The organism is Micromonospora sp. NPDC050495 (assembly GCF_040655175.1).
In the GTDB taxonomy this organism is placed as follows: domain Bacteria; phylum Actinomycetota; class Actinomycetes; order Mycobacteriales; family Micromonosporaceae; genus Micromonospora.
Window position 1 is genome coordinate 1 of record NZ_JBFAJK010000007.1, and the last position, 56,772, is coordinate 56,772.

General features: G+C 73.7%; 50 protein-coding genes, 1 tRNA gene and 1 pseudogene (1 of these 52 only partly in view). 20 read left to right on the forward strand and 32 right to left on the reverse strand.

Annotated elements, in window-relative coordinates:
* A pseudogene (locus AB0I11_RS10355) lies at positions 1-248 on the reverse strand (1,4-beta-xylanase); the annotation flags it as partial.
* 512 nt (positions 249-760) lie between these two features.
* Here AB0I11_RS10355 and AB0I11_RS10360 point away from each other — a divergent pair.
* Positions 761-901 (forward strand): hypothetical protein, encoded by a 141-nt coding sequence (locus tag AB0I11_RS10360; RefSeq protein ID WP_357316640.1) that lies wholly within the window; start codon positions 761-763, stop codon positions 899-901.
* Between the two features lie 74 nt (positions 902-975).
* Here the strand turns inward: AB0I11_RS10360 and AB0I11_RS10365 are convergent.
* A tRNA-Thr gene (locus tag AB0I11_RS10365) sits at positions 976-1,052 on the reverse strand.
* Positions 1,053-1,417: 365 nt separating this feature from the next.
* Between AB0I11_RS10365 and ugpC the strand changes: the two genes are divergently transcribed.
* The gene (gene ugpC, locus AB0I11_RS10370; RefSeq protein ID WP_357316643.1) at positions 1,418-2,509 is read left to right on the forward strand and encodes a sn-glycerol-3-phosphate ABC transporter ATP-binding protein UgpC; all 1,092 of its coding nucleotides are present in this window, start codon (positions 1,418-1,420) and stop codon (positions 2,507-2,509) included.
* 165 nt (positions 2,510-2,674) lie between these two features.
* Positions 2,675-4,627 (forward strand): hypothetical protein, encoded by a 1,953-nt coding sequence (locus AB0I11_RS10375; RefSeq protein ID WP_357316646.1) that lies wholly within the window; start codon positions 2,675-2,677, stop codon positions 4,625-4,627.
* Between the two features lie 99 nt (positions 4,628-4,726).
* Here the strand turns inward: AB0I11_RS10375 and rlmB are convergent, their stop codons facing one another.
* Positions 4,727-5,842, reverse strand: coding sequence for a 23S rRNA (guanosine(2251)-2'-O)-methyltransferase RlmB (gene rlmB / locus AB0I11_RS10380; RefSeq protein ID WP_357316649.1), 1,116 nt, complete (start codon positions 5,840-5,842; stop codon positions 4,727-4,729).
* On the reverse strand, positions 5,842-7,257 hold the full coding sequence (gene cysS, locus AB0I11_RS10385; protein WP_357316653.1) for a cysteine--tRNA ligase: 1,416 nt from the start codon (positions 7,255-7,257) through the stop codon (positions 5,842-5,844). The genes rlmB and cysS overlap by 1 nt, the downstream gene beginning before the upstream one ends.
* Before the next feature lie 63 nt (positions 7,258-7,320).
* Here cysS and AB0I11_RS10390 point away from each other — a divergent pair, with 63 nt between their 5' ends.
* On the forward strand, positions 7,321-7,968 hold the full coding sequence (locus tag AB0I11_RS10390) for a helix-turn-helix domain-containing protein (protein ID WP_357316658.1): 648 nt from the start codon (positions 7,321-7,323) through the stop codon (positions 7,966-7,968).
* A 325-nt stretch (positions 7,969-8,293) separates the two neighbouring features.
* The gene (locus tag AB0I11_RS10395) at positions 8,294-9,298 is read left to right on the forward strand and encodes a DUF559 domain-containing protein (RefSeq protein ID WP_357316661.1); all 1,005 of its coding nucleotides are present in this window, start codon (positions 8,294-8,296) and stop codon (positions 9,296-9,298) included.
* 618 nt (positions 9,299-9,916) lie between these two features.
* Here AB0I11_RS10395 and AB0I11_RS10400 read toward each other — a convergent pair.
* Positions 9,917-10,879, reverse strand: a complete 963-nt coding sequence (locus AB0I11_RS10400) for an EamA family transporter (RefSeq protein WP_357316666.1) — start codon at positions 10,877-10,879, stop codon at positions 9,917-9,919.
* 84 nt (positions 10,880-10,963) lie between these two features.
* On the opposite strand from AB0I11_RS10400, the gene AB0I11_RS10405 reads away from it, so the two are divergent.
* Positions 10,964-11,509, forward strand: a complete 546-nt coding sequence (locus tag AB0I11_RS10405; protein WP_357316670.1) for a CGNR zinc finger domain-containing protein — start codon at positions 10,964-10,966, stop codon at positions 11,507-11,509.
* On the opposite strand, the gene AB0I11_RS10410 is transcribed toward AB0I11_RS10405, so the two are convergent.
* The 6 genes from AB0I11_RS10410 to AB0I11_RS10435 form a co-directional block, all read right to left on the reverse strand.
* Positions 11,476-12,072 carry a GNAT family N-acetyltransferase gene (locus AB0I11_RS10410; protein ID WP_357316673.1) on the reverse strand — a complete coding sequence of 199 codons (597 nt, stop codon included), beginning with the start codon at positions 12,070-12,072 and terminating at the stop codon, positions 11,476-11,478. The genes AB0I11_RS10405 and AB0I11_RS10410 overlap by 34 nt on opposite strands.
* Before the next feature lie 75 nt (positions 12,073-12,147).
* Complete coding sequence (locus tag AB0I11_RS10415) at positions 12,148-13,557, reverse strand: class II fumarate hydratase (RefSeq protein ID WP_357316676.1); 1,410 nt, start codon at positions 13,555-13,557, stop codon at positions 12,148-12,150.
* 39 nt (positions 13,558-13,596) lie between these two features.
* Entirely contained in the window at positions 13,597-16,587 is a 2,991-nt protein-coding gene (locus tag AB0I11_RS10420; protein ID WP_357316681.1) for a BTAD domain-containing putative transcriptional regulator, read from the reverse strand.
* Positions 16,588-16,831: 244 nt separating this feature from the next.
* The gene (locus AB0I11_RS10425) at positions 16,832-18,499 is read right to left on the reverse strand and encodes a fumarate hydratase (protein WP_357316686.1); all 1,668 of its coding nucleotides are present in this window, start codon (positions 18,497-18,499) and stop codon (positions 16,832-16,834) included.
* 66 nt (positions 18,500-18,565) lie between these two features.
* Entirely contained in the window at positions 18,566-19,999 is a 1,434-nt protein-coding gene (locus AB0I11_RS10430; RefSeq protein WP_357316690.1) for a hypothetical protein, read from the reverse strand.
* A gap of 71 nt (positions 20,000-20,070) precedes the next feature.
* Positions 20,071-20,601, reverse strand: a complete 531-nt coding sequence (locus AB0I11_RS10435; protein WP_357316692.1) for an Lrp/AsnC family transcriptional regulator — start codon at positions 20,599-20,601, stop codon at positions 20,071-20,073.
* 140 nt (positions 20,602-20,741) lie between these two features.
* Between AB0I11_RS10435 and hppD the strand changes: the two genes are divergently transcribed.
* From hppD to hisC, 4 genes are all read left to right on the forward strand, one after another.
* Positions 20,742-21,947, forward strand: a complete 1,206-nt coding sequence (hppD, locus tag AB0I11_RS10440) for a 4-hydroxyphenylpyruvate dioxygenase (RefSeq protein ID WP_357316695.1) — start codon at positions 20,742-20,744, stop codon at positions 21,945-21,947.
* Between the two features lie 10 nt (positions 21,948-21,957).
* Positions 21,958-22,671: an RDD family protein gene (locus AB0I11_RS10445; RefSeq protein ID WP_357316698.1), complete on the forward strand. Its 714-nt coding sequence runs from the start codon at positions 21,958-21,960 to the stop codon at positions 22,669-22,671.
* 114 nt (positions 22,672-22,785) lie between these two features.
* Positions 22,786-23,811, forward strand: coding sequence for an RDD family protein (locus tag AB0I11_RS10450; protein WP_357316701.1), 1,026 nt, complete (start codon positions 22,786-22,788; stop codon positions 23,809-23,811).
* Positions 23,808-24,911 (forward strand): histidinol-phosphate transaminase, encoded by a 1,104-nt coding sequence (gene hisC, locus AB0I11_RS10455; protein ID WP_357316704.1) that lies wholly within the window; start codon positions 23,808-23,810, stop codon positions 24,909-24,911. The genes AB0I11_RS10450 and hisC overlap by 4 nt, the downstream gene beginning before the upstream one ends.
* 244 nt (positions 24,912-25,155) lie before the next feature.
* Here hisC and AB0I11_RS10460 read toward each other — a convergent pair whose 3' ends face one another.
* From AB0I11_RS10460 to AB0I11_RS10480, 5 genes are all read right to left on the reverse strand, one after another.
* Positions 25,156-26,403: a PQQ-binding-like beta-propeller repeat protein gene (locus AB0I11_RS10460; RefSeq protein WP_357316707.1), complete on the reverse strand. Its 1,248-nt coding sequence runs from the start codon at positions 26,401-26,403 to the stop codon at positions 25,156-25,158.
* A gap of 134 nt (positions 26,404-26,537) precedes the next feature.
* Positions 26,538-27,020 (reverse strand): SRPBCC family protein, encoded by a 483-nt coding sequence (locus tag AB0I11_RS10465; RefSeq protein WP_357316710.1) that lies wholly within the window; start codon positions 27,018-27,020, stop codon positions 26,538-26,540.
* 114 nt (positions 27,021-27,134) lie between these two features.
* Positions 27,135-27,344, reverse strand: a complete 210-nt coding sequence (locus AB0I11_RS10470) for a DUF397 domain-containing protein (RefSeq protein WP_046562714.1) — start codon at positions 27,342-27,344, stop codon at positions 27,135-27,137.
* A gap of 141 nt (positions 27,345-27,485) precedes the next feature.
* Positions 27,486-28,685 carry a fumarylacetoacetase gene (fahA, locus tag AB0I11_RS10475; RefSeq protein WP_357316713.1) on the reverse strand — a complete coding sequence of 400 codons (1,200 nt, stop codon included), beginning with the start codon at positions 28,683-28,685 and terminating at the stop codon, positions 27,486-27,488.
* Positions 28,686-28,761: 76 nt separating this feature from the next.
* Complete coding sequence (locus tag AB0I11_RS10480; RefSeq protein ID WP_357316716.1) at positions 28,762-29,628, reverse strand: hypothetical protein; 867 nt, start codon at positions 29,626-29,628, stop codon at positions 28,762-28,764.
* 94 nt (positions 29,629-29,722) lie between these two features.
* Here AB0I11_RS10480 and AB0I11_RS10485 point away from each other — a divergent pair, with 94 nt between their 5' ends.
* Positions 29,723-30,889 carry a homogentisate 1,2-dioxygenase domain-containing protein gene (locus AB0I11_RS10485; protein WP_357316718.1) on the forward strand — a complete coding sequence of 389 codons (1,167 nt, stop codon included), beginning with the start codon at positions 29,723-29,725 and terminating at the stop codon, positions 30,887-30,889.
* 56 nt (positions 30,890-30,945) lie between these two features.
* Here AB0I11_RS10485 and AB0I11_RS10490 read toward each other — a convergent pair whose 3' ends face one another.
* From AB0I11_RS10490 to AB0I11_RS10500, 3 genes are all read right to left on the reverse strand, one after another.
* Positions 30,946-31,986, reverse strand: coding sequence for an NAD(P)-dependent alcohol dehydrogenase (locus AB0I11_RS10490; protein ID WP_357316721.1), 1,041 nt, complete (start codon positions 31,984-31,986; stop codon positions 30,946-30,948).
* Between the two features lie 164 nt (positions 31,987-32,150).
* Entirely contained in the window at positions 32,151-33,170 is a 1,020-nt protein-coding gene (locus tag AB0I11_RS10495) for a tetratricopeptide repeat protein (RefSeq protein ID WP_357316724.1), read from the reverse strand.
* Between the two features lie 115 nt (positions 33,171-33,285).
* Positions 33,286-34,641: a BTAD domain-containing putative transcriptional regulator gene (locus AB0I11_RS10500; RefSeq protein ID WP_357316727.1), complete on the reverse strand. Its 1,356-nt coding sequence runs from the start codon at positions 34,639-34,641 to the stop codon at positions 33,286-33,288.
* A 187-nt stretch (positions 34,642-34,828) separates the two neighbouring features.
* Here AB0I11_RS10500 and AB0I11_RS10505 point away from each other — a divergent pair, with 187 nt between their 5' ends.
* Complete coding sequence (locus AB0I11_RS10505; protein WP_357316731.1) at positions 34,829-35,356, forward strand: hypothetical protein; 528 nt, start codon at positions 34,829-34,831, stop codon at positions 35,354-35,356.
* Between the two features lie 82 nt (positions 35,357-35,438).
* Here AB0I11_RS10505 and ispF read toward each other — a convergent pair whose 3' ends face one another.
* Genes ispF through AB0I11_RS10520 form a run of 3 tightly spaced genes read right to left on the reverse strand, consistent with a single transcriptional unit; the run spans position 35,439 to position 37,173 of the window.
* Positions 35,439-35,921: a 2-C-methyl-D-erythritol 2,4-cyclodiphosphate synthase gene (gene ispF, locus AB0I11_RS10510; RefSeq protein WP_357316735.1), complete on the reverse strand. Its 483-nt coding sequence runs from the start codon at positions 35,919-35,921 to the stop codon at positions 35,439-35,441.
* A gap of 16 nt (positions 35,922-35,937) precedes the next feature.
* On the reverse strand, positions 35,938-36,633 hold the full coding sequence (gene ispD, locus AB0I11_RS10515) for a 2-C-methyl-D-erythritol 4-phosphate cytidylyltransferase (protein WP_357316738.1): 696 nt from the start codon (positions 36,631-36,633) through the stop codon (positions 35,938-35,940).
* A gap of 54 nt (positions 36,634-36,687) precedes the next feature.
* A complete protein-coding gene (locus AB0I11_RS10520) occupies positions 36,688-37,173 on the reverse strand; it encodes a CarD family transcriptional regulator (RefSeq protein WP_007073334.1) in 486 nt (161 codons plus the stop codon).
* A 328-nt stretch (positions 37,174-37,501) separates the two neighbouring features.
* Between AB0I11_RS10520 and AB0I11_RS10525 the strand changes: the two genes are divergently transcribed.
* Positions 37,502-38,212 (forward strand): hypothetical protein, encoded by a 711-nt coding sequence (locus AB0I11_RS10525; protein WP_357316740.1) that lies wholly within the window; start codon positions 37,502-37,504, stop codon positions 38,210-38,212.
* A gap of 7 nt (positions 38,213-38,219) precedes the next feature.
* On the opposite strand, the gene AB0I11_RS10530 is transcribed toward AB0I11_RS10525, so the two are convergent.
* The 4 genes from AB0I11_RS10530 to AB0I11_RS10545 form a co-directional block, all read right to left on the reverse strand.
* Positions 38,220-38,786 (reverse strand): hypothetical protein, encoded by a 567-nt coding sequence (locus AB0I11_RS10530; RefSeq protein ID WP_357316743.1) that lies wholly within the window; start codon positions 38,784-38,786, stop codon positions 38,220-38,222.
* A 40-nt stretch (positions 38,787-38,826) separates the two neighbouring features.
* Positions 38,827-39,876 (reverse strand): 3-oxoacyl-[acyl-carrier-protein] synthase III C-terminal domain-containing protein, encoded by a 1,050-nt coding sequence (locus tag AB0I11_RS10535; RefSeq protein ID WP_357316746.1) that lies wholly within the window; start codon positions 39,874-39,876, stop codon positions 38,827-38,829.
* A gap of 142 nt (positions 39,877-40,018) precedes the next feature.
* Positions 40,019-41,185 carry an acyl-CoA dehydrogenase family protein gene (locus tag AB0I11_RS10540; protein ID WP_357316749.1) on the reverse strand — a complete coding sequence of 389 codons (1,167 nt, stop codon included), beginning with the start codon at positions 41,183-41,185 and terminating at the stop codon, positions 40,019-40,021.
* A gap of 42 nt (positions 41,186-41,227) precedes the next feature.
* Entirely contained in the window at positions 41,228-41,986 is a 759-nt protein-coding gene (locus AB0I11_RS10545) for a methyltransferase domain-containing protein (RefSeq protein WP_357316752.1), read from the reverse strand.
* Positions 41,987-42,032: 46 nt separating this feature from the next.
* Between AB0I11_RS10545 and AB0I11_RS10550 the strand changes: the two genes are divergently transcribed.
* From AB0I11_RS10550 to disA, 4 genes are all read left to right on the forward strand, one after another.
* Positions 42,033-42,872, forward strand: a complete 840-nt coding sequence (locus AB0I11_RS10550) for a UbiA family prenyltransferase (RefSeq protein WP_357316756.1) — start codon at positions 42,033-42,035, stop codon at positions 42,870-42,872.
* A gap of 142 nt (positions 42,873-43,014) precedes the next feature.
* Positions 43,015-43,767: a hypothetical protein gene (locus tag AB0I11_RS10555; RefSeq protein ID WP_357316759.1), complete on the forward strand. Its 753-nt coding sequence runs from the start codon at positions 43,015-43,017 to the stop codon at positions 43,765-43,767.
* A 106-nt stretch (positions 43,768-43,873) separates the two neighbouring features.
* On the forward strand, positions 43,874-45,328 hold the full coding sequence (gene radA / locus AB0I11_RS10560; protein ID WP_357316762.1) for a DNA repair protein RadA: 1,455 nt from the start codon (positions 43,874-43,876) through the stop codon (positions 45,326-45,328).
* A gap of 142 nt (positions 45,329-45,470) precedes the next feature.
* The gene (gene disA, locus AB0I11_RS10565; protein WP_357316765.1) at positions 45,471-46,655 is read left to right on the forward strand and encodes a DNA integrity scanning diadenylate cyclase DisA; all 1,185 of its coding nucleotides are present in this window, start codon (positions 45,471-45,473) and stop codon (positions 46,653-46,655) included.
* Positions 46,656-46,706: 51 nt separating this feature from the next.
* Here the strand turns inward: disA and AB0I11_RS10570 are convergent, their stop codons facing one another.
* From AB0I11_RS10570 to AB0I11_RS10580, 3 genes are all read right to left on the reverse strand, one after another.
* A complete protein-coding gene (locus AB0I11_RS10570) occupies positions 46,707-47,462 on the reverse strand; it encodes a hypothetical protein (protein WP_357316767.1) in 756 nt (251 codons plus the stop codon).
* A gap of 130 nt (positions 47,463-47,592) precedes the next feature.
* Positions 47,593-48,156, reverse strand: coding sequence for a peptide deformylase (locus AB0I11_RS10575; RefSeq protein ID WP_357316769.1), 564 nt, complete (start codon positions 48,154-48,156; stop codon positions 47,593-47,595).
* Positions 48,153-48,665: an ACT domain-containing protein gene (locus tag AB0I11_RS10580; RefSeq protein WP_046562695.1), complete on the reverse strand. Its 513-nt coding sequence runs from the start codon at positions 48,663-48,665 to the stop codon at positions 48,153-48,155. The genes AB0I11_RS10575 and AB0I11_RS10580 overlap by 4 nt, the downstream gene beginning before the upstream one ends.
* Positions 48,666-49,284: 619 nt before the next feature.
* On the opposite strand from AB0I11_RS10580, the gene AB0I11_RS10585 reads away from it, so the two are divergent.
* Positions 49,285-50,190, forward strand: a complete 906-nt coding sequence (locus AB0I11_RS10585; RefSeq protein ID WP_357316772.1) for an A/G-specific adenine glycosylase — start codon at positions 49,285-49,287, stop codon at positions 50,188-50,190.
* A gap of 264 nt (positions 50,191-50,454) precedes the next feature.
* On the opposite strand, the gene AB0I11_RS10590 is transcribed toward AB0I11_RS10585, so the two are convergent.
* From AB0I11_RS10590 to lysS, 3 genes are all read right to left on the reverse strand, one after another.
* The gene (locus AB0I11_RS10590; protein ID WP_357316775.1) at positions 50,455-52,992 is read right to left on the reverse strand and encodes an ATP-dependent Clp protease ATP-binding subunit; all 2,538 of its coding nucleotides are present in this window, start codon (positions 52,990-52,992) and stop codon (positions 50,455-50,457) included.
* Between the two features lie 479 nt (positions 52,993-53,471).
* Positions 53,472-53,822, reverse strand: coding sequence for an Lsr2 family protein (locus AB0I11_RS10595; RefSeq protein WP_357316777.1), 351 nt, complete (start codon positions 53,820-53,822; stop codon positions 53,472-53,474).
* Between the two features lie 112 nt (positions 53,823-53,934).
* The gene (lysS, locus tag AB0I11_RS10600; RefSeq protein WP_357316780.1) at positions 53,935-55,443 is read right to left on the reverse strand and encodes a lysine--tRNA ligase; all 1,509 of its coding nucleotides are present in this window, start codon (positions 55,441-55,443) and stop codon (positions 53,935-53,937) included.
* A gap of 90 nt (positions 55,444-55,533) precedes the next feature.
* On the opposite strand from lysS, the gene AB0I11_RS10605 reads away from it, so the two are divergent.
* Together AB0I11_RS10605 and AB0I11_RS10610 are read left to right on the forward strand one after the other, a co-directional pair.
* Complete coding sequence (locus AB0I11_RS10605) at positions 55,534-56,274, forward strand: class I SAM-dependent methyltransferase (RefSeq protein ID WP_357316783.1); 741 nt, start codon at positions 55,534-55,536, stop codon at positions 56,272-56,274.
* A gap of 35 nt (positions 56,275-56,309) precedes the next feature.
* A protein-coding gene (locus AB0I11_RS10610; protein ID WP_357316787.1) for a class I SAM-dependent methyltransferase crosses the window boundary here: on the forward strand, positions 56,310-56,772 show its 5' portion. 278 nt of this gene lie beyond the right edge of the window; only the first 463 of its 741 coding nucleotides appear in the window; the start codon lies at positions 56,310-56,312; the stop codon falls past the right edge of the window.

Here is a 56,772-nt window from a genome sequence, read left to right on the forward strand (position 1 = left end):
CACTGGACGCTGTAGCTGCCGCCGGCGCCCAGCGTCATGGTGACGTTGCCGTTGTCCTTCCAGTACGAGAAGAAGTAGCCGTTATGGGTGCCGGTGATGTTCGAGGTGATGGTGCGGTCGGCCTCGGCGTGCGCGACGCCGGTCATGGTGGCCGAGACGGCAGCCAGCAGGACGGCGCTGGCAGCGGCGGCGAGCAGTCTGAACCGGCCGCGACCGCGGCCACCTGGGCGGGCGGGAGCATCGTTCATGGGTGTCACCTACTCGTGAGACCTGGCGGACGAGCCAGGCGGTGATCGGGGTGGTGGTGCGACGGCGCTGACAGCCGTCGATGAGCATCGTGATTCAGCGTTCATCGCATGTCAACAATTTCCGGAACAACTCCGGAACCAATCCTCCCGACGATCTCCCTGATTAGCACTGGATCGCTGGTCTCTCTGGACGGGCCGATCCAGCATGACGGGTAGCGATCTCCGAAAGTTTTCGGAGCCGTACCGAATGATCTGCTGGCAGGCCACCGGCGGGCCGCTCCGCGGCCGGGCACCAGCTATCTGGGCCATTCGCACCGGTCCGGCCTACTGGGCGAGTGAACGCCAGCAGGCTGAGCGGGCTGCGCTCGCCGAGGTCTGGCAGGACACGGCCTGGTCTTCCCCTCCGAGCGGGGCACCCCGTTGGCGCCGACCAACCTAAGCCGCTCGTTCGCTCGGCTTCGGGAGACCGCGGGTCTGCCCGGTGCCGCCTGCACGACCTGCGGCACACGGTCGTGTCCCTGCCGATGGAGCTGGGCGTCCCGCCGCACGTCGTCCAGGCCATCGCCCGGCACGCCGACGTGAAGGCCTACGCCCACGCCAACCTTGATGCCATGCGTCAGGCGCTCGGCAAGCTCGACGGGCGGCTGTCGTGACCCCCGTTGCTGTCAGCGTTGCTGTCAATGGGCCGTCTCGTGGCAGCCACGCGCCGCAAGATGCCTGATGGAATTGGAGCCCCCGGCCGGGATCGAACCGGCGACATCTCGCTTACAAGGCGAGTGCTCTGGCCAGCTGAGCTACAGGGGCGCGTGGTGCCGCCGTCAGCATAGCGAGTGACGTCCGAAAATCCCGCTCGGCAGGCGTCCCGAGCACGGAAAACGTCAATTTCCGGACCCGGCCACCTTCGGATCGGTGTCGGGTCGCCGCCGGCACCGAGGAGATTGATGCCTTGCCGTGCCCGTGTGCCCGGAATGCGCTATGCCGGCCGTCCCACCCTTGGCACCCCGTCTTGGCAGCGCCGCCAAAGCCGTTTACGGTGCAGTGACACGGACGACACTCCGGTCGGCCTCGGCTGCCCGGGTGACGCCCGGCTGGCCGGCACCGTAGGTGCCGGTCGCTCCTTCACTCGGATCGTCCGGCACGTTCCTGCCGGTGAAAGGAAGCGCTTCACCATGGCTACGGTCACCTACGCGAAGGCGTCCCGGATCTACCCGGGTACCGACCGCCCCGCGGTCAACCAGCTCGACCTCCAGATCGGCGACGGCGAGTTCCTCGTCCTCGTCGGCCCCTCGGGTTGCGGCAAGTCCACCAGCCTCCGGATGCTCGCCGGTCTCGAGGACGTCGACGACGGCGCCATCTACATCGACGACCGGGACGTCACCCACCTGCCGCCGAAGGCCCGTGACATCGCGATGGTCTTCCAGAACTACGCCCTCTACCCGCACATGACGGTGTACGAGAACATGGCGTTCGCGCTCAAGCTGCGCAAGACCTCGAAGTCGGAGATCGACCGGCGGGTCAAGGAGGCGGCCGGGCTGCTCCAGCTGGAGGAGTTCCTCAGCCGCAAGCCGAAGGCGCTCTCCGGCGGTCAGCGCCAGCGGGTCGCCATGGGCCGCGCGATCGTCCGCGAGCCGCAGGTCTTCCTCATGGACGAGCCGCTGTCGAACCTCGACGCCAAGCTGCGCGTGCAGACCCGTACCCAGATCGCCTCGCTCCAGGCCAAGCTGGGCGTCACCACCGTGTACGTGACCCACGACCAGGTCGAGGCCATGACCATGGGTCACCGGGTGGCGGTCATGCTCGACGGCGTGCTCCAGCAGGTGGACACCCCGCGGGCGCTCTACGACACCCCGGCCAACGTCTTCGTCGCCGGCTTCATGGGCTCCCCGGCCATGAACATCAAGACCGTGCCGCTGACCGAGCAGGGTGCCGCGTTCGCCGAGCTGCACATCCCGCTGACCCGCGAGCAGGTGGCCGCCGCGCGGGCCGAGGGCGGCGACGGCAAGGTGACCGTCGGCTTCCGTCCGGAGGACTGCGACCTGGTCAGCCCGACCGAGGGCGGCATGCCGGTCGTGGTCGAGCTGGTCGAGGACCTGGGTTCCGACGCCAACGTCTACGGCCACGCCGCGCTCGAGGGCCACAACGAGCGGTTCGTGGTCCGCACCGACCGGCGCACGATGCCGAACATGGGCGACACCGTGTTCGTCAAGCCGCGTACCGGCCGCAGCCACGTCTTCCACGCCACCACCGGCACCCGGATCTGACGTACGCCGAAAGGGGCGGTCCGCATCGGCGGGCCGCCCCTTTCCGTGTGCCCGGGTCGCTGTCCCCGGCGGCCCTTCCCCGGAAGGCCGACTGCAACCGGTCGTGCCCGTGGCGCGTGTCGTGTCTGCTTTTCCGGACAGCGGGAGTTGCGGGGGACACGACACATGCAGGTGTTGCTGGCGTACGGGTTCGACCGGGCGCCCGAAGCGTCCGAGGTGGCCGAACGGCTCGACCGGGTCGCGGCCCATTACCGGCCGTTGTGGCGGGCGCCGGTTGCCCGGCACGGCGTGGCCGCGGGCCGGACCGGCCTGCACCTGTGGGACGCGGTCTCGTCGCCGTGGCGGTGGCCGTCCTGGCAGCAGGCGCCGGACCTCGCCGCCACGACGCTCTACCTGCCCCTCGGGTACGAACGCCTGGTCGGCCGAATCGCCCCGGAGCGGGCCGCGCTGCCCCTGGCCAGGGCGTTGATCGACCGGCCCGCCGGGGTGCTCGAGCTGACCGCCCCGTTCGTGGTGGCCTCGCTGGCCCCGGACACCGGCCGGCTCCGGCTGCACACCGACGGTATCGGCCTCGGCCGCCTGTACGAGCTGCGTTTTCCCGGCGGCTGGGTCTGGTCGAACCGGCCGGCGGCGGCCTGTCGGTTCGCCGGCATCCGGGCCCGGCCGGACCGGGACGGCTGGCGGATGTTCGCGGCGGCCGGCTGGTTCCAGGGCGACCGGACCCCCTTCACCGGCGTCTTCACCGTGCCGGGCGGCGCCACCGTCGGCTACGACCCGCAGGGCCAGGGCCGCACCCAGAGCGTGATCGACGCGCTGGCCGCGTGGGCGGTCGGCCGGGGCGGCGACGCCCTGGCGCCGGACCGGGTCGACGAGGTGGCCGACGGCCTGCGGGAGCTGGCCCGTTCCCTGGGCAGCATGTGGTCGGGTCGGGTCCTCATCGGGCTCAGCGGTGGGCGGGACTCCCGGCTCTGCGTCGCGGCGGCCCTGGCGGCCGGGCTGGACCTGCAACTCTTCACCAACGGTTCGGAGCCGGGCGAGGCCGAGGTCGCCGAAGGGCTGGTCGCCGCGCTCCCCGGCGACCTGGCCCGCCGGGTCCGCCACCGGGTCGCCCGCCCGCGGCCGGGCGGTCCCGCGCAGGCGCAGGGCCTGGCCCTCGACGCGCCCATCCTGCCCAACGCGCTCGGCTGGCACCGCTCGCACGAGGGGCTGCGCGCGGAGACGTACCTGCCCAGCCCGGCCCCGGCCGGCCTCGACCACCCCGATTTCCTCACCGTGAGCGGCGCCGCGGGCGAGATCGCGCACGGCTTCTACTACCCCCCGGACTACGCCGAGCTGAGCCAACTGCCGCACGTGGACCGGCTCGACGCGTTCGCCGAACGCCTCTGCGCCCGGATCCTGCTCAAGCGCGGGCTGTCCGACGCGGCCCGGGCGACGTCCACGGCGGAGATCCGGCACCGGCTGGACGAGGCGTTCCGGAAGGGTCTCGACGACGCCAGGATGCTGGACCACTTCTACGCCAGCGAACGGCTCCGCCGGTGGAGTTCGGCGGCCGACCGGATCGGCACCATCGTCCCGCTGCTGGCTCCGGAGTTCATCCGGGCGGCCTTCGACCTCACCCCGGACCAGCGGCGCGAGAACGCGCTGCACCGCGCGGTGACCGCACGGCTGCTGCCGCAGTGGCGGGACCGGCCGTACTATCAGCGGCCGGCCGGGCTGGTCAGTCCCGCGCTCGCGCCCCGGCTGGGCGACGCGCCCGACCGGGACCTCATCACGGCCCTCGTCGCCGACCGGGCGGGCTGGGCGGACGCCTTCACCCCGTCGGTGGTGAACCGCGCCTGGGGACGCCTGCTCGCCGGAGCGGGCCGCCCGGCCGACGAGCGGCTGCTCCAGCGGGTCATCTGGCGCGCCGTCTTCGCGGACTACCTCGCCGAGGTCAACGACGAACCGCCGGTGCACCGGACGCCGCGTACCCCGGCACCGGCTCCCGCGCCCAGGCAGCCGGCACCGCAGGTCACCGACCCGTCCTCGGCGGGCCCCACCGTGCGGGGCCGGCGCTTCGTGGCGCGCGGCCTACGCCGGGTCGCCCGGGCGGTCGACCCGGCGCCCAGCGCCCGCTGACGGGCACCCAGCGCCCGCTGGCCGGACCGGGCGCCCAACGCCCCGCTGACCGGACCGGGCGTTCGACCCGGCGCCCAGCGCCCGGTCGAGACCGGGCGGTCAGGCCTCGACGGCGCGGCGGCGGGCGACCTCGGCGAGGGTGACCGCCGCGGCCACGCTGGCGTTGAGCGACTCGACCTCGGAGACCATCGGGATGCTGACGGTCAGGTCGCAGGTCTCGCCGACCAGCCGGGACAGCCCGCGCCCCTCCGAACCGACCACCACGACCAGCGGGCCGACCGCGGCCTCCAGGTCGTACAGGTCGGTCTCGCCGTCGGCGTCCAGGCCGACCACGACGAAGCCGGCCTCCTTGCACGCCTTGAGCGACCGGGTCAGGTTGGTGACCTGGGCGACCGGCACCCGGGCGGCCGCGCCGGCGCTGGTCCGCCAGGCGGTCGCGGTGATCCCGGCGGCCCGCCGCTCCGGTACGAAGACCCCCTGCGCGCCGAACGCGGCGGCCGACCGGATGACCGCGCCGAGGTTGCGCGGGTCGGTGACCCCGTCCAGCGCGACCAGCAGCGGGGCGGCCTGCTCCAGCGCGGTCGCCACCAGGTCGTCGAACGGCTCGTACGCGAACGGCGGCACCTGGAGGCCGACGCCCTGGTGCAGCACCCCGCCGGTCATCCGGTCCAGCTCGCTCCGGCTGACCTCCAGGATCGCGATGCCCCGGTCGGCCGCAGTACGCACGATCTCCTTGACCCGGTCGTCGACGTCGATGCCCTGCGCGGTGTAGAGCGCGGTCGCCGGCACCTGGGCGCGCAGCGACTCCAGCACCGGGTTACGCCCGACCAGCAGTTCGGGACTGTCCTTGGCCGGGTTCGACTTCCGGCCCGGCGCGACCCGGGGACCACCCCGGCCGGCCGGCTTGCCCTTGCCGCCCTTCAGCGGCGCACCGGCCCGGGTGCCCTTGCCCCAGGTGGTGTCCTTGGTGCCGGGCTGGCCGATCTTGGGGGAGCGCCCCTCCTCGGCCGCCGCCCGGCGCTCCTTGTCCTGCTTCCAGGCGGTGCGCTGGGGCAGCTTCTCGGTGCCCGAGTACGCCTTGTGCCAGGGCCGCTCATCGGCGGGCAGGGTGCGGCCCCGGCCGGCGAGAGAGTCCTTGTTCTTGCCGCCGGAGCCCTTCGGGGCGCTCGCCTTCGGGGCCAGTCGCCGGCCACGGCGCTGTGAGTTGCCGGCCATCAGTCCTGCTCTCCAATAGTCCAACGCGGGCCCTGGGGGGTGTCCTCGACGACCACGCCGGCCTGCTTGAGCTGGTCGCGTACCGCGTCGGCGGCGGCCCAGTCCTTGCGGCTGCGGGCCTGCGCACGCTGCTCGAGGGCGAGCGCGATCAGCGAGTCCACCACACCGCGCAGGTCGCCCGCGCGGTCGCCGCCGGTCCAGGCCGGGTCCAGGGGGTCGACGCCGAGGATATCCAGCATCGACCGGGTGGCGGCCAGCGTCGTGCGGACGGTCACATCGTCGCCGGCGGTCAGCGCGGTGTTGCCGTCGCGGACCACCTCGTGCAGCGTGGCCAGCGCGGCCGAGGTGTTGAGGTCGTCGTCCATCGCCGCCACGAAGCCGGCCGGCAACTCGCCGAGCGGCCCGGCGCCGACCCGCTCGGCGGCCCGCTGCACGAAACCCTCGATCCGCCGGTACGCCACGGCGGCCTCGCGCAGCGCGTCCTCCGAGTAGTCGATCCGGGACCGGTAGTGCGCGGCGACGTAGTAGTAGCGCAACTCCACCGGACGCACGCCGAGGGACGCCACGTACTCCAGGTCGAGCGTGTTCCCCAGCGACTTGCCCATCTTGGTGCCGCCGATGCCGAGCAGTCCGTGGTGCACCCAGTAACGGGCGAACGGCAGGTCGGCCGCCTGCGACTGGGCGATCTCGTTCTCGTGGTGCGGGAAGATCAGGTCGAGCCCGCCGCCGTGGATGTCGAACTCGGCGCCCAGGTAGCGCCAGCACATCGCCGAGCACTCGATGTGCCAGCCCGGCCGGCCCCGGCCCCACGGCGACGGCCAGTAGGCGTCCGCCGGCTCCTCCGGCTTGGTGCCCTTCCAGAGCGCGAAGTCGCGCGGGTCCCGCTTGCCCCGCTCGGGCGCGTCCCCGGCGGACTGCATGTCGGCCGGCGACTGGCCCGACAGCGACCCGTACGCCGGCCAGGAGGCGACGTCGAAGTAGACGTCGCCCGAGCCGTCGGTCGCCGGGTAGGCGTGCCCGGTCTCGATCAGCCGCGCGATCAACTGGTGCATCTCCGGGACATGCCCGGTGGCCCGCGGCTCGTACGTCGGCGGCAGCACGTTCAACGCCCGGTAGGACGCCAACAGAACCTGCTCGTTGACGTACGCGATCGACCAGAACGGCCGGCCCTGCTCCATCGCCTTGACCAGGATCTTGTCGTCGATGTCGGTCACGTTGCGGATGAAGGTGACCTCGAAGCCGGACGCGATCAGCCAGCGGCGGAGCACGTCATAGTTGACCCCGGAGCGAAGGTGGCCGATGTGCGGCGGGCCCTGGAGGGTGAGACCACACAGGTAGACCCCCACCTTGCCGGCTTCCCGCGGGACGAAGTCCCGCACCGATCGGGTGGCGGTGTCATACAGGCGTAGCGTCACCGTACAAGGGTAGCCGTCCGCGCATCTCGAGGTCGTCCGGAGCCGGGTCGTACGCTGCGTGCTGTGGACACGGCGGCACGCACCCCGGAGACGGCACAGACCCTGGACCGCGGGCTGCGCCTGCTGCACCTGGTCGCCGACGCGCCGCGTGGGCTCACCGTCACCGAGGCGGCGGCCCTGCTCGGCATCGGCCGGGCGGCGGTCTACCGGCTGGTGGGCGCGCTGACCGGGCACGGCATGCTGCGGCGGGACGCCGAGGGCCGGTTACGGCTCGGCGCCGGTGTGCTGCACCTGGCCCGCCGGGCCCAGCCGCTGCTCGCCGAGGGAGCGCTGCCGGCGCTGCGCCGGTTGGCCGAGCAGGCCGGCGCGACGGCTCACCTGACCGTGGTGGAGGGTGGCGAGGGGGTCGCCCTCGCGGTGGTCGAGCCGAGTTGGACGTCGTTCCACGTGGCGTACCGGTCCGGGTCCCGGCACCCGCTGGAGCGGGGCGCGGCGGGCCGCGCGATCCTGGCCGGGCGGGCCGGTCAGGCGGGCCCGGTGAGCAGCACCGGGGAACTGCAGTCCGGGGCGTACGGGGTGGCCGCCCCGGTGCTGGGCGTGGCCGGGCTGGAGGCCAGCGTCGGCGTGGTGGCCCTCGCCCCGCTGGATGTCGCCACCGTCGGCCCCCAGGTGAACGCCGCCGCCGAGGCGGTCGCCGCCGCCCTCCGCTGACCACCCGATCCGCTCTCCGCCACTTGATCCACTCTCCTGGCCGCTTGATCCACTCTCTAGGCCACCTGATCCGCTCCGCCGGCCACTTCGCTTCGCTGGCCCCTTGATCCGCTCCGCCGGCCGCTTCGCTTCGCTGGCCCGTTGATCCGTTCCCTTTGCGGCATGTCGTGCCTTCGCCGCCTGATGATGGCCCGATTCGCCGCAACCCGCCCGGCGGCCACCGCGCCCTAGCAGGCGGCGAGGGCGGCTGGGGGGCTGTCCACAGGGCGGTGGGTTATCCACAGGGCAGCGATGGCGGAAGGCTGGTGGCGGCATCCTCGTCGGCATGCCCCGAGTCGCCTATCGGCCCGACGCCCTGGCCTGGCAGGTCTTCCGTGGATCCGAGGCGGTCCACGCCGGTCTGCTCACCGGCAACCAGCTACGCAGCTCCGCCTGGGCCCGGGTCCGCCACGACGTCTACGCCGACGCCCGGCTGGATCAGGACCATCGGCTCGCCTGCCGTGCGGTGCTGCTGCGCGCACCGGCCGGGGTGAGGATCGCCGGCCCGTCGGCCGCTCACCTGCACGGCGTGGAGCACGCCGCGAGTTTCACCGACGACGTGCACGTGATCGCGCCGGCCGGCAGCGGACTCCGCAGCCAGCGGGGCCTCCGAGTGCACAGCAACATGCTCGACCCCGACCCCGACCCCGACCCCGGAGCCGGGCGTCCATCCGATCCGAACCCGGGTCTTGCCCGGAGGGGACATCCGCCGTGTGCGCCGGCCGGCACGCGAAGGGCGGTAGCCGCGCTGGTCACCTCGGACCCCACGACGGCGGCTTGGGAGACCGGCGTTTGGCTGGAGACCGGGCGGGCGGTCAGCATCATCGACACCCTGCTGGCACGCGGGTCGACCTCCCGGCAGGCGCTCGCCACCATCGCCGCGCATCGACTCGACCGGTCCGGCGGCAAGCGCGCGGCAAGAGTCTTCGACCTGGTCGACCCCGGCGCCGAGTCGCCACCGGAATCGCAGCTCCGGGTGCGACTGGTGCTCGCCGGACTACCCAGGCCGGTAAGCCAGCATCCGGTCCGGCTGCGCTCGGGTCTGATTCTGCATCCCGACCTGGCCTGGCCGGAGTTCCGCGTCGCGGTCGAGTACGACGGTCAGTGGCACGCCGACGCCGACCAACTGCACCGCGACCGGCAGCGGCTGAACCAGTTGGCCGCCGCCGGCTGGCTGGTGCTGCACGTGACCAGTCGGCGGATGCGCCGGGACTTTCCCGGGGTCGTGCGGGAGATCCGGGCCGCGCTGATCGCCCGCGGCTGGCGGCCCCGGGCCGGCGCAGCGATCTGACCAAGTCGTGATGCACCCGGAGGGCTGGCCCCGACGCCCACCCGCTCGTCCCGCATGCCGTGCCATCGAAGCTGCCGCCCTTGCCACCAGGCGACCCGGACAGGACGCGGCTGTCGCCATCAACGCGGCGCCGATGCCTCTACCGCGAGGCGTCCGGACCGGAATGCGGCAACTCGTGCCGTCCATCTCTCGCGCCGACCCCCTCCGCGGGGACGTCTTGGCACAAGACGGCTGCTTCTTGGGCCTACAACCTCCAGCCCGACCCCTCCGCCAGGAGTCCTGGAACGGAATGCGGCAACTCGTGCCCTCAACCCCTCACCCCAACCCCTCCGCGAGGAGTCCTGGAACGAAATGCGGCAACTCGTGCCCTCAACGCCGAACGTAGGCCCACTTTGCCGCAACCTGCCCAGGGGCCACGGGCCACGGGCCACGGGCCACGGGCCACGTACGTGGCCGAGGCCGAGTGCGAGGCCGAGGGCGGATAGCGGAGGGCGAGGGCGGAAGGCCGAGGGCGGAGGGCGGACGGCCGAGGGCGGAGGGCGGACGGCCGAGGGCGGAGGGCGGAGGGCGGAAGGGCGAGGGCGGAAGGGCGGGGATCGGAGGGGCGGGGCCGGGGGTTCAGCGGTCGGTGGCGAGCGCCGGCTCGGGTGGGGTTGCGGCGTCCACCTCGGGCGCCGCGCGCAGTTCGTCGAGCCGGACCAGGGCCACCCCGGCGATGATGAGCGCACCGCCGAACAGTTGGATCGTGGTGGGCAGTTCGCCCAGCACCAGCCAGGCGATGAGTACCGCGAACATCACCTCGGTGAGGCCGACGAACGAGGAGAGCCGCGCGCCGAGCAGCCGCGCGCCGGCGACTCCGGTCAGGTAGGCGACCACCGCGGCCACCAGGGACAGCCCGGCGATCGGCACCAGCCAGCTCATCTGGTGCCCGGCGAAGGTGACGTCGGCGGCGCCGGCCCGCAGCGGGAGCAGGCCGACGAGGCCGAGCAGGAGCAGCACCAGGGCACCGACGGCCATCCCCACGCTCGCCATCACCACGGAGGGCAGCGCCGGGTCGACCCGGCCGGCGATGACGTAGTAGCCGGCGAGGCCGACTCCGGCGCCGAGCCCCCAGAGCACGCCGACCGGGTCGAGCCGGCCGGCGCCGGTGAGGTCCAGCACGAACAGCAGCCCGCACAGGGCGGTGACCGAACCGGCGACGGTGAGCAGCCGGGGCCGCTGGCCGTGGACCAGCCACATCCAGCCGACCACCAGGACGATGCCGAGGTACTCCAGCAGCAGCGCGACGCCGACGGGCAGGTAGCGGACCGCGTTGAAGAAGCACGCCTGGGCCAGGGCCACGCCGAGCAGTCCGAACACGACGATCGTGACGCCGTTGCGGCGGAGCACCGGCCACCGGCCGCGCAGCGCCAGCAGGGCCGGCACGGCCAGGACGAGGGCCGCGATGCCGACCCGGGCCAGCACCACCGCCTCGGCGGACCACTCACCGGTGATCAGCGGCCGGGCGAAGGTGCCCGAGGTGGCGAAGGTGAGCGCGGAGAGCAGGGCGAGGCCGAGGCCGACACCGGGCCGTTCCCGCATGGACAGCTCCTTGTCCGACCGGTGGTCATGAGTGAAAGACGGGTATGCTGATGACGCTAGGCCAGCGCCGCGACAGGAGTCAAGTTGCTTTTCGCCCATGACACCGAGTGTTCTCTGATCGCCGCCGCGGCGCTGGTCAACACCGCTGACCCGGGCCGGGAAGGGCTGCCCGACGTGGCGGCCCTGGACCGGTTCTTCAGCGCGCACGCCTGGACCGGCCGGCACGAGCACACCGACGCCGAGCTGCGCCAGGTCCGGGCCCTGCGGCCCCGGCTGCGCCGGCTCTGGCACACCGACGTCGACGAGGTGGTGGCGATCGTCAACGGGCTGCTCCGCGAGTCCCGCGCGCTGCCCCAGCTCATCCGGCACGACGACGAGCCGTACCACCTGCACGCGGTGCCCCGGGACGCGCCGCTGGCGACCCGGATGGCGGTCGAGGCCGCGATGGGCGTCGCCGACCTGGTCCGCGCCGGTGAACTGGGCCGGCTGCGGACCTGCGAGCACCCGGACTGCCACAACGTGCTGGTCGACCTGTCGAAGAACCGGTCCCGGCGGTTCTGCGACGCCGGCTGCGGCAACCGTGCCGCCGTCACCGCCTACCGGGCGCGCAAGGCCGCGTCCCACTCCTGACGGACCCCGGGCCAGTCCGACCGGCACAGCTCGTACTCCACCTCACCGTGCTCGGTGCCCGGGATCGGGTCGTCGAAGACCAGGTGGAAGGTGCGCAGGTAGCGCAGCCCGGCCCGGGCCATGACTGCCCGCGACCGGTCGTTGACCGCCATCGTCTGCGCCCAGACCCGCCGCACGCCCACCCGGTCGAAGGCGTGCCGGACCAGCGCGCGGGCCCCCTCGGTGGCCAGGCCCCGGCCCCACGCGGCGCGGCGCAGCCGGTAACCCAGTTCCCCCTCGGTGCCGTCGTCGGCGGGATCGAGGGCCAGCCAACCGAGGAACTCGTCGGTGACCCGGTCCAGCGCGGCCCACCGGCCGAGCCCGGGGTGGCGACCGTACTGGCCCAGCAGCCGGGGCAGGTGCTCGTCCCGGACCGTCGCCACGGGGGTCGGGCGACCGCCGGTCAGGTAGCGCATCACCTCCGGGTCCCGGTCCAGCTCGACCAGGTGGTCCACGTCGTCCAGGGTGAACCGGCGCAGCCGCAGCCGCGCGGTCTCCAGCAGCATCCCACCGTCGTCACGCACGCCCGGATCATCCCTCTCGTCGCCGCCCCCGGCGAGCGAGTTACCACGGCGGCGCGGCCGACGCCCCGGGGCCGGTCAGGGGTGGGTCATCCGGAGCAGGTCCAGGGCCTCGTCGAGCTGGGTCTCGGTGAGCTTGCCGGAGTCGACGTGCCCCCGGGAGATCACCACCTCGCGGATGGAGACCTGCTTGGCCAGTGCCTCCTTGGCGATCGAGGCGGCCTCGTCGTAGCCGAGGTGCCGGTTGAGCGGGGTGACGATCGACGGCGAGCCCTCGGCGTACGCCAGGCAGACCTCGGCGTCCGCGACCAGGCCGGCCACCAGCCGCTCCGCGAAGAGCCGGCTCGACGCGGCCAGCAACTTGATCGACTCCAGCAGGTTGCGCCCCATCACCGGGAGCATCACGTTCAGCTCGAAGTCGCCCTGCGACCCGGCGAACGCCACCGCCGCGTCGTTGCCGATCACCTGGGCGCAGACCTGCCGCACGGCCTCGGCGACCACCGGGTTCACCTTGCCGGGCATGATCGACGAGCCGGGCTGGAGGTCCGGGATGCGCAGCTCCCGCAGGCCCGCGCGCGGGCCGGAACCCATCCAGCGGATGTCGTTGGCCATCTTGTACAGCCCGACGGCGATCGTGCGCAGCTGACCCGAGGTCTCCACCAGCGCGTCCCGGGCGCCCTGCGCCTCGAAATGGTTGCGCGCCTCGCTCAGCGGCAGCCCGGTCGACTCGCGCAGCTTCTCGATCACCTTGCCGGCGAAGCCGAACGGGGTGTTGATGCCGGTGCCCACCGCGGTGCCGCCGAGCGGCAACTCCGCCAGCCGGGGCAACGCCGCCTCCAGCCGCTCGACGCCGTAGCGGACCTGCGCGGAGTAGCCGCCGAACTCCTGGCCCAGGGTGACCGGGGTGGCGTCCATCAGGTGGGTACGCCCGGCCTTCACCACGGTCTCGAACTCGGCCGCCTTCTCCTCCAGCGCCCCGGCCAGTTGCTTGAGCGAGGGGATCAGATCCTCCACCACGAACTGGGTGGCAGCCAGGTGGATCGAGGTCGGGAAGACGTCGTTGCTGGACTGCGAGGCGTTGACCTCGTCGTTCGGGTGCACGTTGCGGCCCAGCTCGCGGCTGGCCAGGGTGGCGATCACCTCGTTGGCGTTCATGTTGGACGACGTGCCCGACCCGGTCTGGAAGACGTCGACCGGGAACTGGTCGTCGTACCCGCCGTCGGCGACGTGCGCGGCGGCGGTGGCGATCGCCGCGGCCACGTCCGCCCCGATCACCTCCAGCTCGCCGTTGACCTGGGCGGCCGCCCCCTTGATCTGCGCCAGCGCCTTGATCTGGGCCGGTTCCAGTCCCCGGCCGGAGATCGGGAAGTTCTGCACCGCCCGCTGGGTCTGCGCCCGCCACAGCGCCTCGGCGGGTACCTCCACCTCACCCATCGAGTCGCGTTCGATCCGGTATCCGGTCGCCTCTGGAGTCGTCACGCGTACCATCCTGCCGCGCGTCCCGCCGGGCCGCAGGGAAAGCCGGGCTCACCCCAGCTCGGCCAGCAGCTCCGCGGTCTGCCGCTGATCCGGGGACTCGAGCTGCTGGAACAGCGCCAGCGCCCGGCCGGCGTACGTCCGGGCCTGGGCCGGGTCACTGTGCCGCAGGCAGCGGGCGATGCCCTCCAGTGCCCGGGCCTGCTCGTAGCGGGCGCCGACCCGGGTGGCGTCGGCCAGCACCCGCCGGTGCAGGTCCAGCGCGCTGGCCGCGTCACCCTGGTCGAGCAGGGCGCGGGCCAGCAGGTTACGGGCGGCACACTGCCCGGTCCGGTCGCCGATCTCGATCATCGCCACCAGCGCCTCCCGGTGGCGTCCAGCGGCCGCCACGGGCCGGCCGTCCTCGCGCGCCATCACCCCGATCTCGTTGAGCAGCTCGGCCTCGCCGAACCGGTTGCCGACCCGGCGCTTCAGGTTCACCGCGATGCGCAGCAACCGGCGGGCGGGTTCACGGTCGCCCATCCGGTGCCGGATCATCCCGAGATGGGCGACCGCGTTCGCCATCGGTCGCGGGTCGCTGCACTGCCGGGCCAGCAGGAGGTGGTACCGGGACGTCCGCAGGGCCTCGTCGTACCGGCCCCAGAGCAGCAGCGCGATGGACTGGTTGTTGAGCAGGTTCGCGGCCTGTTCGGTCTCCTCCGGCAACCGGGCCAGCCGCAACGCCGCCTCGGCGCTCTCGACGCCGCGCCGGTAGTCGTCGGCGCAGGCGTAGGCGGCCGCCAGGTTGCAGAGCGCGTGCACCGTCTCGCGCCGCTGGCCGAGCCGGCGGTAACGGTCGACGACCGCCTCCATCACCTGGGTCGCCTCGATCACCCGGCCCTGCCGGTAGTAGGCCGAGGCCAGGTAGTTCATGGTGATCGCCGACGCCTCGTCGTCGCGCAGCGCGTCGGCGGCCCGCCTGGCGACCTGATGCGTCTCGACCAGCTCGTCGAGATGCCCGCCGGTGTAGTTGGACCACCAGAACGCCCGCGCCAGCTGCCAGCAGTGCCGGAGGAAACCCTCGTTCTCGGCCACCCGGACCAGCGCGGTCACGCCGCTGCGGTGCTCGTCGAACCAGGCCGCGCCCTGCCCCGCGCAGGCCGCGACCAGGTCGGGACGCCGCGGCGCGGGCATCCGGGCCAGCGTCTGGATGCTCGGGCCGGCTTCCAGCCTCCGGGCGATCGCGGTGGCCACATGCAGGTGATGGTCGAGCAGCAGCTCCAGCCCGACCCGGCGCTCGTCGGACCGCTCGGGCTCGGCCAGCAGCCGCCGGGCGTACTCGCGCAGCAGGTCGTGCAGCCGGTACCGGCCCGGCTCCACCTCCTCCGCCAGGTGCGCGTCCACCAGGTCGTCGAGCAGGTCCTGCGCCTCGGCGAGCGGCAGATCCGTGAGCGCCGCCGCCACCCGGTTGTCGAACCGGGCCCCGGTGTGCAGGCCGAGCAGCCGGAACAGCCGCTGCACCGGCGGCGCCACCTGGGCGTACGACAGCGCGAAGGCCTGCCCGACGGAGCGTTCGCCGGCCCCCAGCTCGGCCAGCGGGTCGCGTCCGGCGGAGAGGCGCTCGGCCAGGTCGGCGATCCGCCACCGGGGCCGGTGGGCCAGGCGGGCGCCGGCCAGCCGGATCGCCAGCGGCAGGTACCCGCAGCGGCGGACCACCTCGGCGGCGGCCGCCGGCTCGGCGGCCACCCGGTCGCCGCCGGCGACCCGGGCCAGCAGCTCGACCGCCTCGTCGGCGTCCAGCACCGGCAGCGACGACGGGCGCCCGTCGTCGAGCCCGAACAGGCGGCGGCGGCTGGTGACGAGGACGACGTTCTCCGCCCCGCTGGGCAGCAGGGGGGCCACCTGCTCGGCGCTGGCCGCGTTGTCCAGCACCACCACGGCCCGGCGCCGCGCCAGCTCGATCCGCCACACCGCCAACCAGTCGTCCACGTCGAGGGGGGTCCGTTCGGGCGCGACGCCGAGCTGCCGGAGCAGCGTGGCCACCGCCGCGACCGGGGTGAGCGGCGGGCGGTCGCTGTGCCCGTGCAGGTCGATGTAGAGCTGCGCGTCGGAGAACCACTCACCGAGGGCGCTCGCCAGGTGGACGGCGAGCGTCGTCTTGCCGCTCCCGGCCATCCCGTCAATGAGCTGCACCCGCGCCTCGTCCTCCACGATCTCCTTGACCAGCCGGGCCACCGTCTGCTGCCGGCCGGTGAAGTCACTGATCGCCCGGGGCAGCGACCGGACCGGGACGACGGCGGCGGGGAGAGCTTTGGGGCCGGTCGTCGTGAGGTCACCGGCGAGCACCCGCTGGTGCAGCTCCTGGAGCGCCGGGCCCGGTTCGATGCCGAGTTCGTCGGCGTGGATCCGGCGGCCCTCCCGGTAGACGGCGAGCGCGTCCGCCTGCCGGCCCAGCGCGGCGAGGGCGAGCATGAGCTGGCCGCGCGTCCGTTCCCGCAGCGGGTGGCGTTCCACGCTCTCGACCAGTTCGTCGAGCACGTCGGCCGCCTGCCCCAGCCGCAGCTCGACGTCGACGCACTCCTCGAGCACGGCGAGTCGCTGCTCGTCGAGGGCCTGCGCCCGACGCCGTACGCTGCGGCTGGCGATCCCGCCCAGCGCGGGCCCCCGCCAGAGCCCCAACGCGGTCCGGTAGTGCCGGCGGGCCTCGGCGGGCCGCCCGCCGGCGAGCGCCGACCGGGCGGCGTCGACCTCCCGGGCGAAGACCGCGACGTCCAGGTCGGACGCGTCGACCCGGATGCCGTAGCCGGCCGGATCGGTGACGATGCTCTCCGCGGGCAGCCCGAGCGCGGCGAAGCGCTGCCGCAGCCGCGACACGCAGATCTGGAGCTGGGTACGGGCGGTGGCCGGGGGCCGCTCCTCCCAGACCGCGTCGATCAGCTCCTCGACGGGCACCACCCGGCCGGGCCTCAGCAGCAGCAGGGCGAGCACGGTCCGGTCCCGGCCCGCGGTGACGGTGGTCTCCCCACCGCCGACCCGCAGTGGACCCAGGATCCCGAACCGCATCCGCACCCCCGTATGTGCAACTTCCAGGAGCGTAGCCCGCCCGTCACCGAGCGGCGCGGGTGAACGATAGCGATCTGATAGCGGATCGACAGCGGCGACCCCGAGACTCGTTCCGGGTTGTCGGTAACGGCATCCGACGGGGGCGGTGCGCCCGTCCGGGATCCTCCGGGCGGGCGCACCGATGTCGACAGGCGGCAGCAGAGCAGGGCGCCGAACCGGCCCGGTCGCCCTCTTTTCCGGTACGTCAGCGCCGGCCGACGGTGAGCACCGGCTTGGTCACCTCGGCGAAGAAGTCGTTGCCCTTGTCGTCGACCACGACGAAGGCCGGGAAGTCCTCGACCTCGATCTTCCAGACCGCCTCCATACCCAGCTCGGGGTATTCGAGCACCTCGACGTGCTTGATGCAGTCCTGGGCGAGCCGCGCGGCGGGGCCGCCGATCGAGCCGAGGTAGAAGCCGCCGTGCTGCTGGCAGGAGCGGGTGACCTGGGCGGACCGGTTGCCCTTCGCCAGCATCACCATCGAGCCGCCGGCCGCCTGGAACTTCGCCACGTACGCGTCCATCCGCCCGGCGGTGGTGGGGCCGAAGGAGCCGGACGCGTAGCCCTCGGGGGTCTTGGCCGGGCCGGCGTAGTAGACGGCGTGGTCGCGCAGGTACTGCGGCATCGGCTCGCCGGCGTCCAGCCGCTCGGCGATCTTGGCGTGCGCGATGTCCCGGGCCACGACGAGCGGGCCGGTCAGCGAGAGCCGGGTCTTCACCGGGTACTTCGACAGCTCGGCGCGGATCTCGTCCATCGGGCGGTTCAGGTCGACCCGGACCACCTCGGAGCTGTCCAGGTGCGCGTCGGTGACGTCGGGCAGGTAGCGCGCCGGGTCGGTCTCCAGCCGCTCCAGCCAGACACCGGACGGGGTGATCTTGGCGACCGCCTGCCGGTCGGCGGAGCAGGAGACCGCGATGGCGACCGGGCAGGACGCGCCGTGCCGGGGCAGCCGGACCACCCGGACGTCGTGGCAGAAGTACCGGCCGCCGAACTGCGCGCCGATGCCGAAGTTGCGGGTCAGCTCCAGCACCTCGGCCTCCAACTCCAGGTCCCGGAAGCCGTGCGCGGTCATCGAACCCTGGGTAGGCAGGCCGTCCAGGTATTTGGCGGAGGCGTACTTGGCGGTCTTCAGCGCGTACTCGGCCGAGGTGCCGCCGATGACGATGGCCAGGTGATAGGGCGGGCAGGCCGAGGTGCCGATGAGCCGCAGCTTCTCCTCCAGGAACTGCATCATCCGCGTCGGGTTCAACAGCGCCTTGGTCTCCTGGTAGAGGTACGACTTGTTGGCCGAGCCGCCCCCCTTGGCCATGAAGAGGAACTTGTACGCGTCCGGGTGCCCGTCCGGGTCCTCGGCGTAGAGCTCCACCTGGGCGGGCAGGTTGCTGCCGGTGTTCCGCTCGTCCCACATGGTCAGCGGGGCGAGCTGGGAGTAGCGCAGGTTGAGCCGGGTGTACGCCTGCCACACACCGCGCGAGATCGCCTCGGCGTCGGCGCCGTCGGTGAGCACGTGCCGGCCGCGCTTGCCCATCACGATCGCGGTGCCGGTGTCCTGGCACATCGGCAGCACCCCGCCGGCGGCGATGTTGGCGTTGCGCAGCAGGTCCAGCGCGACGAACCGGTCGTTCGGCGAGGCCATCGGGTCGTCGATGATCGACCGGAGCTGAGCCAGGTGGGCCGGGCGCAGGAAGTGGGCGATGTCGTGCATCGCCTCGGCGGTCAGCGCGGTCAGCGCGGCGGGCTCCACGGTGAGGAACCGGCGACCACCGGGGCCGTTGACGACGTCGACGCCCTCATCGGTGACCAGGCGGTATTCGGTCTGGTCGGGACCGGTCGGCAGCAGAGGGGCGTACGAGAAGGCGGCGGCACTGCTCATGAGGGAAAAGCCTAGGGCAGAGGTGTCGATCGGTGACACCCGCCGGGGTCCCCTGGGACGCCGCTCTCACCCACCGCCGGGACAGAGCTCGTTCTTCGGCCCGCAGTCGCCCTGCTGGGACGGGGGTAGGCGGGTGCCGCCCGGCCCCGGTCCGGGGAGGCCGTCCCCGGCCGCGGGCGGCACGACGGCGCCGCCGGCGCCCCAGCGGACGTACCCGATCTCGCGCCCCTCGCCGATGATCATGCCGTTCGGGCCGACGGCGAGGGCGTTCGCGGAGGTCCGCAGCACGACCAGCTCCCGACCGGTGGCCGGGGTGACGGCGATCAGCCGGGACGGCTTCTCCTCGGCGATCAGCGCCGCGTACGGGGTGAGCGCCGCACCGCTCTTCCCGCCCGCGGGCCGGCTCCAGCCGGCCCGGTCGACGCCCAGCTCGCGGCCGACGATGGTCCGCTTGTCGGCGCTGCGCACCAGCGCGTACCGGTCGTCCACGGCGAGCAGCTTCTCCCCGTCCGCGCCGACCAGGAGCAACCGGCCGTCGTACCCGTCGAGCACCGCCTCGCGGCCGTCCGGGCCGACCCCGATGAGCACGTTCCGGGCGCCCTGCGGGTCCTCCCGCTGCACGCAGCCGGCGTAGTCGGCGGTCCGCAGGTTCACCCCGGTACGCCGCCACACCTGCTGCCCGGTGGCCGGATCGACGGCGGAGATGTCGAAGTAGCAGCTCCCGTCGCGGGAGGTGGCTTTGATCCGGAGCAGCCGGCCACCGATCACCGCCAGCCGCTCCTCCCGGCCGGGTTGGACGTTCTGCAGCACCCGGCCGGTGGCGGTGTCCACCACGTGCACCCGCCCGTCGACCGGGAACCCGAGCAGCGGCGGGACGTCCTCCGGCCCGGCCACCCCGTCGTCGATGCGCGGCGCGTCGAGCCGCCGGGTGCCGAGCAGTTCCGGATTGTCGGCGAGCAGCCCGCTGTGCACGCCGGGCAGGAAGGCCGTCCAGAGTGGCCGGGTCCCGCGCGGCTCCCAGGCGCTCAGCGTGCAGTCGGTGGCCGCCACGCAGCGGGCGTCGAGCAGCAGGTTGCGATACGTCCAGACGGCCACCGCCCGGTCGTCGCGCCGGCGCACCGCGCCGGTGGCGGGGTCGAGCAGCTCGTACCCCTTGACCAGGAGCTTGCCGACGGCGACGACCGGGTCCCGGTCGCCGCCGGCCACCGCCGCCCAGTCGGCCTTGCGCTCCCAGAGCTGACTGCCGGTGGCCAGGCTGCGCGCCTCGACCCGGGTGCGCTGCTCGACGACCACCGTGTCGCCGGCGATGGTCACGCTTCGCGGCGTGCCGCCGACCCGCTGCTGCCAGACCACGTCCGGCTCGGAGATCGGCTCGCTCCGGTCGACCCAGTCCCACATCCTCGGGAACGGGTTCCACACCCCGGTGGCGGCGAGAATGACCACGGTGATGAGCCCCAGCAGCAACCAGCCGCGTACGCCAAGGCCCTTCACACCGCACACGGTAGCGACGATCACCGTCGCGCCGAGGACCCGAACGGCCGTGTCGCGTAGCTTTCTCGGCCGCCGCCGTGCTAGGCGGGGTCCGCCGCGCCACCTCCGGCGGGCACGCGGGACCCCGCCCGGGCCGCGGAGCGGACCAGGGGCAGCGTGCGGTACGGGATCTGCTCGGCCAGCGCGATGATCGTCGAGGCGCGGCGGATGCCCTCGGAGGAGACGATCTGGTCGATCACCCGCTGAAGGTCGGTGTTCGACCGGGCCACGATGCGGCAGAGCAGGTCGCTGGAGCCGGTGATGGTGTGCGCCTCCAGCACCTCGGGGATCGCCGCCAGGTGCGCGGTCACCGGGTCGTGCCCGTGCCGCTGGCTGATCTCCAGGGTGACGAAGCTGGTCACCCCGAAGCCGATCGCGGCCGGCGAGATCTCCGGGCCGAAGCCGCCGATGACCCCCCGGTCGACCAGCTTGTCGAGCCGGGCCTGGACGGTGCCCCGGGCCACCCCGAGCCGGCGGGAGCACTCCAGCACCCCGATCCGCGGCTCCTCGGCGAGCAACGTGAGCAGCCGTGCATCAAGCTCGTCGAGCTGTACATCCTGACCAGCACTCATGGGTAAACACCCTACCGAATGCACAAGCTGACCAGGGTTTTCCGCAACTGTTGCCCAACGATCGGCCGCCCAGCGATCCTCGCCACAACAGCACACCCAGGGCGGCCCACGAGGCCGGCCGGTACGCAAGGGAGGCCACCATGACCCAGGCGATCGACCGACCCCAGTCGACCGACGAGATCGACGCCGACGTCCTCATCGGCGCCGTCGACCACGACATCACCCGCGACCCGTTCCCGGTCAAGGGGCTCGACCACGTGCACTTCCTGGTGGGCAACGCCAAGCAGGCCGCCCACTACTACTCCACCGCGTACGGGATGACCTGCGTGGCGTACCGGGGCCCGGAGCAGGGCTACCGGGACCACGCCCAGTACGTGCTGACCAGCGGCTCGGCGCGGTTCGTGCTGACCGGCGTGGTCCGCCCCGGCGCCGAGGGCGCCGCGCACGTGGCCGCGCACAGCGACGGCATCTCCGACATCGCGCTGGAGGTGCCGGACGTCGACGCCGCGTACGCGCACGCCACCGCGCAGGGCGCCACCGGGCTGGTCGAGCCGCACGACGTCAGCGACGAGCACGGCACGGTCCGGATGGCGAGCATCGCCGCGTACGGGGACACCCGGCACACGCTCGTCGACCGGTCCCGCTACACCGGTCCGTTCCTGCCCGGCTTCGTGGCCCGCGGCCCGATCGTGGACCGGCAGCCGATGATCGACGCCGGCCTCCAGCCGAAGCGCTTCTTCCAGGCCGTCGACCACGTGGTCGGCAACGTGGAGCTGGGCCGGATGGACGAGTGGGTCGAGTTCTACAAGCGGGTCATGGGCTTCACCAACATGGCCGAGTTCGTCGGCGACGACATCGCCACCGACTACTCCGCGCTGATGAGCAAGGTGGTCGCGAGCGGCACCCGCAAGGTGAAGTTCCCGCTCAACGAGCCGGCCATCGCCCGCAAGAAGTCGCAGATCGACGAGTACCTGGAGTTCTACCAGGGGCCGGGCGCCCAGCACATCGCCGTGGCCACCAACGACATCCTGGCCAGCGTCGACGCCATGCGCGCGGCCGGCGTCGAGTTCCTGGACACCCCGGACTCCTACTACGAGGACCCGGAGCTGCGGTCCCGGATCGGCAACGTGCGGGTGCCGATCGAGGAGCTGCAGTCCCGCAAGATCCTGGTCGACCGGGACGAGGACGGCTACCTGCTCCAGATCTTCACCAAGCCGGTGCAGGACCGCCCGACCGTCTTCTTCGAGCTGATCGAGCGGCACGGCTCCCTCGGCTTCGGCAAGGGCAACTTCAAGGCCCTGTTCGAGGCGATCGAGCGAGAGCAGGAGAAGCGCGGCAACCTGTAACACTGTCGGCGTGACCCACCCTTCCCCGAGCACCCCGCCGCCGCCCGCCGGGCCCCCGCCCGTGGGCGGCGGCTTCGCGCCGCCCACCCAGTACGTCCCCCCGGCGTACCCGGGACCGCCGGGCTATCCGCCCCCGCCGCCCGGGTACGGCCCGCCCGCCGGGTACGCCCCGCCCGCCGGGTTTGTGCCGCCGGCCCTGGCCCCCAACGGTCAGCCGCTGGCCGGCTTCGGCGAGCGGCTGGTGGCCTGGCTGATCGACTCGATGGTCGCCTCGGCGGTGGCCATGGTGCTCTTCGCGCCGGTCTTCGTCTGGTTGGTCGTCCGGACGATCGACCAGATGCCGATGCCCGGCCCGGACGGGACGGTGCCCGAGCCCGACCCGTCGATGTTCTTCACCGACCTGTTCCTGCCGATCCTCCTCGCCGAGCTGGGAATCTTCGCGGTCCTGCTCGTCTTCTACTGGCTCTACCACGTCGAGTACGCCCGCCGGACCGGTCAGACGCTGGGCAAGAAGGTGATGAAGCTGCGCATCGTCCCGGTCGAGCCGGGTGCCGCGCTGACCCGGGGTCACCTCGGCCGGCGGTACCTGGTGGAGTTCGTCGCCGGGTCGCTCGTGCCGTTCGCCAGCTACGTCGACGGGCTCTGGCAGCTCTGGGACAAGCCCTGGCAGCAGTGCCTGCACGACAAGGCCGCCGGCACGGTCGTCGTTAAGGTTGCACCGTGAGCGTGAGGAGCGAGCCGGGTCTGCGAGCCCCGCAATCGCGAACCGAGGTAGCACTGTGAGCGTGAGGAGCGAGCCGGGTCTGCGAGCCCCGCAATCGCGAACCGAGGTAGCACCGTGAGCGTGGAACCTGGCTGGTACGTCGACCCCGCCGACCGGGACACCCGCCGGTACTGGGACGGGGAGGGCTGGCTCGGCGCGCCCATCCCGGTCGACGCCACCCCGCCCGAGGGCCCGCCGCCGCCGGAGCCGGCCCCCGTCGCGGCTCCGGCCCCCGTCGCGGCTCCGGCCCCCGTCGCGGTCCCGGCCGCCCCGCCGCACGCCGGCGCCCCGGTCAGCGGCCCGCACCCGGGTCAGCCGGGCGGGTACCCCGGTCACGGCGGCCCGTACCCCGGGCCGCCGGTCGGGCAGTCCGGCCCGGCCGGCCCCTACCCGTCGGGCCCGGGGCCGCACCCGGTGCGGCCGGTGGGCGGGCCCGGGCAGCCGTCGGTACCTCCGCCGGGCTGGCCCTACCCGACCTGGCCGGCGCGGCCGCCCGAGCCGCGCCCACACGGGCTGCCGCTCGCCTCGTACGGTGCCCGGCTGGCCGCGCGGCTGATCGATGTCGGCATGCTCGTCCTGCTCAACACGGCGATCAACGGCTGGTTCATCTGGCGCTTCTTCGTCGAGTGGTCCGCGCCGTGGCAGGAGTACTGGCGCCGGGTCAGCACCGGGGACCTCAGCAACGAGCCGCTGCCGCCCCCCGGCGAGCAGTTCGGCGGGCTGCTCCTCGCCGTCCTGCTGATCGCCACCGCGCTCTGGTTCGCCTACGAGGTGCCGTCGATGGCCGCCCGGGGGCAGACCTTCGGCAAGCGGCTGATGGGCGTCCGCGCGCTGCCCGTGGAGGCGGACCAGCCGCTCGGCTTCGGCCGGGCCACCCGCCGGTGGAGCACCCTCGGCATGCCGACCCTGTTCTGGGCCTGCTGCGGCTTCGGGCTGCTGCTCCAGTTCCTCGACGCCGTCTCGGCGCTCTTCGACCAGCCGCTGCGCCAGGCGCTGCACGACAAGCGGGCGCAGACCGTGGTCGTCCAGCTCTCCGGCGCCCGGCCCGAATCCGGTACCACCCCGCGCGACCGCGCCAACCCCCCGGGAGACACCCCATGAGCGACACCGGACGTCACCAGCCTGCGCTGCGGCTGACCCGCGCCGACCTGGACGCGCTGCCCAACTACGTGCCCGGGCGCAGCCCCGCGGACCTGGCCCGCGAGCTGGGCCTGCCGGAGGCGATCAAGCTGGCCAGCAACGAGGTGCCCTACGGCCCGCTGCCCGGTGTGGTGGAGGCGGTGGCCGAGGCGGTGGCCGGCTCGCACCGCTACCCGGACATGGGCGTGGTGGCGCTGCGCCAGGCCCTCGCCGAGCGGTACGGCGTGGACGCCGACCGGATCGCCACCGGCTGCGGCTCGGTGGCGCTGGCCGAGCACCTGGTCCGGGCCACCTGCCTGCCCGGCGACGAGCTGCTCTACTCGTGGCGGTCGTTCGAGGCGTACCCGATCATCGCGGCGACCAGCGGCGCGACGAGCGTGCGGGTGCCGAACGACGCGGGCCACGGTCACGACCTGGCCTCGATGGCGGCGGCGGTGACCGACCGGACCCGGATGATCCTGGTCTGCAACCCGAACAACCCCACCGGTACGGCGGTCCGCAAGGCCGAGCTGGACCGCTTCCTCGACGCGGTGCCGGACGACGTGCTGGTGGTGATCGACGAGGCGTACCGGGAGTTCGTCACCGACCCGGAGGTGCCGGACGGCCTCGGCTACCTGGACCGGCCGAACGTGGCGGTGCTGCGCACGCTCTCCAAGGCGTGGGGCCTGGCCGGGCTGCGGATCGGCTGGCTGGTGGCCGCGCCGACCGTGGCCGCCGCCGTGCGCAAGGTGGTCACGCCCTTCTCCACCAGCATGGCGGCCCAGGCCGGCGCGCTCGCCGCGCTGGCCCAGGCGGACGAGGTCGAGCGCCGCTGCGCGCTGGTCGTCGCCGAGCGGGACCGGGTCACCGAGGCGGTCCGCAAGTTCGTCCCGGACGTGCCGGCCAGCCAGGCCAACTTCGTCTGGCTGCCGCTGGGCGACCGGGCGGTGGACTTCGGCAAGGCGTGCGAGACCCGTGGGGTGATCGTCCGGCCGTTCCCGGGCGACGGCGTACGGGTCACCATCGGCACCCCGACCGAGAACGACGCCTTCCTGGCCGCCGCCGAGGTGGCCCTGGCCTGAGCGGCGTGAGCCGGGGCCGGTCCGTCAACCCCATAACGGACCGGCCCCGGGGCCTTCACCCGGGCACTGGTCACGGCGGCGGTAAGGGTAAGAAGTGGCTTCCCGCTGGGACGGACACTAGGCCACAGACACGTCGTTACGGCATGAAAGCAGACAAATCGCTCATCCGGCGGCGGAGTGCGTGATGGTTTCCCGGTAGGTGCCCGCCACGACGCCGGCCCGGATTGTCGAACGGGTGACCCGCTCACGTCGCGGCCAGCAGCACCGGCTCGGCGGTGAGGAAATACCCCTGGTCGTCATCGCCGGGGCCGGCCCGCTCGCGCAGCCGCTCCACCGCGAGGTAGCCGCTCGCGGCGTACGCCCGGCCGGGCACCCAGCCCAGCCCGTCCTGACCGACGTTCAGCACGAACCGGGACCGTTCCGCGCCGGTGGCCGGATCGATCGTGACCAGGTCACGCCCCTCGGTCAGCAGGTGCACCCGCCCGGGCTCGACCGCCAGGATGCGCGCCGCGCCCAGGTCGGCTCGACGCCACCGCTGCGCCCCGCCCCGCGCCGACCGGCCGGTCACCCCACCCGACGTGCCGACCACCCACTCGCCGTCCAACTCGGTGTCCGCGCCGTCCAGCGCGGGCGCGGCCACCGGCTCACCCGGGCCGACCAGCCAGCCCCGGCCGGTGCCGTCACCGGGCCCCCCGGTACGCAGCCCTCGGCAGCCGGAGTGCCCGCTGCGGCAGCCGACCAGGGTGACCACCAGCGCGCCGGAGGTGTCCGGTGGCCGCCAGCGGGTGCGGACCGCCCCGGTCGCCGCGTCCCGGAACTCGACCGTCGCCGGCCCGGCGCAGCCGTCCACCCCGACCAGGTCACCGCCGGCCGTGGTGCCCACGTCGGTGCGGCAGCCGTGCCGCAGGTCCGCCTGCCAGAGCCGGCGGCCGTCGCCCAGCGCGTACCCGCCGATCCCGCTGGGACCGGCCGCCACCAGCACCGTCCGGGCGCCGGAACCCCCGGCGACGTGCAGCCCGACCGGATCCCAGACCGTGCCGGCGTAGGTGCGCCGGGGTGCCGGCACCGGCCCCGGCGCCGGCCCGTCCGCCCGCCAGGCCACCCGGCCGGTACGCGCGTCCAGCGCCACGAGCCGCCCGTCGGACCAGCGGCTGACCACCGTCGTCCCGTCGGCCAGCACCCCGTCGAGCCGGGCCGGCCAGCGCCGGTACGACCAGAACGGGGTGACCCGGTGCCGGCCGCTCGCCGGCTGGTCGGCGTACACCTGGCGGGCGCTGGCGTAGACGCGGAGCCGGCCGTCGACGACGAGCGGCGCCACCGGCAGCCGGCCCACCACGCCGACCGGCGGGGTGGCCGCCGGCGGATAGGCCGCCCGGGCCACGGTGCTGACCTCGGCGGGCGCCAGCACCCGGTGGACCACGGCGGCGGCCGCCGCGACGGCGAGCACCGCCACGAGCGCCACCACGCTCCGCCGCCCCCGGGCCTTCCCCATGCCGCACCTCCGCCCGGCACCCTACCCAGCCGCGACCCCGGCTCCCCGCGCAGCGCCGAACGCGCTGGACAGGTTCCGGGTCGCCGACGCGGCGCCGGACGGGGCGGCCGCGGGCGGTGGGGTGACCGGGTCGCTCAGGCGGCCTCGGCGGACCGCTGCGGGCGCACGGCCCGGGCCAGGTCGGCGAGATCACGCCGGAGGGCACCCTCGACCGCCCGGGCGGCCAGGCCGCCGAGGATCAGGGCGAGCACCCGACCGTACGGGGCGGTCGGGGCCGCCTCCTGCTCGACGGTGACCTCGGTGCAGCCACGCCGGCGCCGCTCGACGGTCCGCAGCGTCCAGGTGATCCGGTAGTCCGCCCCGGTGCCCCGCGAGGTGAGCACCAGCCGGGTCGGGGCGACCGCCTCGACCGCCACGAACTCCTCCGGCTCCGCCGCGCCGTCGGGCCGCGCCCGGGTCTCGCACCAGACGGTGCCCGGGCCGAACTCCCCCGGGGTGAGCACCTCGACCGAACCGACCGCGGAGAGCCAGCCGGCCCGCGCGGGCAGGTCGGTGAGCAGCCGCCACACGTCGACGTCCTGGGCTTCGATGAATTCGCTGACCGTCACCGTCGACATGGCACCTCCCGTGTCGTCCACGGTACGGGGCGTGAACGGGAAACGGGGCGCGTTGCGGTGACAATTCCACCGCCGGTGCCCCGCGCGGGGCACCGGGGTGTACGGAGCCGGGGGTCAGCGGTCGAATGCGCCGGCCCGGATCGCGGCGACGAACGCGGTCCAGCCCGGTGGGCTCACCGCGAGCGCGGGACCGGCCTGGTCCTTCGAGTCGCGTACCCCCACCACACCGTGCGCGGCCACCACGTTGGTGGCCACCTCGACGCAGAGGCCCTGGTCGTTGGAGCGACTGCTGGTACGCCAGACGGCGCCGGTCAGCTCGGTCATCCTCGTTCCCTCCTCGTTCCGCTCGGGCACGCCCGGGGCGCAGTGCCCCGGGCGTGCGGAATCCGCGTCGATCAACGGGGCACACGCGGCCGCTGATCGCACAGCGGGTGCGACCGGGGAACGGGCGGACGGAAGGGCGACTCAGCGGGCCGGCAGGATGGTCCCGGTGACCTCGCCGAGGGCGATCGTGGTGCCGTCAGGGCCGGGGGCGGTGGCGGTGATGGTGACCGTGTCGCCGTCCTCCAGGAAGGTCCGGGTGGTGCCGTCGGCGAACGTGACCGGCTCGCTGCCGCCCCAGGTCAGCTCCAGGAACGAGCCGACCTGGCCGCGCTCGGGACCGGAGACGGTGCCGGAGGCGTACAGGTCCCCGGTCCGCAGCGACGCGCCGTTGACGGTGAGGTGGGCGAGCTGTTGGGCCGGCGTCCAGTACATGGTGGCGAAGGGCGGCTCGGCGACCCGCTCGCCGTTCCACTGCACCGCGAGGGACAGGTCGAGCCCGAGGTGTGGGCTGTCGCGCAGGTAGTCCTGGACCGGCGGGTCCTGGTTGGGGGCGGGCACGAAGGCGTCGGCGAGCGCCTCCAGCGGGGTGACCCAGGCCGACACGCTGGTGGTGAAGGACTTGCCGAGGAACGGCCCGAGCGGCTGGTACTCCCAGGCCTGGATGTCCCGGGCGGACCAGTCGTTGACCAGCACCACGCCGAAGACGTGGTCGGCGAAGTCCGCGACCGGGACGCGGTCACCGAGCCGGCTCGGCACCCCGACCACGAAACCCACCTCGGCCTCGATGTCCAGCCGGACCGAGGCCCCGGTGATCGGGCCCTGGGCGGTCGCCCGCTGGCCGGTCGGGCGGACCACCGGGGTACCGGAGACCACCACCGTGCCGGCGCGACCGTGGTAGCCGATCGGCACGTGCTTCCAGTTCGGCAGCAGCGCCGCCTGACCGGGACGGAAGATCTGCCCGACGTTCGAGGCGTGGTGCTCGGAGGAGTAGAAGTCGACGTAGTCGGCCACCTCGACCGGCAGCAGCAGCTCCACGGCGCGCAGCGGGATCAGCAACGGCTCGACCGCCGCCCGGTGCGCCGGGTCGGTGAGCAGCTCGGTGAGCCGCTGCCGGACGGCGGTCCACTGCGGACGGCCGAGCGCCATGAAGTCGTTGAGGCTGGGCCGGCCCAGCGCACCGGCGGCCAGCACCAGGCCGGCCGCCTCCGCGCCGGCCAGGTCCAGCACGAAGTCGCCGATCCGTACGCCGATCCGCGGCTCGCGGTCGCCGTGCCGGAACACCCCGTACGGCAGGTTGGTCACCCCGTACGGCGAGCCGTCCGCACCCGTCACCCAGCTCATGCCGTCACTCCGCTCCGCTCCGTGCCGCCATGAGGCACCATCGCACTGAACCTCCCGATTCGCTCGCTGCGCTCGCTCATTCCTCGAAGCCCCCGTTCACCAGCCCCAGCCGGATCAGATCGGTCAGTGGTTCGGAGATGCTGCACGAGCCGTACCCGACCCAGAGCGGGCGCTCGTCGTCGCGGTGCGCCCGGACCCGCTCGACCACCCGCACCGCGTCGGTGGCGGCGAGCAGCTCGGCGACCTCGTCCACCTCCGCGCCCCCGGCGGCGGCCAGCGTCGCGGCCAGCACGTTGACGAAACCGTGGTGGGTGAAGCCGGTCTCCGGGTCGCGGTGGCGGATCGCGTGGTGCAGCCCGGCGGTCAGCTTGAACGGCAGCTCCCGGTCCCGGCAGGCACAGATCACCGCGGCCAGCTCGACCGGGGTCGGGAACAGCTCGGCGGCCAGCCCGCCGGTGCGGAACTTGGCGGCGATGGGCAGCCCGCCGGCCCGCGCGTCGGCGACCGTGTCCAGCGCACCCATCAGCCCGAAGGTCAGCGGGATCTCGGCGTAGACGGCCGTGCCACCCCGCTGCTCGGCGAGCTTGACCAGCTCGGCCAGGCCGGGCTGCGGGTCCTCGCCGCGCTTGGCGACCGGCGCCTCGACCTGCCGGGCGGTCACCCCGTCGGGGGCCAGGAAGGACAGCGCGACGGGCAGCCGCTCCACGCCGGTGTCGCCGATCAGGCCGATCACGAAGCCCTCGGCGGGGTCGACCAGGCCGCTCAGCTCGCCGGCCTCGATCATCGAGGCGGGCAGCAGCAGCGGGCCGACCAGGTCGGCGTACCAGGCGGCGCGGTGCCGGCGGTGGTCGATCACCGCGTCCGGCGGCGCGGCGCTGCCGGGCGGAAAGACCGCGGCGTCATCCACCAGGCCGGCGAGGAGGCGGGGCACCTGCGTTGACACGAGACAAGAATCTACGGGACGCTACAAGGAACGGACAACAGCGTCCGATTATCGGACGCCATCGGCCGGAGAACGGGACATATCGGGAGGCGAGATGCCGTACTACCGCAGCATCGGTGACGTGCCCCGCAAGCGGCACACCCAGTTCCGCCAGCCCGACGGCCGCCTCTACGCGGAAGAGCTGGTCGGTCAGGAGGGCTTCTCCTCCGACTCGTCGCTGCTCTACCACCGGCACGCGCCGACCGCGATCGTGGCCGCCGAGGAGTTCACCCCGCCCGCGGTCACCCGGGCGCCCAACCTGCCGCTGAAGCCGCGCCACCTGCGCACCCACAAGCTCGACGCGGCCGGCGCCGACCCGGTGCTCGGCCGGCAGTACCTGCTCGCCAACGACGACGTCCGGATCGCGTACGTGCTGGCCGACCGGCCCTCCCCGCTGTTCCGGGACGCCACCGGCGACCACTGCCTCTACCTCGAGTCGGGCTCGCTGCGGGTCGAGTCGCCGTTCGGGGTGCTGGAGGCGGTGGCCGGCGACTACGTCATCATCCCGACCTCCACCATCCACCGCCTGGTACCCACCGGCGACCAGCCGACCCGGCTGCTCGCCATCGAGGCGGCCGGGCACGTCGGGCCGCCCAAGCGCTACCTCTCCGTGCGCGGGCAGTTCCTGGAGCACTCGCCGTACTGCGAGCGCGACGTCCGGGGGCCGGACGAGCCGCTGCTGGTCGACGGGGAGGACGTCGAGGTGCTGGTCCGGCACCGCCGCGGGTGGACCCGCTACACGTACGCGAACCACCCGTTCGACGTGGTCGGCTGGGACGGGCACCTGTACCCGTGGGCGTTCTCCATCCACGACTTCGAGCCGATCACCGGCCGGATCCACCAGCCGCCGCCGGTGCACCAGACCTTTCAGGGCCCGAACTTCGTCATCTGCTCGTTCGTGCCGCGCAAGGTGGACTACCACCCGGACGCCATCCCGGTGCCGTACAACCACCACAACGTCGACTCCGACGAGATGCTCTTCTACACCGGCGGCAACTACGAGGCCCGGCGCGGCTCCGGCATCGAGCAGGGCTCGATCTCGCTGCACCCGTCCGGCTTCACCCACGGCCCCCAGCCCGGGGCGGCGGAGCGGGCGATCGGGGTGGACTTCTTCGACGAACTGGCGGTCATGGTGGACACCTTCCGCCCGCTGGACCTCTGCGCCGCCGCCACCGCCTGCGAGGACGACGGGTACGCCTGGACCTGGGCGCGCCGCGGCTGACGTACCGAGAGAAAGAGGGCCGCGTCCGGTCGGACGCGGCCCTCTCCCCTCCTCGATCAGAACGTCGAGGCGTCGATGACGAAGCGGTAGCGCACGTCCGAGGCGAGCACCCGCTCGTACGCCTCGTTGATCTGCTCGGCCCGGATGACCTCGATCTCGGCGCCGAGCCCGTGCTCGGCGCAGAAGTCGAGCATCTCCTGCGTCTCGGCGATGCCGCCGATCATCGAGCCGGCGAACGACCGCCGGGCCGGGATGAGCGAGAACGCCCGCACCGACAGCGGCTCCTCCGGCGCGCCGACGTTGACCAGCGTCCCGTCCACCGCGAGCAGCCCCAGGTACGCGTCCAGGTCGATCTTCGCGCTGACCGTGTTCAGGATGACGTCGAAGGAGTCCGCCAGCTTGGCGAAGGTCTCCTCGTCCCCGGTGGCGTAGTAGTGGTCGGCGCCGAGCCGCAGCCCGTCCTCCTGCTTCTTCAGCGACTGGGACAGCACGGTCACCTCGGCGCCCATGGCGTGCGCCAGCTTGACGGCCATGTGGCCGAGCCCGCCGAGGCCGATGACCGCCACCCGGCTGCCCGGGCCCACGCCCCAGTGCCGCAGCGGCGAGTACGTGGTGATGCCCGCGCAGAGCAGCGGCGCCGCCACGTCCAGCGCGAGACCGTCCGGGATCCGCAGCACGAAGTCCTCGGTGACCACGATGGCCTGGGCATAGCCGCCCTGGGTCGGCCGGCCGTCCCGGTCCACCGCCCCGTACGTGCCGACGTTGCCGTTGAGGCAGTACTGCTCCAGGCCCTTGCGGCAGTTGTCGCACTCGCGGCAGGAGTCGACCATGCAGCCGACGCCGACCCGGTCGCCGGCGGCGAACTTCGTCACCTCGGCGCCGACCTCCCGGACCACGCCCGCGATCTCGTGGCCGACCACGATCGGATAGTTGGTGGCGCCCCACTCGCTGCGCGCGGTGTGGATGTCGGAATGGCAGATGCCGGAGAACGTGATGTCGATGAGCACGTCGTGCGGCCCGAGGTCGCGCCGCTCGATCGTGGTCGGGGTGAGTGGTCCGGTCGCGGACGTCGCCGCGTAGGCGTTGACGGTGAGCACAGTTCTCCGCTTCCTGCAGACGTACGGGATCATGCGTGGCTCGCGGCGCCACCCGCCCGCACCGGCGGGCGCCCAGGACAAGCCAACGCTTCGACCATTCCTACCCCCGCGCCGCCCCCACCCACACGTAGCCAGGCTCACCCCTGCGACCGGGAATAACCACGTCAGCGCCGGACCAACACGGCGAACGACGCGACCATCGCCGCGATCACCGACGCCACCAGCGGCCACGGCCCGCCGACCAGTGCGTAGAGCAGCAGCAACGCCGGGGCGGCGGCCGTCGCGTACAGCGCCACGGCCAGGCTCCGGTCGGACCGGACCAGCCCCGGCAGGACCGTCCCGAGCAGGTCGGGCAGCCGGGCCGCGTACCGCCAGCCGAGCAGCGCCCCGCCGAACGCGGCCACCCCGGCGAGGATCCGGGACGGTCCGGGCGCCGCCGGGGCCAGGAAGGCGACCAGCACCGTGGCCACCAGCGACCAGCCGGCGGCGTGGAGCACCATCCGGCGCAGTCCGTCGCCGATCGTCCGGCGGGCGTCGCCGCGCGCCGGGTCCATGGCGGCCGCCTCGGTCAGGTGCTCCAGGGCCTCGGCGTAGCGCCGCTGATCCAGCCGGATCACCCCCAGGTCGTGGCGCGCCTCGGCCAGCTGCGGGTCCAGCCGCAGCGCCTCCCGGTAGGCCCGCTCGGCCAGGTCGAACAGCGCCAACCGGGCGGCCACCAGGCCGAGCACCAGGTGCGCCTGCGGCTCCTCCGGCAGCAGCTCGACCCCCCGCCAGGCGGCGTCCAGCGCCTGCTGGCCGTTGCGCGCGCCGGACAGGATCGCGGCGGCGCTGCGCTGGGCGTACGGGTCGGTCGGGCCGAGCGCCAGGATCTGGTCGGCGGTGGCCGCGGCCTCCTTCCACCGCTCCAGGTCGGCCAGCGCGAAGCCCCGTGCCACCAGCGCGGGTACGGCGTCCGGGGCGACCGCCAGGGCCGCCTCGGCGGCGTCCAGCGCCTCGGCCGCCCGGTCGCCGGCGAGGTGCATCCGGGCCAGCATGGTCAGCGCGTCGGCGTGGCCCGGCTCGGCGGCGATCAGGAAGCTGAGCTCGCCGATCGCCTCGTCGTACCGGCCCAGCTCGGCGAGGAGCCGGGCGCGCTGGAGGTAGCCGTCGGCGGCGGACTGGTCGGGGGCGGCGTCACTCGACATCCCGGCGAGCGTAGCCGCCCGCCCGCGCCCGCGCCGGGCGGCGCCGCCGGGGCGGCACCGGCCGCACGCACCGTCCGCCGGTCAGGCGCGCTGGCCGGCGGACCCGGCCGCGCGTTCAGGCGCTGTGGCAGACGGACCCGGCCGCCGAGTTGCCGCACGTGCCCAGGCTGCACCAGCGACGCAGCCCGCCGTCGTCCAGGAAGAGCCAACCGCACCGCTCGTCGGCGCAGACCCGGAGGGCGAGCCGGCGCGGGTCGGCGAGCAGTTGGGCGGCGGACCACGCGACGGCGTGCAGGGGCGTCCGGAGCCCGGCGGTGAGTTCCGGCCACCAGTGCCCCCGGCCGTCGGTCTCGCGCCGGAACACCAGCACCTTGGCGGCGGCCTCCGCGTACCGGGCGACCACGTCGAAGGCCGGGCGGTCGTCCGGGTCGACGAGACAGTCGTGCAGCGCGCTCCGCAGCCGGCGGGCCTCGGCGAGCACCTCCGCGGCCCGGCCGGGGTCCCGCCGGTCCAGGTGGATCAGCCGGCTGACCGAGACGTCGTCGAGGAGACCGGCGTGCCCGGCCCAGACCGCCAGGGTGCGGTAGCCGCGCAGCCACTCCGAGCCGGGCAGCGGCGGCTCCTGCCCCCAGCCGGCGAAGGTGTTGCAGAAGTCCAGCGCCGGATGTCCGCCGACGCTCCACGGCAGGCTCTCGTCGCGCACCCGCACCTCGTACACCGGCCGCCCGGGACGGTCCAGCCGGTGATCGCCGCGCAGGATCCGGCGGTGCACCTCGCGCAGCCGCGGCCCCGGTTCGACGCCCAGCTCGTCCACCAGCACCCGCCGGGTCGTCCGGTACAGGCGCAGCGCGTCGGCCTGCCGGGCACCCTGGTACAGCGCGGTCATCAGCACGCCGACGAGTTGCTCCCGGGTCGGGTACGCGGCGGCCAACGGCATCAGCTCGGTGATCGCCTGGGCGTGCTGGCCGAGCGCGAGCCGCGCCTCGGCGCGCAGCTCGACGGCGACCAGCCGCAGCTCCTCGACGGCGCCGTGCAGTCGGTCCCGCAGCTCGCCGTCGGCCGCGTCGGCCAGCAGCGGCCCACGCCAGAGCGCCAGCCCCCGGTCGAGCAGCCGCACCCGCTCGGCGGGATCGGCGGCCGCCCCGGCCCGCCGGACCAGCTCGCCGAACTCGTCGACGTCGACGCGGTGGCCGTCCGCCTCCACGAGGTAACCCTCGCCCCGGGTGCTGATCCGCACCCCGTACGGCGACAGCGACCCCCGCAGCCGGCCGATGTACGTCTGCACGGTGCCCCGGGCCGAAGCCGGCGGCCGGTCGGGCCAGAGCAGGTCGATCAGGCGTTCGGTGTCCACCACCCGTCCCGCGTCGAGCAGCAGCACCCCGAGCAGGCAGCGCTCCTGCCGCCGGCTGCCCACCTCGACCGGTTGCCCCTCGTGGCGTGCCTCGAAGGGTCCAAGTAGTCGGAAGTCCATACGGAAAGGACCGGCTGGCCCGGCGGGCGGGTTGTCAGGCGGCGGTGAGCGGTTGGTGGGTGACCGGTGCCCGGCGGCCCGTCCGGCCGCGTAGGGCGCCGCTGCACCCGTTCCGCGGTGGTGAGCCCGTGGTGAGCCGGGCCGCGCATCCTGGTCCGGCCCTGAACCCCGTACGGATGGAGTGATCATGCGAATCAGGATGAAGGTGGCGCTGGCGTCGGCGGTCGCGCTGATCGGCGCGGCCCTGCCGGGTACGGCGTCCGCCGCGACCGTCGACAGCGCCCCGGGCGCCTGGGAGCCGGCCCCGCAGGAGGCGTTCGAGCTGCCCGCCGGGGCCCGGTGCGAATTCGCGGTGCGGGTCGAGCCGATCGTCGACGAGGTACGGAAGCTGACCCTGGCGACCTACCCGGACGGCTCGCCGAAGCGGGAGTTGTACACCGGCGCCCTGATCGACCGGGTGACCAATCTGGAGACCGGCGCCACCTCCACGGCGGACGCGAGCGGCACCTCGCTGGTGGTCTACGGCACCGACGGGTCGATGACCTGGTACGTGACCGGTCCGGTGCTGCTCGGCTTTCGGGAGAACGCGGGCTCGCTGCCGAAGGGGCTGTGGATCGTCGACGGCCAGTTCGTGGTGCAGTTCGATCCCAGCTTCGCGAAGACCATCACGATGCTGCACGGCACGACCCACAACGTCTGCACCGACGTGGACTGAGCCGGCGGATCCGGTCCCGGGCCCGGCCGGCACGATGCGCCGGAGCCCGGGGCCGGCCGGCCCTGGCGAGCGGCCGCCCGGCTCAGTCGGCCGGGGCCTCGTACACCAGGGCCACCGCGATGCCGGTCAGCCCTTCGCCGCGCCCGGGGAAGCCGAGCCCGTCGGTGGTGGCGGCGGCGACCGTGACCGGGGCGCCGACCGCGGCGGAGAGCACCCGCTGCGCCTCCCCCCGGCGTGGGCCGATCTTGGGGCGGTTGCCGATCACCTGCACCGACACGTTGCCGATCCGGAAGCCGGCGGCCCGGACCCGCCGGGCGCTCTCGGTGAGCAGCGCCACTCCCGAGGCGCCGGCCCACTCGGGCTGGTCCACGCCGAAGTTCGCGCCCAGGTCGCCGAGGTCGGCCGCAGCGAGCAGCGCGTTGCAGGCGGCATGCGCCACCACGTCGGCGTCCGAGTGGCCGGCCAGGCCGTCCTGGCCCGGCCAGTGCAGGCCGGCGACCCAGCAGGGCCGGCCGGGCGCGAAGGCGTGCACGTCGGTGCCGATGGCCACCCGAGGGACGATCATGAGCCGAGGGTACGCGTCAGGCCACGGCCGCCAGCAGGTACTCGGCCAGCGCCAGGTCGAACGGCCGGGTGATCTTGAGGGCCAGCTCGGACCCGGGTACGCAGAACACCGGCACACCCTGCTTCTCGACCAGGCCGGCGTCGTCGGTCAGCGGGTCACCGGCCGCCTCGTGCGCGGCGGCCAGCACCGACCGGCGGAAGCCCTGCGGGGTCTGCACCGCGCGGAGGGCGGACCGGTCGACCGTGCCGAGGACCCGCTCGCCGGTGTCGACCTCCTTGATCGTGTCGACCACCGGCAGGACCGGGATCACCGCGTCGTGGCCGGCGCGGACCGCCGCGGCCACCGACTCGACGAGTGCGGGCGGGGTGAGCGCCCGGGCGGCGTCGTGCACCAGGACGATCTGCGGCCCGGCCGGGACGGCGGCCAGCGCGGCGGCCACCGACGCCTGCCGTTCGGCGCCCCCGGGGACCACGGTCACCGGGGCCACCGGGGCGAGCAGCGCCCGCACCGCCTCGACGTCGGCCGCCGGGGCGGCCACCACGATGGTGTGCACCGAGGCGGCCGCCGCGACCCGGCGTACCGCGTGCACCAGCAGTGGTTCGCCGGCGAGCGGCCGGAGCGCCTTCGGAGCGCCGGGGCCGAGGCGTACCCCGGCACCGGCCGCAGGAACAAGGACCGCGACGTCACCGCGCGGGTTGAGCTGCGCGGTCACGTCGCGGTCCTCGGATTTCTTTGCTACGGGTCGGGTACGACGATGCGGTGGAACTCAGGCCTCGGTCAGTACCTTGTCGAGCAGCGTCTCCGCCTCGTCCTTGGTGCTCTTCTCGGCCAGCGCGACCTCGCCGACGAGAATGTCGCGGGCCTTGGCGAGCATGCGCTTCTCACCCGCGGACAGGCCCCGCTCCCGCTCCCGGCGCCACAGGTCGCGGACGACCTCGGCGACCTTCAGCGGGTTGCCCGAGGCCAGCTTCTCCAGATTCGCCTTGTAACGCCGCGACCAGTTGGTCGGCTCCTCGGTGTGCGGTGCACGGAGCACGTCGAAGACCTTGCCCAGGCCCTCTTCGCCGACCACCTCTCGCACACCCACGATCTCGGCGTTCTCGGCGGGCACCCGGACCGTCAGGTCACCCTGCGCGACCCTCAGGACGAGGTACTGCTTGGGCTCGCCCTTGATGACCCGAGTCTCGATTGCCTCGATGAGTGCGGCCCCGTGGTGGGGGTAAACAACGGTCTCGCCGACACTGAAAACCATAGGTTCGAAACCCCTTTCGCTGTGTCTAGGGTAACACGCTCAGGCACCGATGTCTCACCGCTGTCCTGACCGTTGGCGCAGCTCAGGGGCCCTGTGAGAGGTATTTCTTCAGCTTGACAGGCGGTCAAACCGATGGTTTCGACACGCTCCGTGACGATCGGATGACAACCCGGTACGAGTGATCGGAGCGTTGATATCTAGGGCGATGCGCTCCTTCCATGGTAGCCCTGGAATCCGACGTGCGCCCAGGTGTGGCGGTACGAGCGCCGGTGCGGGACGCTTGAGGCGGGCGCGACGTCCGCTCACGGAGACGGCTCCTGGGGGTCCGATGGGCATGCCTGACGCTGAAGGCCACGGGCCACCGGACGGGCTGCCCGACCTGCCACCGGAGTGGGGTCGGGTGGTCGTTCCCGACGACCCCTCGGCGCTCGCCGAGGAGGCCCGCCAGGTCCGCCGCGAACTGCGCCGCGAGCGCCGGAACTCCGGCGGGCGGCACGGCACCCCGCGACCGGCGGTCCGGCCGTTGCGGCTCCCGCTGCTGGCCCTGCTGATCTCGGTGCTGGTGACGCTGAGCGGGTTGGCCGCCGTGACCTGGCCCCGCTCCACCCGCTCCGGCAGCAGCCCCACCGTCGTCCCCTTCCCGAGCGCCACCCCCGGTCCGGTCGGGCCGGTGCCCGCGCTGGACCTGGTCGACGCCGGCAACTCCCCGGTGCCGCTGCGCGGCCTGCTGCCCGCCATGATCATCCTGATCGACGTCTGCGCCTGCCGGGAGCAGGTGAGCACCGCCGCGGCGACCGCGCCACGGGACGTCACCGTGATCACGGTGACCGAAGGGCGCAGCGCCGAGGCCCCACCGGCGCCCGGCGTACGACCCCTCGCCGACCCGGCCGGCGGCCTCCGGGCCTACCTGCACCTGGCCCCCCATCCGGGCACGGCCGCCGCCCTCCTGGTGGACCGGGACGGCACCGTGGTCCGGGTGGTGCCCGAGCTGGGACCGGTCGAGGACTACCGCGCCGACCTGGTCGGACTGGCCGGCTGAGCGGCGCTCAGGACACCGCCGCGAGCCGGGCGTCGAGGTCGACCTGGTCCCCGAGCGCGGCGAACCACACCAGCAGCGGACTGCTTCCCGTCTCCAGCACCACGACCTCGGGCGCACCGCCGCAGCTCACCGTGCGCTCCGACTCGGCCCCGGGCGCACCGGAGACCCCGACGACGACCGAGCCGGCGCCGGAGCAGCCGACCGTGAGCACCACCCGGTCCGCGTCCGACGCGTTCGTCTGGCGCCGCACCGGCGGGCCGCCCGGCAGCAGATGGGACCGTTCCCGCCACAGCACCTGCGAGTCGTCCAGCTGACGCACCGTGCCGTCGGGCGCCTGGTGGATCACCACCCGCTGGTCCGGATCCGCCTCCGGCCCCGGAAGCACCTGCCCGGTCCGGGTATCGATCGCCACCCGGACGCCGGGCTCGAGGAAGGCGGCCGGCGACCCGGTGGGCCCCAGATCGGCGCGGTCGACGGCCGGCGCCGCGGCCCGCCACCACCACGCACCGGCGACCAGCGCCGCCACCGTCAGCCCGGCCAGCAGCGCGCGCCGGATCCGCTCGTCAGGGGTCACCCGCAGAGCGTATCGACGCGGGGCGGCGGTCGCCGTCCCGTCAGGCGGTGCGCTCCAGCAGCGCCGCGTAGAGGGTGAGGCCCGGCCCGAAGGCGAGCATCACGACCCGCTCCGGCGGCGGCTGCGTCCGGCGCAGCCGGTCCAGGATCAGCAGCACCGTCGGGGACGAACAGTTGCCGTGCTCGTCCAGGGTGGCCCGGGACGCCGCCAACGCCGCCGGCGGCAGCGCCAGTTCCCGTTCGACCACATTGAGGATGCGCGGGCCGCCCGGGTGCACCGCCCAGCCGTCCACCTCGGCGAGGCTGCGGCCGTGCCGGGCCAGCAGGTCGTCGACCAGCGCCCGGACGTGCCGGGAGAGCACCTGCGGCACCTTCGGCGACAGCCCCATCCGGAAGCCGGCGTCGGTGACGTCCCAGGTCATGTGGTCCGCCGTGGAGGTGTCCGTGACCGAGGTGATCTCACGCAGCGCGTACCCCCGGCCGTCGGGGACGACCACGGCGGCGACCGCGGCGTCCGAGAAGAGCGCGTGCGAGACGATCTGCTGGGTGTCCACCCGGGACCCGGCCGGCTGGATGTGCAGGCTGGTCAGCTCCGCGCAGAGCAGCAGCGCCGGCCGGCCCCGGGCGGTCACGAAGTCGCTCGTCGCGCCCAACCCCGGCAGGGCCGCGTAGCACCCCATGTGGCCGACGAACATGCGCTGGGTGTCCGGGGCCATGCCCAGGTCCCGGGCGAGCAGGATGTCCAGCCCCGGGGTGGCGTACCCGGTGCACGAGCAGACCACGAAGAGCCCCACGTCGCCCGCGTCCAACCCGGCGGCGGTGAGCGCCCGGCCCACCGCCTCCTTGCCGAGCGGCAGCGCCTCGACCTGGTAGCGGCGCATCCGGCGCTCGGTGGGCCACTCCGAGACGTCCTCCAGCAGCGGGTTCACCGCCGCCTGCCGGCGGGACACCCCCGAGTTGGCGAAGATCCGCTCGGCCAGCGCCCGGGTCGTCCCGGAGAAGTGCTTCGAGAAAAAGCCCGCCCACAGCTCCTCCTGCCCGGCCGTCGGCGGTTGCGCCGTGCCCAGGCCCGCGATCACCGGCACCGCCATGTCCCCCACCTCTCGTCCCGTGTCCCCCACCGTCACCAACGAGCGCCCCCGCCCGAGGAGAGCGCCGGTCGCGGATCCGGCTCGCGTCGCGCGCTCAGCCGCCCCCGGCCACCGGACCCGCGCCCCGGCGCGCTCCCCCCGCTCACCAGCGCGGCGCCGAGCCGTCGCGGTCGGGGTCGCCGCCGAGCGCGGCGATGCCCAGCCAGTCGGCGCAGACGTCCGAGGTGGCCGGGTGCAGCGAACCGCAGCGGGCGTCCCGGTAGAGCCGCTCCAGTGGATGGCCCCGGCGGGTGGCCGAGGTGCCGGCGGCCTCCAGCATGGACGCGGCCACCTCGGCGGCGGTGGTGCCGGCGAGCAGCTTGGCCCGCCACACCCAGCGGTTGGTCTCCGCGTCGCCCGGCGTCTCGTCCACCCGGCGGGCCGCCTCGGCCACCACCAGCTCGGCCGCCGCCACCGCCGCGTCGGCGCGGCCGAGCCGGGCCCGGACCGCCGGCAGCCCGGCCAGGTTCCGGGCGTTCAGGTGCTCGGCGGCGGCGTCGATGGCCGCCCGGGCCACCCCGACGTAGACCGCGGCATAGCTGGCCACCAGCCAGTGCGGCATGAGCTGGGCGACCACCAGGGCCAACCCCTCCACCCCGCCGAGCAGCCGGTCGGTCGGCACGGTGACGTCCAGGTGCAGGTCGTGCGAGGCGGTGGCGCGCATGCCGAGCGAGTCCCAGGTGGGCTCGACGGTGATCCCCTGCCCCGCCGGCACCACGAACTGCGAGACCACCGACTGGTCGGTGGCGCTGCGGGCGGCCACCAGGTAGCCGTCCGGGTGCCCCGCGCCCGAGCAGAACGTCTTGCTGCCCTTGATGTGCCAGCCGCCCTCGACCGGCTCGTAGACCGTGCTCAGCTGGGACAACCGGGCGCCGGCGCCCCGCTCGCTCATGGCCACCGCGTACCAGGAGCCGTCGGCGGCCGCGCGGAGCAGGCGATCCCGCGCGGCCAGCGCCTCCGCCGGTACGCCCAGCGCCTCGGCCAGTTCCTCGGTGACCGCGCCCAGCGCCCCGGTCACCGAGGCGTGCATGTTGAACACCAGGGCGGTCGCGCCGTTGCCCCGGGCCAGCTCGGTGGCGACGGCGGCGTACTCGGCGAAAGTGGCGCCCAGGCCGCCCAGTTCCCGGGGCACCATGAGGCCGAAGAGCCCGGCCTCCCGCAGGTCGGCGAAGTCGTCGACCGGGAACGAGCCGTCCCGGTCGTGCTGCGCCGCCCGCGCGGCCAGTCGCGGCGCCAACCGGCGGGCCGCCTCCAGCGCGTGCACAGTCATGTAGCCCCCTTCTCGGCGTCCCAATACCCCGGGCGGCCCCGGCTACCCGTTCCGGACCCCACGGCCCTGATAGAGCACGGCCGTCGACCAGGTCGGCACGATCCGCGGCGACGTCCCGGTCGGACGGTCACCGGCACCGCGCAGCCGGCGCAGCAGCCAGGCCAGCGTGCCGCCGAACGCCGGCCGGATCCCGCGCAGCCGCAGCGTCACACCGTGCCGGGCGGCCTCGGCGGCCAGCGCCCGGGCGTCCACGAACAACCGTGGATCGTGGATGCCGCGCGGCACGGTGGGCAGCCGCTCACCGATCTCCACCGCGACCAGCCGGGCCAGCAGCGTGTCGTTGAGGGTGTCCAGCACCAGCAGGCCGCCCGGACGCAGCAGCCGGCACGCCTCGGCGACCACGCGGCGCCAGTCCGGCACGTGTTCGAGCAGCTCACCGGCGGAGACCACGTCGGCACAGCCGTCGGCGAGCGGCACCGCCGTGGCGTCGGCCCGGACCACCGTGACGCCGTGCGCCGCGGCCAGGTCGAGCGCGGACCGGGTCAGGTCGACCCCGACGTGCCGGTAGCCCTTGCCGGCCAGGTGCGGGGCGAGCAGGCCGGCGCCGCAACCGAGGTCGACCAGCAGCGCGTCCGGCCGGGACGCCGGGGGCACCAGCGCGGCGCGGGCCTGGGCCAGCCAGTGCAGCATGGCGAACGCGCCGTCCGGTCGCCACCACTCGCCAACCAGGTCGTCGTACTGCCGGGGATCGTTGCGTGGCAGGACGCGGGGCGGGGTGGACACCGGGGCCGCGTCTCGCATGCCACCGAGCGTGGCACGACTCCCGGGTAACGACCAGACTTCCCTTATGTCGTCGTCGGTGTTAGGGCTGGTCAGGGCGAGCCATCCGGAGCCCACTGTGGCGGTCACCGTGGTGGCCGGGCTGCTGGCCGCCGCGGTCGGGCACCGTCCGGCCGGGATCGTCGCGGTGCTGCTCACGGTGCTGGCCAGCCAGCTCGCCACGGGGTGGAGCAACGACCTGGTGGACGCCGACCGGGACGCCGCGGTGGGGCGTACCGACAAGCCGGTGCCCGCCGGCGCGGTGTCCCGGCGGGCCCTCGCCCTGGCCGTTCCGGTGGCGGTGGTGGCCACCGGCCTGATCGCGCTCACCACCACCGGGCCGGCGGCCTGGTGCGTCCTGCTCGGTCTCGCCTCGGCGCTGCTCTACAACCGGCCGCTCAAGTCGACGCCGGTCTCGGTGCTGCCGTACGCGGTCTCGTTCGGCTCGCTGCCGGCCTTCGTGGTGCTGGCGCTGCCCGGCGCCCCCGCCCCGCCGGTCTGGCTGGTGGCCGCCGCCGCCTGCCTCGGCGCCGGGGCGCACTTCGCCAACGTGCTGCCCGACCTGGCCGACGACGCCCGCACCGGGGTGCACGGGCTGCCCCACCGGCTCGGGCCGGCGGGCAGCCGGGCGGCCGCCGCCGGGCTGCTGCTCGCGGCCACCGTGATCCTCGTCGTCGGCCCGCCCGGGCCACCGTCCTGGCCCGGGCTGTCCGCGGTCGCGGCCGCCGTCGCGGTGCCGGCCCTCGGCTGGTACGCGGGTCGCCGCGCGGCCCGGGCCGGCGGCCGGCCGGTGGCCGCGTTCCGGTCCGTGCTGGTGGTTGCCCTGATCGACGTGGCCCTGCTGCTGGCCAGCGGCCGGGTGGTCTGACCGGCACCCGGGAAGGGTGGCATTACCGGGTCGGCGTGCGGCCCTCGATCAGCTCCAACTACCCTGGAGCGCGGTCTGCGCGGGTATGGCCACCCCGTGTCCGGCGTCCCGCCGGCTGGGGATCGTGACGAGGAGGACCGACGTGACGCGCTCGATCAGGGGTTCCCGGGGTGCGGCCCTGCTGCTGGCCGGTACGGCGGCGGCGAGCCTGCTGCTGTCCGGGTGTGGCGCCGGCCAGGTGGCCGAGACCGCCAACAAGATCCCGTCGGTGCAGGGCGTCAACGTCCAGACCCCCGACAACCTGTACAAGGTGCGCGGCCTGTACGTGCAGTTCCCGGGCACCAAGGGCTACGAGGCCGGCGCCAACGCGCCGCTCGACGTCGTGATCTACAACGACAGCCGGACCCCGGTGACGGTGACCGTCAGCACCGACGGCGCCCGCGACATCCAGCTCACCGGCGCGACGCCCGGCGGCGAGGGCGCGACCCCCACCGGCTCGCCGACCGAGCCGGCGTCCGCGTCGCCCACCGCCACCGACCCGAACGCGTCGCCGAGCCAGTCGCTCGGCACGACCGAGTCCCCCTCGGCCAGCCCCTCCGCGTCGCCGAGCGAGACGGCCCCGGCCGGCCGGCCCGCCCGGATCGAGATCCCGGCCCTCGGCTACGTCCAGCTGAACAGCGACAGCGACCAGTTCCTCCAGCTCGTCGGCCTGAACGACAAGCTGCTCACCGGCCAGCAGGTCGGCCTGACCTTCGACTTCGGCAACGGCAAGGTGATCAAGACCGCCGCCCCGATCGGCGTACCGCTGACCCCGAACGCGCCCGCCTCGCCGGTGGTCCACCCGCGCGAGGAGGCCGGCGAGCAGAGCGGGGTCGAGGGCGGCGGGCACGACTGACCCACCCCCGAGCATCCGACGGCGCCGTCGGTGTGGCCACCGCCACGCCGGCGGCGTCGCCGCTTCCGGATGGGCTTTCGTCGTACCGCCCGGTTAGCGTCCTGGGGTGAGCACCTCCCGAGCCACCTCCTCCCGCGCCACCGCCGCCACCGGCCGGAGCCGGGGCGCCGCCCGCGAGCCGCGCCCGGCCTACGAGTGCGACGCCTGCGGCCACCAGCCACCCAAGTGGGTCGGCCGCTGCCCGGAGTGCGGCGAGTGGGGCTCGGTGGTCGAGTGCACGGTCAGCGGCCCGGTGGTCTCCGGCCGGGTGGTCAGCTCCCGGCTGCCCGCCGAGCCGGCCCGGCCGATCGCCACCATCAGCGCGGCGCCCGCCCGGGCCCGGCCCACCGGGGTCAGCGAGCTCGACCGGGTGCTCGGCGGCGGCCTGGTGCCCGGTGCCGTGGTGCTGCTCGCCGGCGAGCCCGGGGTCGGCAAGTCCACCCTGCTGCTCGACGTGGCCCAGCAGTGGGCGGCGGGCGCCGGCAGCCCGTCGCTGGTGGTCAGCGGGGAGGAGTCGGTCAGCCAGGTGCGGCTGCGCGCCGAGCGGATGGGCACCCTGCACGACCAGCTCTACCTCGCCGCGGAGAGCGACCTGTCGGCGGTGCTCGGCCACCTCGACGCGGTCAAGCCCGGGCTGCTGGTGCTCGACTCCGTGCAGACCATCTCGACCACCGGCACCGAGGGCGTGCCGGGCGGGGTCACCCAGGTCCGCGCGGTCACCGCGGCGCTGGTCGCGGTCGCCAAGGAGCGGGGCATCGCCACCGTGCTGGTCGGCCACGTGACCAAGGACGGGCAGGTCGCCGGCCCCCGGGTGCTGGAGCACCTGGTCGACGTGGTGCTGCACTTCGAGGGCGACAAGCACTCGTCGTTGCGGATGGTGCGCGGCGTGAAGAACCGGTTCGGCGCGGCCGACGAGGTGGGCTGCTTCGAGATGCACGAGGGCGGCATCAGCAGCCTGGCCGACCCGTCCGGGCTGTTCCTCACCCGCTACTCGGAGCCCGTGCCGGGCACCTGCGTCACGGTGGCGATGGAGGGGCGGCGCGCCCTGGTCACCGAGGTGCAGGCGCTGATCGGCGCGACCGTGGCCGGGTCGCCCCGGCGTACGGTCTCCGGGCTGGACGGCGCCCGGCTGGCGATGGTGCTGGCGGTGCTCCAGCGGCGCACCGAGCGGCTGACCCTGCACGACCGTGAGGTCTTCGCGGCCACCGTGGGTGGCATCCGGGTGGTCGAGCCGGCCGCCGACCTGGCGGTGGCGCTGGCGGTCGCGTCCGGCGGGCTCAACCTGGCCATCGCCCCGCACCTGGTGGCGATCGGCGAGGTGGGGCTCACCGGCGAGGTGCGGCGGGTGGGCGCGGTGCCGCGACGGCTGGCCGAGGCGGCCCGGCTCGGTTTCCGGCTGGCCCTGGTGCCGCCCGGATGCGGCCCGGGCAGCAGCGGAGTGATGCCCGAGCAGATGCGCGTGATCGAGGTCACGGACGTGCGCGGGGCGCTCCAGGCCGCCGCCCGCGCGTCGGTGGAGTGACCCGAGATGAGCGTGCGGCGGGACCGCCGGGTCGATTCCGGACAGCGGGCGCAGCGGGTCGACGACCGCAGGAGCCGGACATCGTGACACATCACAGTAACCACGAGAGCACCCACCGCACGGCAGTCCGTAGACTGTGCCCGTGCCGATCGACCGCGATGCCACCAAGCCCGCCGCGACGACGCCGCACGCCCGCACCGCTGCCGTGGGCTCCGCCGCCCGTCCGATCAGCGTGAGCGTCACCGGCAGCATCGGCGGGGCCGGCGGCGACCCGCTGCGGGCCAACCTCGCCCTCATGGCGCCGGGCACCGCCCTGCGCGACGGCCTGGAGCGGATCCTGCGCGGACGCACCGGCGCGCTCATCGTCCTCGGCTACGACAAGGTGGTCGACTCGATCTGCACCGGCGGCTTCCCGATGGACGTGGAGTTCTCCGCGACCCGGGTCCGGGAGCTGTGCAAGATGGACGGCGCCGTGGTGCTCTCCAGCGACGGCACCCGGATCGTCCAGGCGGGCGTGCACCTGATGCCCGACCCGTCCATCCCCACCGAGGAGTCCGGCACCCGGCACCGCACCGCCGAGCGGGTGGCCCGGCAGACCGGCTACCCGGTGATCTCGGTGAGCCAGTCGATGCGGATCATCAGCCTCTACGTCAACGGCCAGCGGCACGTGCTGGACGACTCGGCGGCGATCCTGTCCCGGGCCAACCAGGCGCTGGCCACCCTGGAGCGCTACAAGCTGCGGCTGGACGAGGTCTCCGGCACGCTCTCCGCGCTGGAGATCGAGGATCTGGTCACCGTGCGGGACGCGGTGGCCGTGGTGCAGCGGCTGGAGATGGTCCGCCGGATCGCCGACGAGATCGCCGGGTACGTGGTCGAGCTGGGCACCGACGGCCGGCTGCTCGCCCTCCAGCTCGACGAGCTGATGGCCGGCGTGGACGCCGACCGCACCCTGGTCATCCGGGACTACCTCCCGGTCGGGCGCAAGTCGCGCACCCTCGACGAGGCGCTCGTGGAGCTGGACCTGCTCAGCGCCACCGAGCTGATCGACCTGGTCGCGGTCGCCAAGGCGATCGGCTACCCGTCCGCGTCGGACGCGCTGGACGCGGCGGTCAGCCCGCGCGGCTTCCGGCTGCTGGCCAAGGTGCCCCGGCTCCCCGCCGCCGTGGTGGACCGGCTGGTGGTGCACTTCGGCAGCCTCCAGCGGCTGCTCGGCGCGACGGTGGAGGACCTCCAGGCGGTGGAGGGGGTTGGCGACGCGCGGGCGCGCGGCGTCCGTGAGGGGCTGTCCCGGCTCGCCGAGGCGTCCATCCTCGAGCGCTACGTCTGAGCCACGCCGCGCCGGCGGCGGTCAGTTTGGTGATGGTCGCGCCGGCGGCGGTCAGTTGGTGATGGTGAGCCGCACCGGCTCGCTGAGCTTGGTGCCCACCCGCGCAAAGACGTGGTATGTGCCAACCTGCGCGTAATCGCCGTTGGCGACCCCGTTCGCGCACTTCGTGCTGTACTTGCCGTTCCAGTCCAGCTGGTAGGAGCGCTCGAAGTTCGGGGTGAACGACTGCACGTCGGAGCCCTTGCCGGTACCGCAGGTGTCCGAGGACCAGATCCGGTCCGCGCCGGCCTTGATGAACAACTCCTGGAGGTCGGCGCCGACGTCACGGCTGCAGGTCCGTTCGGAGACATTCTTGATCTTGAGGCGGAGGGTGACGAGCGCACCCCGCTGCGCGGAGGCGGGCACGGCCACCGCGGTCACCTTGATCTCCGAATCGGTGCAGGTCCCGTCGTCGACCACCGGGTTGACCGGCGCGCCGGCCCCGCCGTCGCCCGTCCCGGTGCCGCCGCCCGCCGGGCCACCCTGACCACCCTCCGAGCCGCCCGAGTTCCCACCCGAATCGCCCGCCGTCGGGGTCGCGGTCGGCGGGTTCCCGCTCTGCGGAGTCAGCACCGAGCCGGTCGGGTCCGGCTGCTGACCCTTCGCGGTCGGGCTCGTGGAGGCACCCGTGCCGGACGAGCCGGTTTTGCGCTCCGACCCGCTGCACGAGTAGAGCACCACGATCAGGAAGAGCAGTCCCGCTCCGAGTACGACGGCGCGACGCCGCCAGTACACGGCGGGAGGCAGGGGGCCGACCGTCAGACGCATGATGCGTTCACCGTAGCGGCGTACCGCGCGACGCGGGGGCGCGACGCGCCGAGCGGGACCACCCCCACCGCCCGGCACGGCCACAGTGGACACGCACGGTCACCGCGCGCCGTCGCCCGGCGGCGCACCGTCAAAGGTAGACCTTGCGCTGGTAGATGCCGTGCGCGCCGGCGACCCGGTCGAGGAAGAGCAGCCCCGCGCAGTGGTCGATCTCGTGCTGCAACGCCCGCGCCTCGAAACCGTCGGTCACCAGCCGGACCGGGTCACCGGTGCCCGGCAGCACGCCCTCCACCACCAGCCGGGTGGCCCGCTTCACGTCACCGGTCAGGTCCGGCACCGACATGCAGCCCTCCCGGCCGGCCTTCCAGCGGGTCGCCTCCACCACCGTGGCGTTGCAGAGCACGAAGGTGCCGTGCACGGTGACCGCCTTCGGATGCCCGGTCACGTCCACCGCGAACACCTGGGCGCTCACCCCGACCTGCGGCGCCGCCAGACCCACACAGCCGGGCGAGATCCGCATGGTGGCGACCAGGTCCGCGGCGAGCCGGACCACCTCCGCCGACATCGGATCCACGGCCGGGCCGGGCCGCCGGAGCACCGGGTCCGGGGCGGACACCACGGCGCGTACCTCGCCGGGCAGGCCCAGCGACTCGGGCGTCCAACCGCCCAGGCCGACGTACTCCTGCGCGGTCACAGCAGGTCCGTGTCCGCCGGCCGGAGGCTGACCCCCACGCCCAGCTCGGCAGCGGTACGAGCGAGCCGGCCGGCCACCTCGTCGGAGCTGCCCGGCGGCAACTCCACCTCGGCCACCACCACGTAGAGCGAGCCGGTCAGCCGGGTGCTCAGATCGGTGACGTTGCCACCCGCGTCGGCCAGCACCCGGGTCATCGCGGCCACGATGCCCATCCGGTCGGCGCCGTGCACCGCCAGCACGTACGGCTCGCCGGCCGACGCCGCCTGCCCGTCCGGGGTGACCACCCGTACGGTGGCCAGCAGCTGACCGTCGGCGGCGAGCGGGGCCAGCGCGGCCTCCACGTCGGCGGCGGCCGGGCCCACGCAGATCAGGGTCATCGCGAAGTGTCCCCGCAGCCGGGTCATCGTCGAGTCGGTGAGGTTGGCGCCCAACCGGGCCAGCACCTCGGCGACGTCGGCCACGATGCCCGGCCGGTCCCGGCCGATGACGGTGATCGCGAGCTCGTTCATCCGGACATTCTGCCCCGACCGCCCCGGCCGGCCACGCAGGCCCACCCCGGCCCGCCCATCCTGCGGGAAGCCGCCGCCCGGGCCGGCCAGTCATCCGAGCGGAGTGCCGTGCCGCCCCCGAGGCACCCATCGTGTTCCTGGTCCTCGTGCTCGGTCTGCATGCCGCCTCGGTCCTCGGCACCACCTCCTCGACCTCTACCGGCTCTGCGGGCTCAGCCGACCCAGGGCAACCGCCCCTGCTGGTTTCGCGCCTGTCGAGCTGAGTCGGATACGACATCAAGTCGGCTGTCGCGGTGTCTCGATCTGTCCGTGATGTCGCCTGACCGGCGAACGCGCCGGACCCGTTCGAGTCGAATACGACGTCAGCTCGACAGCGGCACAAGGCGACCTCCCCGGCCGCCCGTGACCGGCGCCGGGCCGGCCAGCCTGACGGACGGAAGGGCGGCCTGGTGAGTGGGGCGGCCCGTAGGAGGGGCGGCCCGGTAGAAGGGGCGGCCCGGTGAGAGAGGCGGCCCGGTGAGAGAGGCGGCCCGGTGAGAGAGGCGGCCTGGTGAGAGAGGCGGCCTGGTGGGAGGGCCCGCGCTGGCGGTCGGTCGGCCGTGGAATCATCGGCGGCGCGATGTCTGAGCCCACGTTCGCCACCCTGGTCAGCCGCTGGTTCGAGCGGAACGCCCGCGACCTGCCGTGGCGCGAGCCGGGCGTCGGCGCCTGGGCCATCCTGGTCAGCGAGGTCATGCTCCAGCAGACACCGGTGGCCCGGGTGCTGCCGGCCTGGTCGGCGTGGCTGTCCCGCTGGCCGACCCCGACAGCGCTGGCCGAGGACACCCCGGCCGAGGCGATCCGGATGTGGGGACGGCTCGGCTACCCCCGGCGGGCGCTCCGGCTGCGGGACTGCGCGGTGGCGATCGTGGAGCGGCACGGTGGCGAGGTGCCGGACCGGTTGGACCAGCTCCTGGCGCTGCCCGGCGTCGGCACGTACACGGCCCGGGCGGTGGCCGCGTTCGCGTACGGGCAGCGGCACCCGGTGGTGGACACCAACGTACGCCGGGTGGTGTGCCGGGCGATCGCCGGCGAGCCGGACGCCGGCCCGACCACCCGCCCCGCCGACCTGGTCGCCACCGAGGAGTTGCTGCCCATCGAGCCGGCCGCCGCGGCGCTGGCCAGCGCGGCGTTCATGGAACTCGGCGCGGTGGTCTGCACCGCCCGCGCGCCCCGCTGCGGGGTCTGCCCGGTCGAGTCGATCTGCGCCTGGCGCGCCTCCGGCCGGCCGGCGCCGACCGGCCCGACCCGCCGCCCCCAGCGCTACGCGGGCACCGACCGGCAGGTACGCGGTCTGCTGCTCGCCGTGCTGCGCGAGGCCACCGGACCGGTGCCGCACCAGCGGCTGGACCAGGTCTGGCACGACGACGTGCAGCGGGCCCGCGCCCTGACCGGGCTGGTCACCGACGGCCTGGTGGAACCGGTCGGCGAGGAGTCGTTCCGGCTGGCCGGCGACGGCCCACCGGTCCCGCTACCCCACCCCTGACCCACCCCGCCACTGCTTGATCCACTCCGGTTGCGGCAAAGTGTGCCATCCCCGTCCAGGGAAGCCACGAGTTGCCGCGACCAGGGCGAACCGACCCGGCCCAGCGGGGCAGCCAGGCCTCGGCGAGGCCGGCCAGCGGGCCAGCCGGGCCGACCCGGCCCAACGGGCGAGCCGGCCAGGCGGCGGGGCGAGGGCGGGGAAAAGGCGACGGCCCCGGTCGGCTTTCGCCGGCCGGGGCCGTCGCCCTCGATCAGTTGACCCGGGTCACGCCGCGTCGTCCGCGCCCGTGGCGGCGGTGCCGCCGAGGTCCGCCGGGACCGCGTCCGGCACGGCCACCGGCCGGTCGGCGCCCCGGAAGACGAGCTTGGACTTGTCGATGTTTTCGGGGTCGCCCTCGCAGTCCACCACCACGATCTGACCCGGGGTCAGCTCGTTGAAGAGGATCCGCTCGGACAGGTTGTCCTCGATGTCGCGCTGGATCGTGCGACGCAGCGGCCGCGCGCCCAGCACCGGGTCGAAGCCCTTCTTCGCCAGGTACTTCTTGGCGTTGTCGGTCAGCTCCAGGCCCATGTCCTTGTTCCGCAGCTGCGTCTCGATCCGCTGGATCATGATGTCCACGATCTGGAGGATCTCGTTCTCGCGCAGCTGGTGGAAGACGATGGTGTCGTCGATCCGGTTCAGGAACTCGGGCCGGAAGTGCTGCTTGAGCTCGTCGTTGACCTTCTGCTTCATCCGGTCGTAGTTGGACTCGGAGTCCTCAGAGGCCTGGAAGCCCAGCGACACCGCCTTGGCGACGTCCCGCGTGCCGAGGTTGGTGGTCAGGATGATGACCGTGTTCTTGAAGTCCACGATCCGGCCCTGGCCGTCGGTGAGCCGCCCGTCCTCCAGGATCTGGAGGAGCGTGTTGAACACGTCCGGGTGGGCCTTCTCGATCTCGTCGAAGAGCACCACCGAGAACGGCCGACGGCGCACCTTCTCGGTCAGCTGCCCGCCCTCGTCGTAGCCGACGTAGCCGGGAGGGGCACCTACCAGCCGGGAGACCGTGTAGCGGTCGTGGAACTCGGACATGTCCAGCTGGATGAGGGCGTCCTCGCTGCCGAACAGGAACTCGGCGAGCGCCTTGGAGAGCTCGGTCTTACCCACGCCGGACGGGCCGGCGAAGATGAACGAGCCGGACGGGCGCTTCGGGTCCTTCAGGCCGGCCCGGGTACGCCGGATCGCCTTCGAGACCGCCTTGACCGCGTCCTCCTGGCCGATGACGCGCTTGTGCAGCTCGTCCTCCATGCGCAGCAGGCGCGAGGTCTCCTCCTCGGTCAGCTTGTAGACCGGGATGCCGGTCCAGTTGCCGAGCACCTCGGCGATCTGCTCGTCGTCAACCTCGCTGACGACGTCCAGGTCACCGGCCTTCCACTCCTTCTCCCGCTGGGCCTTCTGGCCGAGCAGCTGCTTCTCCTTGTCGCGGAGCTGCGCCGCCCGCTCGAAGTCCTGCGCGTCGATCGCGGACTCCTTGTCACGGCGGACCTGGGCGATCCGCTCGTCGAAGTCACGCAGGTCTGGCGGCGCGGTCATCCGGCGGATCCGCATCCGGGCGCCGGCCTCGTCGATCAGGTCGATCGCCTTGTCCGGCAGGAAGCGGTCGGAGATGTACCGGTCGGCCAGGGTGGCGGCCGCCACCAGCGCGGCGTCCGTGATCGAGACGCGGTGGTGCGCCTCGTAGCGGTCCCGCAGGCCCTTGAGGATCTCGATGGTGTGGGCCAGCGAGGGCTCACCCACCTGGATCGGCTGGAAGCGGCGCTCGAGAGCGGCGTCCTTCTCCAGGTGCTTGCGGTACTCGTCCAGGGTGGTGGCGCCGATGGTCTGCAGCTCACCGCGGGCCAGCATCGGCTTGAGGATGCTGGCGGCGTCGATCGCGCCCTCGGCGGCACCCGCACCCACCAGGGTGTGGATCTCGTCGATGAACAGGATGATGTCGCCGCGGGTGCGGATCTCCTTGAGCACCTTCTTGAGGCGCTCCTCGAAGTCACCGCGGTAGCGCGAACCGGCGACCAGCGCACCGAGGTCGAGCGTGTAGAGCTGCTTGTCCTTCAGCGTCTCGGGCACCTCGCCCTTGATGATCTTCTGGGACAGCCCCTCCACCACGGCGGTCTTACCGACGCCGGGCTCACCGATCAGGACCGGGTTGTTCTTGGTACGGCGGGAGAGCACCTGCATGACCCGCTCGATTTCCTTCTCGCGCCCGATGACCGGGTCGAGCTTGCCCTCGCGGGCGGCCTGGGTCAGGTTGCGGCCGAACTGGTCCAGCACGAGGCTGGTCGACGGCGCGGCCTCGCCCGGCGCGGCGCCCGCCGCGGCCGGCTCCTTGCCCTGGTAGCCGGAGAGCAGCTGAATCACCTGCTGGCGGACCCGGTTGAGGTCGGCGCCGAGCTTGACCAGGACCTGGGCGGCGACGCCCTCGCCCTCGCGGATCAGGCCGAGCAGGATGTGCTCCGTGCCGATGTAGTTGTGGCCGAGCTGCAGCGCCTCGCGCAGCGACAGCTCCAGCACCTTCTTGGCCCGCGGCGTGAACGGGATGTGCCCGCTCGGTGCCTGCTGGCCCTGGCCGATGATCTCCTCGACCTGCTGACGGACGCCCTCGAGGGAGATGCCGAGGCTCTCCAGGGCCTTTGCCGCGACACCCTCACCCTCGTGGATCAGGCCCAGCAGGATGTGCTCCGTACCGATGTAGTTGTGGTTGAGCATCCGGGCCTCTTCCTGGGCCAGGACGACAACCCGTCGCGCTCGGTCGGTGAACCGCTCGAACATGCCCTCGTGCTCCTCACGTGCCGTGCGCCTTGATGGTCAAGATCTTGGCGGGGCCGGTGCGCGGACGTCCGGGACGGGCGTCCGTGCCTCCTTACTCTATCGCCGCGGACCGCCTTCGCTGAGGTCGTGTGTCCTCGCGAAGGGCCGTTCCCACGTCGTATCTGACAACCGTCCGCGCTCAGGAGGTGTTCCGGTACCCCTGCCTGTACGCGCAGAGCGAAATTCGCTGGGAGCCGGCAACCACCGTCCGGGCGGTCCAGTGCCCCCGGGCCGGGCCCGGGCGGTCTCTCCACAGCCTGTGGACGAAATCTCCACCGCCTGTGGACAACTCGGTCCGGGGGCGGTTTCTTCCCCGGTCCCGGGCGGGTCCCGCCGAGGCCCGCACGTAACCGGACAGCCCGCGCAGCCGGGCCCAAACGGCGACGCCGGCCCGGAAGGTGCTCCGGACCGGCGTCGATGTCGCCCGTGTGCTGGTCGGCTCAGTGGCCGGCCTTCGAGTGGTACTCGTCGACGATCTCCTGCGGGATCCGACCCCGGTCGGAGATGTCCTTGCCCGCCTTCTTGGCCCAGGCCCGGATCGCCTTGTTCTGCTCCCGGTCGGCGGTGGCGCCGCCCCGGCCCCGCGCGGCCCGGCCGCCCACGACCACGCCGCCGCGCCCGACCTTGCTCCCGTGCGCGATGTACTGAGCGAATACGTCGCGCAATTTCTCGGCGTTCGACGCCGAGAGGTCGATCTCGTACTGCACGCCGTCCAACGCGAACTTGACGGTCTCGTCAGCGTCCCCGCCGTCCAGGTCATCGACCAGCTTGTGAATGATCTGCTTGGCCACGTCCCACATTCCTTTCGAGCAGGGTTGTGCTCCTGCAATACAGGAGCACAATAACCCGCCCGATGCTTGCCGCGTCAATGGGTTCCGGTAACAACCCGGGAACGGGGTGCCGCTACTCTGGGCGGACCAACGGGAACAGGATCGTTTCCCGAATTCCCAGCCCGGTCAGCGCCATCAACAGACGGTCGATTCCCATTCCCATACCACCCGCCGGCGGCATTCCATACTCCATCGCCCGAAGAAAGTCCTCGTCGAGTCGCATGGCCTCGTCGTCACCGCGCGCGGCGAGCTGCGCCTGGGCCACCAGCCGCTCCCGCTGCACCACCGGGTCGACCAGCTCGGAGTACGCCGTGCCCAGCTCGAAGCCGAGCACGTAGAGGTCCCACTTCTCGGCCAGCCCCGGCTCGTCGCGGTGCGCCCGGGTGAGCGGGCTGGTCTCCTCCGGGTAGTCCCGGACGAAGGTGGGCGCCTGCAGCGACGGCACCACCAGCTCCTCGAAAAGCTCCTCGGCCAGCTTGCCCGGGCCCCACTTCGGGTCGACGGAGAGGCCGACCTTGTCCGCGTACTCGACCAGGCGGGTCCTTTCGGTGCGGACGGTGACCTCCTCACCGAGCGCTTCGGAAAGGACACCGAAGAGCGACACCGACCGCCACTCGCCACCCAGATCGAACTCGCGGCCGTCGGCATGGGTCACCACGGTCGAGCCGGCGACCGCGAGCGCCGCCCGCTGCACCAGATTCCGGGTCAGCTCCGCCATCGTGTTGTAGTCGCCGTACGCCTGGTAGGCCTCGAGCATGGCGAACTCCGGCGAGTGCGTGGAGTCGATGCCCTCATTACGGAAGTTGCGGTTGATCTCGAAGACCCGGTCGACGCCGCCCACCACGGCCCGCTTGAGAAACAGTTCCGGCGCGATTCGCAGATACAGATCGGTGTTGAGCGCATTGCTGTGGGTCACGAATGGGCGGGCCGCCGCGCCACCGTGCAGCAGCTGGAGCATCGGGGTCTCCACCTCGATGAAGTCCTGGCCGTGCAGGGTTTCCCGCAGGCTGCGCACGGCCGCCGCACGGGTCCGCACCATCTGCCGCGCCTGCGGGCGGACCACGAGGTCCACGTACCGCTGGCGGACCCGGGCCTCCTCGCTCAGCGGCTTGTGCGCCACCGGCAGCGGGCGCAGCGCCTTGGCGGTGACCGCCCACTGCTCGACCAGCACCGACAGCTCACCGCGCCGGCTGGTGATCACCTCGCCGGTCACCCCGACGTGGTCGCCGAGGTCGACCAGGCGCTTCCAGTCGTCCAGCCGCTCCGCACCGACCCGGTCCAGCGAGAGCATCGCCTGCAACTCGGTGCCGTCGCCGTCGCGCAGGGTGGCGAAGCAGAGCTTGCCGGTGTTGCGTACGAAGATCACCCGGCCGGTCACCGAGACCCGGTCGCCGGTGGCCGTGTCGGTGGGCAGCTCGGCGTACCGCTCGCGGACCCTGGCCAGGGTGCTGGTCCGCGGGTAGCCGACCGGGTAGGGCGCGACGCCCTCGGCGAGCATCCGGTCCCGCTTCTCCCGGCGGACCTTCATCTGCTCCGGAAGATCGTCGGCGGGGTCCACTGGCAGGGCGTTCTGCTCGGTCACGGGAGCTTCCTCAGGCTTGGAGATATCGGCGGGTCAGCCCATGAGCGTACTCAAGCGCCCGGCCGGCCGTTACGGGATAACCTGCCGCCCATGACCGACTCCACCGAGGCCCTCTCCTTCGGCGCCGCGGCCGCCGAATACGACCGCTACCGGCCCCGGTATCCGGAGGCGGCGCTGCGCTGGGCGGTGGACGGCCTCGCCGCGCCCACCCGCACCGTGGACCTGGGCGCCGGCACCGGGATCGTCACCGCCGGGCTGCTCGCGCTCGGCCACCAGGTGACCGCCGTCGAACCCGATCCGGGCATGCGGGCCCAGTTCGCGGCCGTGCTGCCGGGCACCCCGGCACTGGCCGGCACCGCCGAGTCGATCCCGCTCCCCGACGGGTACGCGGACGCGGTGCTGGTCGGCCAGGCGTACCACTGGTTCGACCGGGAGCGGGCGCACCCCGAGATCGCCCGGGTGCTGCGGAGCGGGGGGACCTTCGCGGCGGTCTGGAACCTGCGCGACGACCGGGTCGGCTGGGTGACCGAGCTGAACCGGATCGCCGAGATCGGCGACACCGTCGACCACCTGCGGGCCACCGTGACCGGCTTCGGCCCTCGGTTCGCCACCCCGGAGTGGGCGGAGTTCGGGCAGGTCACCCCCCTCACCCCCGCCGATCTGATCGGCATGGTGCGGACCCGGTCGCACTACCTGACGGCCGAACCGGCGCGGCGCCGCGAGGTCGAGGCGGAACTGCGTGAGTTGCTCACCACCCACCCCGACCTGGCCGGCCGGGACATCATCGACCTGCCCTACCGCACCCTGGTCGCCCGCGCGCACCGCCACTGACCCCCGACGGCCGTCCGCCGCACTAGCCTCGCCGGATGACCAACCCCCACCAGGCGCTCTCCTTCGGCGCCGCCGCGGCCGCGTACGACCGGTTCCGTCCCCGCTATCCGGAGGCGGCGCTGCGCTGGGCACTGGACGGGGTGCCCGCCCCGGCCCGGCTGGTCGACCTCGGCGCCGGCACCGGCATCCTCACCCGTGGCCTGCTCGCCCTCGGCCACCAGGTCGTACCCGTCGAACCGGATCCGGGGATGCGGGCGGAACTGGCCGCCGCCACCCCGGGCACGGCGGCGCTGGCCGGCAGCGCCGAGTCGGTGCCGCTGCCGGACGGCACGGCGGACGCGGTGCTGGTCGGTCAGGCCTACCACTGGTTCGACCGGGAGCCCGCGCACGCCGAGATCGCCCGGGTGCTGCGGCCCGGCGGCACCTTCGCGCCGATCTGGAACGTCCGGGACGAGCGGGTGGACTGGGTGGCGGAGCTGACCCGGATCGCCCACCTCG

Coding starts and splice junctions, on each gene's coding strand:
- AB0I11_RS10590 (WP_357316775.1), bottom strand. CDS start 52,992: ATGTTCGAGCGGTTCACCGACCGAGCGCGACGGGTTGTCGTCCTGGCC.
- AB0I11_RS10520 (WP_007073334.1), bottom strand. CDS start 37,173: ATGGTTTTCAGTGTCGGCGAGACCGTTGTTTACCCCCACCACGGGGCC.
- AB0I11_RS10505 (WP_357316731.1), top strand. CDS start 34,829: ATGCGAATCAGGATGAAGGTGGCGCTGGCGTCGGCGGTCGCGCTGATC.
- AB0I11_RS10465 (WP_357316710.1), bottom strand. CDS start 27,020: ATGTCGACGGTGACGGTCAGCGAATTCATCGAAGCCCAGGACGTCGAC.
- AB0I11_RS10495 (WP_357316724.1), bottom strand. CDS start 33,170: ATGTCGAGTGACGCCGCCCCCGACCAGTCCGCCGCCGACGGCTACCTC.
- ispF (WP_357316735.1), bottom strand. CDS start 35,921: ATGATCGTCCCTCGGGTGGCCATCGGCACCGACGTGCACGCCTTCGCG.
- ugpC (WP_357316643.1), top strand. CDS start 1,418: ATGGCTACGGTCACCTACGCGAAGGCGTCCCGGATCTACCCGGGTACC.
- hisC (WP_357316704.1), top strand. CDS start 23,808: ATGAGCGACACCGGACGTCACCAGCCTGCGCTGCGGCTGACCCGCGCC.
- AB0I11_RS10605 (WP_357316783.1), top strand. CDS start 55,534: ATGACCGACTCCACCGAGGCCCTCTCCTTCGGCGCCGCGGCCGCCGAA.
- AB0I11_RS10415 (WP_357316676.1), bottom strand. CDS start 13,557: ATGGTACGCGTGACGACTCCAGAGGCGACCGGATACCGGATCGAACGC.
- AB0I11_RS10435 (WP_357316692.1), bottom strand. CDS start 20,601: ATGAGTGCTGGTCAGGATGTACAGCTCGACGAGCTTGATGCACGGCTG.
- AB0I11_RS10425 (WP_357316686.1), bottom strand. CDS start 18,499: ATGAGCAGTGCCGCCGCCTTCTCGTACGCCCCTCTGCTGCCGACCGGT.
- AB0I11_RS10460 (WP_357316707.1), bottom strand. CDS start 26,403: ATGGGGAAGGCCCGGGGGCGGCGGAGCGTGGTGGCGCTCGTGGCGGTG.
- AB0I11_RS10580 (WP_046562695.1), bottom strand. CDS start 48,665: ATGAACGAGCTCGCGATCACCGTCATCGGCCGGGACCGGCCGGGCATC.
- AB0I11_RS10470 (WP_046562714.1), bottom strand. CDS start 27,344: ATGACCGAGCTGACCGGCGCCGTCTGGCGTACCAGCAGTCGCTCCAAC.
- AB0I11_RS10545 (WP_357316752.1), bottom strand. CDS start 41,986: ATGCGAGACGCGGCCCCGGTGTCCACCCCGCCCCGCGTCCTGCCACGC.
- rlmB (WP_357316649.1), bottom strand. CDS start 5,842: ATGGCCGGCAACTCACAGCGCCGTGGCCGGCGACTGGCCCCGAAGGCG.
- AB0I11_RS10535 (WP_357316746.1), bottom strand. CDS start 39,876: ATGGCGGTGCCGGTGATCGCGGGCCTGGGCACGGCGCAACCGCCGACG.
- hppD (WP_357316695.1), top strand. CDS start 20,742: ATGACCCAGGCGATCGACCGACCCCAGTCGACCGACGAGATCGACGCC.
- AB0I11_RS10375 (WP_357316646.1), top strand. CDS start 2,675: ATGCAGGTGTTGCTGGCGTACGGGTTCGACCGGGCGCCCGAAGCGTCC.
- fahA (WP_357316713.1), bottom strand. CDS start 28,685: ATGAGCTGGGTGACGGGTGCGGACGGCTCGCCGTACGGGGTGACCAAC.
- AB0I11_RS10485 (WP_357316718.1), top strand. CDS start 29,723: ATGCCGTACTACCGCAGCATCGGTGACGTGCCCCGCAAGCGGCACACC.
- AB0I11_RS10570 (WP_357316767.1), bottom strand. CDS start 47,462: ATGCGTCTGACGGTCGGCCCCCTGCCTCCCGCCGTGTACTGGCGGCGT.
- AB0I11_RS10525 (WP_357316740.1), top strand. CDS start 37,502: ATGGGCATGCCTGACGCTGAAGGCCACGGGCCACCGGACGGGCTGCCC.
- AB0I11_RS10500 (WP_357316727.1), bottom strand. CDS start 34,641: ATGGACTTCCGACTACTTGGACCCTTCGAGGCACGCCACGAGGGGCAA.
- AB0I11_RS10400 (WP_357316666.1), bottom strand. CDS start 10,879: ATGCGGGAACGGCCCGGTGTCGGCCTCGGCCTCGCCCTGCTCTCCGCG.
- AB0I11_RS10550 (WP_357316756.1), top strand. CDS start 42,033: ATGTCGTCGTCGGTGTTAGGGCTGGTCAGGGCGAGCCATCCGGAGCCC.
- AB0I11_RS10395 (WP_357316661.1), top strand. CDS start 8,294: ATGCCCCGAGTCGCCTATCGGCCCGACGCCCTGGCCTGGCAGGTCTTC.
- AB0I11_RS10420 (WP_357316681.1), bottom strand. CDS start 16,587: ATGCGGTTCGGGATCCTGGGTCCACTGCGGGTCGGCGGTGGGGAGACC.
- AB0I11_RS10540 (WP_357316749.1), bottom strand. CDS start 41,185: ATGACTGTGCACGCGCTGGAGGCGGCCCGCCGGTTGGCGCCGCGACTG.
- AB0I11_RS10585 (WP_357316772.1), top strand. CDS start 49,285: ATGTCTGAGCCCACGTTCGCCACCCTGGTCAGCCGCTGGTTCGAGCGG.